This window comes from Nicoliella sp. ESL1113 (genome assembly GCF_058509245.1).
Genome location: NZ_CP196387.1, coordinates 576,713 through 634,383, shown reverse-complemented (window position 1 = coordinate 634,383; position 57,671 = coordinate 576,713). Strand labels below are relative to the sequence as shown.

The 57,671-nt window shown below is 37.4% G+C and carries 49 protein-coding genes, 17 tRNA genes and 3 rRNA genes (2 of these 69 running past the window's edge); 8 read left to right on the top strand and 61 right to left on the bottom strand.

The window, feature by feature from the left end; translation table 11 throughout:
* The 26 genes from ACSYTJ_RS02660 to ykzS form a co-directional block, all read right to left on the bottom strand.
* Positions 1-12, bottom strand: a tRNA-Ile gene (locus ACSYTJ_RS02660); it reaches 62 nt to the left of the window's first position.
* A gap of 6 nt (positions 13-18) precedes the next feature.
* Positions 19-89 (bottom strand) — tRNA-Gly (locus tag ACSYTJ_RS02655).
* Positions 90-112: 23 nt separating this feature from the next.
* Positions 113-185 (bottom strand) — tRNA-Phe (locus ACSYTJ_RS02650).
* A gap of 8 nt (positions 186-193) precedes the next feature.
* Positions 194-267: transfer RNA gene (locus ACSYTJ_RS02645), tRNA-Asp, on the bottom strand.
* 4 nt (positions 268-271) lie between these two features.
* Positions 272-345 (bottom strand) — tRNA-Met (locus tag ACSYTJ_RS02640).
* Between the two features lie 10 nt (positions 346-355).
* A tRNA-Ser gene (locus ACSYTJ_RS02635) sits at positions 356-443 on the bottom strand.
* A gap of 28 nt (positions 444-471) precedes the next feature.
* Positions 472-545: transfer RNA gene (locus ACSYTJ_RS02630), tRNA-Ile, on the bottom strand.
* 9 nt (positions 546-554) lie between these two features.
* Positions 555-628 (bottom strand) — tRNA-Met (locus ACSYTJ_RS02625).
* A gap of 33 nt (positions 629-661) precedes the next feature.
* Positions 662-735, bottom strand: a tRNA-Pro gene (locus ACSYTJ_RS02620).
* A gap of 6 nt (positions 736-741) precedes the next feature.
* Positions 742-815 (bottom strand) — tRNA-Arg (locus tag ACSYTJ_RS02615).
* A gap of 5 nt (positions 816-820) precedes the next feature.
* A tRNA-Leu gene (locus ACSYTJ_RS02610) sits at positions 821-906 on the bottom strand.
* 18 nt (positions 907-924) lie between these two features.
* A tRNA-Gly gene (locus ACSYTJ_RS02605) sits at positions 925-996 on the bottom strand.
* Positions 997-1,001: 5 nt separating this feature from the next.
* Positions 1,002-1,074, bottom strand: a tRNA-Thr gene (locus ACSYTJ_RS02600).
* 52 nt (positions 1,075-1,126) lie between these two features.
* Positions 1,127-1,199 (bottom strand) — tRNA-Val (locus ACSYTJ_RS02595).
* Between the two features lie 5 nt (positions 1,200-1,204).
* Positions 1,205-1,321 (bottom strand): 5S ribosomal RNA (gene rrf / locus ACSYTJ_RS02590).
* Between the two features lie 71 nt (positions 1,322-1,392).
* Positions 1,393-4,308 (bottom strand): 23S ribosomal RNA (locus ACSYTJ_RS02585).
* A gap of 177 nt (positions 4,309-4,485) precedes the next feature.
* Positions 4,486-4,558: transfer RNA gene (locus ACSYTJ_RS02580), tRNA-Ala, on the bottom strand.
* Positions 4,559-4,597: 39 nt separating this feature from the next.
* A tRNA-Ile gene (locus ACSYTJ_RS02575) sits at positions 4,598-4,671 on the bottom strand.
* A gap of 86 nt (positions 4,672-4,757) precedes the next feature.
* Positions 4,758-6,333: ribosomal RNA gene (locus ACSYTJ_RS02570) — 16S ribosomal RNA — on the bottom strand.
* The 16S, 23S and 5S rRNA genes sit together here with 16 tRNA genes alongside, the layout of an rRNA operon.
* A gap of 434 nt (positions 6,334-6,767) precedes the next feature.
* On the bottom strand, positions 6,768-8,831 hold the full coding sequence (locus ACSYTJ_RS02565; RefSeq protein ID WP_491720064.1) for an LTA synthase family protein: 2,064 nt from the start codon (positions 8,829-8,831) through the stop codon (positions 6,768-6,770).
* Between the two features lie 34 nt (positions 8,832-8,865).
* Entirely contained in the window at positions 8,866-9,903 is a 1,038-nt protein-coding gene (locus ACSYTJ_RS02560; RefSeq protein WP_491716083.1) for a lysylphosphatidylglycerol synthase transmembrane domain-containing protein, read from the bottom strand.
* Positions 9,904-9,906: 3 nt separating this feature from the next.
* Positions 9,907-10,929 carry a glycosyltransferase family 4 protein gene (locus tag ACSYTJ_RS02555; RefSeq protein ID WP_491720063.1) on the bottom strand — a complete coding sequence of 341 codons (1,023 nt, stop codon included), beginning with the start codon at positions 10,927-10,929 and terminating at the stop codon, positions 9,907-9,909.
* Positions 10,930-10,941: 12 nt separating this feature from the next.
* The gene (locus ACSYTJ_RS02550) at positions 10,942-12,126 is read right to left on the bottom strand and encodes a glycosyltransferase family 4 protein (protein ID WP_491720128.1); all 1,185 of its coding nucleotides are present in this window, start codon (positions 12,124-12,126) and stop codon (positions 10,942-10,944) included.
* Between the two features lie 160 nt (positions 12,127-12,286).
* Positions 12,287-14,020 carry a phosphoenolpyruvate--protein phosphotransferase gene (gene ptsP / locus ACSYTJ_RS02545; RefSeq protein ID WP_491716081.1) on the bottom strand — a complete coding sequence of 578 codons (1,734 nt, stop codon included), beginning with the start codon at positions 14,018-14,020 and terminating at the stop codon, positions 12,287-12,289.
* Between the two features lie 2 nt (positions 14,021-14,022).
* Positions 14,023-14,289 carry a phosphocarrier protein HPr gene (locus ACSYTJ_RS02540; protein ID WP_491716080.1) on the bottom strand — a complete coding sequence of 89 codons (267 nt, stop codon included), beginning with the start codon at positions 14,287-14,289 and terminating at the stop codon, positions 14,023-14,025.
* Between the two features lie 114 nt (positions 14,290-14,403).
* On the bottom strand, positions 14,404-14,589 hold the full coding sequence (ykzS, locus tag ACSYTJ_RS02535; RefSeq protein ID WP_491716079.1) for a protein YkzS: 186 nt from the start codon (positions 14,587-14,589) through the stop codon (positions 14,404-14,406).
* Between the two features lie 184 nt (positions 14,590-14,773).
* Between ykzS and ACSYTJ_RS02530 the strand changes: the two genes are divergently transcribed.
* Positions 14,774-16,954, top strand: a complete 2,181-nt coding sequence (locus ACSYTJ_RS02530) for an ATP-dependent Clp protease ATP-binding subunit (protein WP_491716078.1) — start codon at positions 14,774-14,776, stop codon at positions 16,952-16,954.
* Positions 16,955-16,996: 42 nt separating this feature from the next.
* Here the strand turns inward: ACSYTJ_RS02530 and ACSYTJ_RS02525 are convergent, their stop codons facing one another.
* From ACSYTJ_RS02525 to recX, 4 genes are all read right to left on the bottom strand, one after another.
* On the bottom strand, positions 16,997-18,574 hold the full coding sequence (locus ACSYTJ_RS02525; RefSeq protein ID WP_491720062.1) for a peptide chain release factor 3: 1,578 nt from the start codon (positions 18,572-18,574) through the stop codon (positions 16,997-16,999).
* A gap of 103 nt (positions 18,575-18,677) precedes the next feature.
* Positions 18,678-19,088 carry a glycerol-3-phosphate cytidylyltransferase gene (gene tagD, locus ACSYTJ_RS02520; RefSeq protein WP_491716075.1) on the bottom strand — a complete coding sequence of 137 codons (411 nt, stop codon included), beginning with the start codon at positions 19,086-19,088 and terminating at the stop codon, positions 18,678-18,680.
* 60 nt (positions 19,089-19,148) lie between these two features.
* On the bottom strand, positions 19,149-20,276 hold the full coding sequence (locus tag ACSYTJ_RS02515) for an AI-2E family transporter (RefSeq protein ID WP_491716074.1): 1,128 nt from the start codon (positions 20,274-20,276) through the stop codon (positions 19,149-19,151).
* A 16-nt stretch (positions 20,277-20,292) separates the two neighbouring features.
* A complete protein-coding gene (gene recX, locus ACSYTJ_RS02510) occupies positions 20,293-21,090 on the bottom strand; it encodes a recombination regulator RecX (protein WP_491720061.1) in 798 nt (265 codons plus the stop codon).
* 77 nt (positions 21,091-21,167) lie between these two features.
* On the opposite strand from recX, the gene ACSYTJ_RS02505 reads away from it, so the two are divergent.
* Positions 21,168-21,617: a flavodoxin gene (locus ACSYTJ_RS02505; protein WP_491717288.1), complete on the top strand. Its 450-nt coding sequence runs from the start codon at positions 21,168-21,170 to the stop codon at positions 21,615-21,617.
* 18 nt (positions 21,618-21,635) lie between these two features.
* Here the strand turns inward: ACSYTJ_RS02505 and ACSYTJ_RS02500 are convergent, their stop codons facing one another.
* Positions 21,636-22,508, bottom strand: a complete 873-nt coding sequence (locus ACSYTJ_RS02500) for a YihY/virulence factor BrkB family protein (protein ID WP_491716072.1) — start codon at positions 22,506-22,508, stop codon at positions 21,636-21,638.
* The gene (gene wecB, locus ACSYTJ_RS02495) at positions 22,501-23,634 is read right to left on the bottom strand and encodes a non-hydrolyzing UDP-N-acetylglucosamine 2-epimerase (RefSeq protein WP_491716071.1); all 1,134 of its coding nucleotides are present in this window, start codon (positions 23,632-23,634) and stop codon (positions 22,501-22,503) included. The genes ACSYTJ_RS02500 and wecB overlap by 8 nt, the downstream gene beginning before the upstream one ends.
* Positions 23,635-23,790: 156 nt before the next feature.
* Here wecB and ACSYTJ_RS02490 point away from each other — a divergent pair, with 156 nt between their 5' ends.
* From ACSYTJ_RS02490 to rbsU, 3 genes are all read left to right on the top strand, one after another.
* Positions 23,791-24,729 carry a glycosyltransferase family 2 protein gene (locus tag ACSYTJ_RS02490; protein ID WP_491716070.1) on the top strand — a complete coding sequence of 313 codons (939 nt, stop codon included), beginning with the start codon at positions 23,791-23,793 and terminating at the stop codon, positions 24,727-24,729.
* 2 nt (positions 24,730-24,731) lie between these two features.
* Complete coding sequence (locus tag ACSYTJ_RS02485; protein WP_491716069.1) at positions 24,732-25,166, top strand: GtrA family protein; 435 nt, start codon at positions 24,732-24,734, stop codon at positions 25,164-25,166.
* A 64-nt stretch (positions 25,167-25,230) separates the two neighbouring features.
* Positions 25,231-26,109, top strand: a complete 879-nt coding sequence (gene rbsU, locus ACSYTJ_RS02480; RefSeq protein WP_491716068.1) for a ribose/proton symporter RbsU — start codon at positions 25,231-25,233, stop codon at positions 26,107-26,109.
* A 220-nt stretch (positions 26,110-26,329) separates the two neighbouring features.
* Here the strand turns inward: rbsU and ACSYTJ_RS02475 are convergent, their stop codons facing one another.
* From ACSYTJ_RS02475 to ACSYTJ_RS02430, 10 genes are all read right to left on the bottom strand, one after another.
* The gene (locus ACSYTJ_RS02475; protein WP_491719443.1) at positions 26,330-27,049 is read right to left on the bottom strand and encodes a winged helix-turn-helix transcriptional regulator; all 720 of its coding nucleotides are present in this window, start codon (positions 27,047-27,049) and stop codon (positions 26,330-26,332) included.
* Between the two features lie 55 nt (positions 27,050-27,104).
* Complete coding sequence (gene phoU / locus ACSYTJ_RS02470; protein ID WP_491716066.1) at positions 27,105-27,869, bottom strand: phosphate signaling complex protein PhoU; 765 nt, start codon at positions 27,867-27,869, stop codon at positions 27,105-27,107.
* A 12-nt stretch (positions 27,870-27,881) separates the two neighbouring features.
* Positions 27,882-28,646: a phosphate ABC transporter ATP-binding protein PstB gene (pstB, locus tag ACSYTJ_RS02465; RefSeq protein WP_491716065.1), complete on the bottom strand. Its 765-nt coding sequence runs from the start codon at positions 28,644-28,646 to the stop codon at positions 27,882-27,884.
* Positions 28,647-28,661: 15 nt separating this feature from the next.
* A complete protein-coding gene (pstB, locus tag ACSYTJ_RS02460) occupies positions 28,662-29,462 on the bottom strand; it encodes a phosphate ABC transporter ATP-binding protein PstB (RefSeq protein ID WP_491716064.1) in 801 nt (266 codons plus the stop codon).
* Positions 29,463-29,482: 20 nt separating this feature from the next.
* Positions 29,483-30,370, bottom strand: a complete 888-nt coding sequence (pstA, locus tag ACSYTJ_RS02455; RefSeq protein WP_491716063.1) for a phosphate ABC transporter permease PstA — start codon at positions 30,368-30,370, stop codon at positions 29,483-29,485.
* Positions 30,370-31,293, bottom strand: coding sequence for a phosphate ABC transporter permease subunit PstC (gene pstC / locus ACSYTJ_RS02450; protein ID WP_491716062.1), 924 nt, complete (start codon positions 31,291-31,293; stop codon positions 30,370-30,372). The genes pstA and pstC overlap by 1 nt, the downstream gene beginning before the upstream one ends.
* Before the next feature lie 87 nt (positions 31,294-31,380).
* The gene (locus ACSYTJ_RS02445) at positions 31,381-32,265 is read right to left on the bottom strand and encodes a phosphate ABC transporter substrate-binding protein PstS family protein (RefSeq protein ID WP_491717287.1); all 885 of its coding nucleotides are present in this window, start codon (positions 32,263-32,265) and stop codon (positions 31,381-31,383) included.
* Positions 32,266-32,394: 129 nt separating this feature from the next.
* A tRNA-Arg gene (locus ACSYTJ_RS02440) sits at positions 32,395-32,467 on the bottom strand.
* A gap of 46 nt (positions 32,468-32,513) precedes the next feature.
* Positions 32,514-33,866, bottom strand: a complete 1,353-nt coding sequence (locus ACSYTJ_RS02435) for a DEAD/DEAH box helicase (protein WP_491720060.1) — start codon at positions 33,864-33,866, stop codon at positions 32,514-32,516.
* Positions 33,856-34,524 carry a GH25 family lysozyme gene (locus tag ACSYTJ_RS02430; RefSeq protein ID WP_491720127.1) on the bottom strand — a complete coding sequence of 223 codons (669 nt, stop codon included), beginning with the start codon at positions 34,522-34,524 and terminating at the stop codon, positions 33,856-33,858. The genes ACSYTJ_RS02435 and ACSYTJ_RS02430 overlap by 11 nt, the downstream gene beginning before the upstream one ends.
* A gap of 277 nt (positions 34,525-34,801) precedes the next feature.
* On the opposite strand from ACSYTJ_RS02430, the gene gntK reads away from it, so the two are divergent.
* On the top strand, positions 34,802-36,349 hold the full coding sequence (gene gntK / locus ACSYTJ_RS02425) for a gluconokinase (protein ID WP_491716059.1): 1,548 nt from the start codon (positions 34,802-34,804) through the stop codon (positions 36,347-36,349).
* A gap of 99 nt (positions 36,350-36,448) precedes the next feature.
* Positions 36,449-37,783 carry an APC family permease gene (locus tag ACSYTJ_RS02420; RefSeq protein WP_491720059.1) on the top strand — a complete coding sequence of 445 codons (1,335 nt, stop codon included), beginning with the start codon at positions 36,449-36,451 and terminating at the stop codon, positions 37,781-37,783.
* A gap of 29 nt (positions 37,784-37,812) precedes the next feature.
* Here ACSYTJ_RS02420 and ACSYTJ_RS02415 read toward each other — a convergent pair whose 3' ends face one another.
* The 11 genes from ACSYTJ_RS02415 to ACSYTJ_RS02365 all read right to left on the bottom strand — a co-directional run bounded on the left by ACSYTJ_RS02415 (position 37,813) and on the right by ACSYTJ_RS02365 (position 51,744).
* Entirely contained in the window at positions 37,813-38,682 is an 870-nt protein-coding gene (locus ACSYTJ_RS02415) for a GIY-YIG nuclease family protein (RefSeq protein WP_491720058.1), read from the bottom strand.
* A 113-nt stretch (positions 38,683-38,795) separates the two neighbouring features.
* Positions 38,796-40,157, bottom strand: coding sequence for a 23S rRNA (uracil(1939)-C(5))-methyltransferase RlmD (rlmD, locus tag ACSYTJ_RS02410; protein WP_491717258.1), 1,362 nt, complete (start codon positions 40,155-40,157; stop codon positions 38,796-38,798).
* Between the two features lie 81 nt (positions 40,158-40,238).
* Positions 40,239-41,222, bottom strand: a complete 984-nt coding sequence (locus tag ACSYTJ_RS02405; RefSeq protein WP_491717257.1) for a diacylglycerol kinase — start codon at positions 41,220-41,222, stop codon at positions 40,239-40,241.
* 15 nt (positions 41,223-41,237) lie between these two features.
* Positions 41,238-42,659: an Asp-tRNA(Asn)/Glu-tRNA(Gln) amidotransferase subunit GatB gene (gene gatB / locus ACSYTJ_RS02400; RefSeq protein ID WP_491717256.1), complete on the bottom strand. Its 1,422-nt coding sequence runs from the start codon at positions 42,657-42,659 to the stop codon at positions 41,238-41,240.
* Positions 42,659-44,122: an Asp-tRNA(Asn)/Glu-tRNA(Gln) amidotransferase subunit GatA gene (gatA, locus tag ACSYTJ_RS02395; RefSeq protein ID WP_491717255.1), complete on the bottom strand. Its 1,464-nt coding sequence runs from the start codon at positions 44,120-44,122 to the stop codon at positions 42,659-42,661. Before gatA ends, gatB begins: the two co-directional genes overlap by 1 nt.
* A gap of 2 nt (positions 44,123-44,124) precedes the next feature.
* Positions 44,125-44,430: an Asp-tRNA(Asn)/Glu-tRNA(Gln) amidotransferase subunit GatC gene (gatC, locus tag ACSYTJ_RS02390; RefSeq protein WP_219054236.1), complete on the bottom strand. Its 306-nt coding sequence runs from the start codon at positions 44,428-44,430 to the stop codon at positions 44,125-44,127.
* A 61-nt stretch (positions 44,431-44,491) separates the two neighbouring features.
* Complete coding sequence (locus ACSYTJ_RS02385) at positions 44,492-45,607, bottom strand: CamS family sex pheromone protein (protein WP_491717254.1); 1,116 nt, start codon at positions 45,605-45,607, stop codon at positions 44,492-44,494.
* Between the two features lie 20 nt (positions 45,608-45,627).
* Positions 45,628-47,640: an NAD-dependent DNA ligase LigA gene (gene ligA / locus ACSYTJ_RS02380; protein WP_491720057.1), complete on the bottom strand. Its 2,013-nt coding sequence runs from the start codon at positions 47,638-47,640 to the stop codon at positions 45,628-45,630.
* A 21-nt stretch (positions 47,641-47,661) separates the two neighbouring features.
* Positions 47,662-49,923 (bottom strand): DNA helicase PcrA, encoded by a 2,262-nt coding sequence (pcrA, locus tag ACSYTJ_RS02375; RefSeq protein ID WP_491720056.1) that lies wholly within the window; start codon positions 49,921-49,923, stop codon positions 47,662-47,664.
* A gap of 106 nt (positions 49,924-50,029) precedes the next feature.
* The gene (locus ACSYTJ_RS02370; RefSeq protein WP_491717251.1) at positions 50,030-51,148 is read right to left on the bottom strand and encodes an ATP-grasp domain-containing protein; all 1,119 of its coding nucleotides are present in this window, start codon (positions 51,146-51,148) and stop codon (positions 50,030-50,032) included.
* 23 nt (positions 51,149-51,171) lie between these two features.
* Positions 51,172-51,744 carry a xanthine phosphoribosyltransferase gene (locus tag ACSYTJ_RS02365; protein WP_491717250.1) on the bottom strand — a complete coding sequence of 191 codons (573 nt, stop codon included), beginning with the start codon at positions 51,742-51,744 and terminating at the stop codon, positions 51,172-51,174.
* A gap of 168 nt (positions 51,745-51,912) precedes the next feature.
* Here ACSYTJ_RS02365 and ACSYTJ_RS02360 point away from each other — a divergent pair, with 168 nt between their 5' ends.
* Positions 51,913-52,167, top strand: a complete 255-nt coding sequence (locus ACSYTJ_RS02360) for a DUF2187 domain-containing protein (protein WP_491717249.1) — start codon at positions 51,913-51,915, stop codon at positions 52,165-52,167.
* Between the two features lie 170 nt (positions 52,168-52,337).
* Here ACSYTJ_RS02360 and ACSYTJ_RS02355 read toward each other — a convergent pair whose 3' ends face one another.
* The 8 genes from ACSYTJ_RS02355 to rplQ all read right to left on the bottom strand — a co-directional run.
* On the bottom strand, positions 52,338-52,925 hold the full coding sequence (locus ACSYTJ_RS02355) for an ECF transporter S component (RefSeq protein ID WP_491717248.1): 588 nt from the start codon (positions 52,923-52,925) through the stop codon (positions 52,338-52,340).
* A 77-nt stretch (positions 52,926-53,002) separates the two neighbouring features.
* Entirely contained in the window at positions 53,003-53,395 is a 393-nt protein-coding gene (rpsI, locus tag ACSYTJ_RS02350) for a 30S ribosomal protein S9 (protein WP_491717247.1), read from the bottom strand.
* A 13-nt stretch (positions 53,396-53,408) separates the two neighbouring features.
* On the bottom strand, positions 53,409-53,852 hold the full coding sequence (gene rplM / locus ACSYTJ_RS02345; RefSeq protein WP_491717246.1) for a 50S ribosomal protein L13: 444 nt from the start codon (positions 53,850-53,852) through the stop codon (positions 53,409-53,411).
* Between the two features lie 122 nt (positions 53,853-53,974).
* Positions 53,975-54,772 carry a tRNA pseudouridine(38-40) synthase TruA gene (gene truA / locus ACSYTJ_RS02340; protein ID WP_491720055.1) on the bottom strand — a complete coding sequence of 266 codons (798 nt, stop codon included), beginning with the start codon at positions 54,770-54,772 and terminating at the stop codon, positions 53,975-53,977.
* A gap of 4 nt (positions 54,773-54,776) precedes the next feature.
* Positions 54,777-55,571, bottom strand: a complete 795-nt coding sequence (locus tag ACSYTJ_RS02335; protein ID WP_491720054.1) for an energy-coupling factor transporter transmembrane component T family protein — start codon at positions 55,569-55,571, stop codon at positions 54,777-54,779.
* Complete coding sequence (locus tag ACSYTJ_RS02330; protein ID WP_491717243.1) at positions 55,564-56,445, bottom strand: energy-coupling factor transporter ATPase; 882 nt, start codon at positions 56,443-56,445, stop codon at positions 55,564-55,566. Before ACSYTJ_RS02330 ends, ACSYTJ_RS02335 begins: the two co-directional genes overlap by 8 nt.
* Positions 56,415-57,254, bottom strand: coding sequence for an energy-coupling factor transporter ATPase (locus tag ACSYTJ_RS02325; RefSeq protein ID WP_491720126.1), 840 nt, complete (start codon positions 57,252-57,254; stop codon positions 56,415-56,417). Before ACSYTJ_RS02325 ends, ACSYTJ_RS02330 begins: the two co-directional genes overlap by 31 nt.
* A 173-nt stretch (positions 57,255-57,427) precedes the next feature.
* On the bottom strand, positions 57,428-57,671 hold the 3' portion of the coding sequence (rplQ, locus tag ACSYTJ_RS02320) for a 50S ribosomal protein L17 (protein WP_491717242.1). The gene runs 140 nt beyond the window's last position; only the last 244 of its 384 coding nucleotides appear in the window; its start codon lies off the right edge, out of view; the stop codon is at positions 57,428-57,430.

Here is a 57,671-nt window from a genome sequence, read left to right as displayed (position 1 = left end):
AGCTATAGGCCCATATAAAGCGGGTAACGAGAATCGAACTCGCGACAATAGCTTGGAAGGCTATGGTTTTACCACTAAACTATACCCGCATAATATGGTATTTAATTTTAAATGGCGCGGGACAGAATCGAACTGCCGACACACGGAGCTTCAATCCGTTGCTCTACCAACTGAGCTACCGAGCCATATGGAACGGTCCGTACGAGACTCGAACTCGTGATCTCCGCCGTGACAGGGCGGCGTCATAACCAACTGGACCAACGGACCATAATTGCGGGAGCTGGATTTGAACCAACGACCTTCGGGTTATGAGCCCGACGAGCTACCGAACTGCTCCATCCCGCGATAATAAAAAAGGAGGATGAGGGATTCGAACCCTCGCGCGCTTTGACACGCCTAGCGGTTTTCAAGACCGCCCCCTTCAGCCACTTGGGTAATCCTCCATATTGAAGTTAAAACTAAAGGTCTTAATGGACCTTGTAGGACTCGAACCTACGACCAGACGGTTATGAGCCGTCGGCTCTAACCAACTGAGCTAAAGGTCCAAGTCACTATCGCGGCAGGGGGAATCGAACCCTCGACCTCCCGGGTATGAACCGGACGCTCTAGCCAGCTGAGCTACACCGCGATCTATAAATAAAACTATTGAAATTTTATTCAATCGGGAAGACAGGATTCGAACCTGCGACCCCTTGGTCCCAAACCAAGTGCTCTACCAAGCTGAGCTACTTCCCGAATATATGCACCCAGTAGGAGTCGAACCTACAACCTTCTGATTCGTAGTCAGACACTCTATCCAGTTGCGCTATGGGTGCAAAAGTGCCGAGGACCGGGATCGAACCGGTACGGTTATCACTAACCGCAGGATTTTAAGTCCTGTGCGTCTGCCAATTCCGCCACCCCGGCATAATAATGAATTGGCAAAGCGGAAGACGGGATTCGAACCCGCGACCCCCACCATGGCAAGGTGATGTTCTACCACTGAACTACTTCCGCAGCAATGCCGACTAGAGGATTCGAACCTCCGACCCCCTGTTTACAAGACAGATGCTCTGCCAACTGAGCTAAGTCGGCATAAAAGCCTTTAAAAAATATTTATAAATCCAAACATGATTATTTTCATGAATGGAGGATACAGGGCTCGAACCTGTGACCTCCTGCTTGTAAGGCAGATGCTCTCCCAACTGAGCTAATCCTCCATAAAGCGTGGCAACGTCCTATCCTTGCAGGGGGCGATCCCCCAACTACTTTTGGCGCTCAAAAGCTTAACTTCTGTGTTCGACATGGGAACAGGTGTATCCTTCTGGCCATCATCACCACACTATTTATCTGTGAGAACTTCGTTCTCTCAAAACTAGATAATATCTTATTCTTCCGTGAGAACAACCTTACTTGGTTAAGTCCTCGACCAATTAGTACTGGTCCGCTCCATGCATCACTGCACTTCCACTTCCAGCCTATCTACCTGATCATCTTTCAGGGGTCTTACTTCCATAAAGGAATGGGAAATCTCATCTCGAGGTGGGTTTCACACTTAGATGCTTTCAGCGTTTATCTCATCCATACATAGCTACCCAGCGATGCGCCTGGCGGCACAACTGGTACACCAGCGGTATGTCCACTCCGGTCCTCTCGTACTAAGAGCAGCTCCTCTCAAATTTCCTACGCCCGCGACGGATAGGGACCGAACTGTCTCACGACGTTCTGAACCCAGCTCGCGTACCGCTTTAATGGGCGAACAGCCCAACCCTTGGGACCAACTACAGCCCCAGGATGCGATGAGCCGACATCGAGGTGCCAAACCTCCCCGTCGATGTGAACTCTTGGGGGAGATAAGCCTGTTATCCCCAGGGTAGCTTTTATCCGTTGAGCGATGGCCCTTCCATACGGTACCACCGGATCACTAAGCCCGACTTTCGTCCCTGCTCGACCTGTATGTCTCGCAGTCAAGCTCCCTTCTGCCTTTACACTCGTCGAATGATTTCCAACCATTCTGAGGGAACCTTTGGGCGCCTCCGTTACTGTTTAGGAGGCGACCGCCCCAGTCAAACTGCCAACCAGACACTGTCTCCCACCACGATCAGTGGTGCGGGTTAGAGTGTTCATACAGCGAGGGTAGTATCCCACCAATGCCTCCATCGAGACTAGCGTCCCGACTTCTATGGCTCCTACCTATCCTGTACAAGCTATACAAACACCCAATATCAAGTTACAGTAAAGCTCCATGGGGTCTTTCCGTCCTGTCGCGGGTAACCTGCTTCTTCACAGGTATCTCAATTTCACCGAGTCTCTCGTTGAGACAGTGCTCAGATCGTTACGCCTTTCGTGCGGGTCGGAACTTACCCGACAAGGAATTTCGCTACCTTAGGACCGTTATAGTTACGGCCGCCGTTTACTGGGGCTTCGTTTCTGGGCTTCGCCGAAGCTAACTCATCCACTTAACCTTCCAGCACCGGGCAGGCGTCAGCCCCTATACTTCATCTTACGATTTTGCAGAAACCTGTGTTTTTGATAAACAGTCGCCTGAGCTTTTTCACTGCGGCTGCACGTAGTGCAGCACCCCTTCTCCCGAAGTTACGGGGTCATTTTGCCGAGTTCCTTAACGAGAGTTCACTCGCTCACCTTAGGATTCTCTCCTCGACTACCTGTGTCGGTTTGCGGTACGGGTAGTTAACTACTAACTAGAAACTTTTCTCGGTAGTGTGACATCAACGACTTCCCTACTAAATTTCGGTCCTCATCACACCTTGTCAACACGGTATTAAGCATTTGACTCAACACCTGACTTAGTGCTTGAACATCCATATCCAACAGGATGCTACGTTTAGCCTCCTACGTCCTTCCATCGGTCAAACATAGTTAACTAGTACAGGAATCTCAACCTGTTATCCATCGCCTACGCCTCTCGGCCTCGGCTTAGGTCCCGACTAACCCTGGGAGGACGAGCCTTCCCCAGGAAACCTTAGTCATTCGGTGGATCAGATTCTCACTGATCTTTCGCTACTCATACCGGCATTCTCACTTCTAAGCGCTCCACCAGTCCTTACGGTCTGGCTTCATTGCCCTTAGAACGCTCTCCTATCACGCAACATAAGTTGCGTCCACAATCTCGGTAATATGCTTAGCCCCGGTAAATTTTCGGCGCAGAATCACTCGACTAGTGAGCTATTACGCACTCTTTAAATGGTGGCTGCTTCTGAGCCAACATCCTAGTTGTCTATGCAACTCCACATCCTTTTCCACTCAGCATATATTTAGGGACCTTAATTGGTGGTCTGGGCTGTTCCCCTTTCGACGGTGGATCTTATCACTCATCGTCTGACTCCTGGATATAAATCAATGGCATTCGGAGTTTATCTGAATTTAGTAACCCAAGACGGGCCCCTCACCCAAACAGTGCTCTACCTCCATGATTCTCGACTCCAAGGCTAACCCTAAAGCTATTTCGGAGAGAACCAGCTATCTCCAAGTTCGTTTGGAATTTCACCGCTACCCACACCTCATCCCAGCACTTTTCAACGTACACGGGTTCGGCCCTCCGGTGTGTTTTACCACACTTTCAGCCTGGACATGGGTAGATCACCTGGTTTCGGGTCTATCACAACATACTATGGCGCCCTATTCAGACTCGCTTTCGCTACGGCTCCGACTTTTCATCTTAACCTTGCATGTTATCATAACTCGCCGGTTCATTCTGCAAGAGGCACGCTATCACCCATTAACGGGCTCTAACTGCTTGTAGGCACATGGTTTCAGGAACTATTTCACTCCCCTTCCGGGGTGCTTTTCACCTTTCCCTCACGGTACTGGTTCACTATCGGTCACTAGGGAGTATTTAGCCTTGGGAGATGGTCCTCCCGGATTCCGGCAATGTTTCACGTGTATTGCCGTACTCAGGATCCTGAACTGAGGGAATTAGATTTCGTCTACAGGGCTATCACCTTGTGTCGCAGAACTTCCCAGATCTTTCGACTATCTAATTCTTTGGTAACTCAAATGTTCAGTCCTACAACCCCACCGAGTAAACTCGATGGTTTGGGCTGTTCCCCGTTCGCTCGCCGCTACTGAGGGAATCGAATTTTCTTTCTCTTCCTGTGGGTACTTAGATGTTTCAGTTCCCCACGTCTGCCTTTCAATGAGTATGAATTCGTCATTGAATAATAAACGATTAAATTTATTGGGTTTCCCCATTCGGAAATCTCCGGATCAAAGCTTACGTACAGCTCCCCGAAGCATATCGGCGTTAGTCCCGTCCTTCATCGGCTCCTAGTACCAAGGCATCCACCATGCGCCCTTAATAACTTAACCTATTACCACGGAGTGGTATTTGGTTAATTGAGTAAATACGAATAAAACTAATTTAAAAAACTCAAAATAACGCGGTGTTCTCGGTTGAAATTGTATTTAATACAATTCAATAATTTGGAAAAATTAAAATATTATCTAGTTTTCAAAGAACCAAGTATTATGACACTTACGTGTCAATGGAGAATAGCGGGATCGAACCGCTGACCTCCTGCTTGCAAAGCAGGTGCTCTCCCAGCTGAGCTAATTCCCCATACCATTTAAATTAAATCAATCAACAAGTGATTAATAATGGGCCTAAATGGACTCGAACCATCGACCTCACGCTTATCAGGCGTGCGCTCTCACCAACTGAGCTATAGGCCCAAAGAAGCGTGGTTCCATAGTTTGAGAGTAGACCTCTCAAAACTAAACAAAACTATGACTGTGCAAGGTTCCGAATTATTCCTTAGAAAGGAGGTGATCCAGCCGCAGGTTCTCCTACGGCTACCTTGTTACGACTTCACCCTAATCATCAGTCCTACCTTAGGCGGCTAGCTCCTCAAAAGAGGTTACTGCACCGACTTTGGGTATTACTAACTCTCATGGTGTGACGGGCGGTGTGTACAAGACCCGGGAACGTATTCACCGTGGCATGCTGATCCACGATTACTAGTGATTCCAACTTCATGCAGGCGAGTTGCAGCCTGCAATCCGAACTGAGAACGGCTTTAAGAGATTAGCTTGACCTCGCGGTTTTGCGACTCGTTGTACCGTCCATTGTAGCACGTGTGTAGCCCAGGCCATAAGGGGCATGATGATTTGACGTCGTCCCCACCTTCCTCCGGTTTGTCACCGGCAGTCTCACTAGAGTGCCCAACTTAATGCTGGCAACTAATAATAGGGGTTGCGCTCGTTGCGGGACTTAACCCAACATCTCACGACACGAGCTGACGACAACCATGCACCACCTGTCATCCTGTCCCCGAAGGGAACGGCTAATCTCTTAACTTTGCAGGAGATGTCAAGGCCTGGTAAGGTTCTTCGCGTAGCATCGAATTAAACCACATGCTCCACCACTTGTGCGGGTCCCCGTCAATTCCTTTGAGTTTCAACCTTGCGGTCGTACTCCCCAGGCGGAATGCTTAATGCGTTAGCTGCGGCACTAAAGGGCGGAAACCCTCTAACACCTAGCATTCATCGTTTACGGCATGGACTACCAGGGTATCTAATCCTGTTTGCTACCCATGCTTTCGAGCCTCAGCGTCAGTTACAGACCAGACAGCCGCCTTCGCCACTGGTGTTCTTCCATATATCTACGCATTTCACCGCTACACATGGAGTTCCACTGTCCTCTTCTGCACTCAAGTTTCTCAGTTTCCGATGCACTTCTCCGGTTAAGCCGAAGGCTTTCACATCAGACTTAAAAAACCGCCTGCGCTCGCTTTACGCCCAATAAATCCGGACAACGTTTGCCACCTACGTATTACCGCGGCTGCTGGCACGTAGTTAGCCGTGACTTTCTGGTTAAATACCGTCAAAGCTTGATCATTTCCTATCAAACTTGTTCTTCTTTAACAACAGAGTTTTACGAGCCGAAACCCTTCTTCACTCACGCGGCGTTGCTCCATCAGACTTGCGTCCATTGTGGAAGATTCCCTACTGCTGCCTCCCGTAGGAGTATGGGCCGTGTCTCAGTCCCATTGTGGCCGATTACCCTCTCAGGTCGGCTACGTATCATTGCCTTGGTAGGCCATTACCCCACCAACAAGCTAATACGCCGCAGGTCCATCCTAAAGTGATGCAAACGCATCTTTCAAACAAAAACCATGCGGTTTTTGTTGTTATGCGGTATTAGCACTTGTTTCCAAATGTTATCCCCCGCTTTAGGGCAAGTTACCTACGTGTTACTCACCAGTTCGCCACTCACTTCGATGTTAAGTCAAGTTAATGCAAGCATCAACTATCATTAACGGAAGTTCGTTCGACTTGCATGTATTAGGCACGCCGCCAACGTTCGTCCTGAGCCAGGATCAAACTCTCATCTTATGATGAAAAGCTTAACGTTAGCTCTTCTTAATATTTGTTACTTTTAAAGCGAATTGACTTCGCATAAGTTTTTTGTACTTCATTTAAAATGAAGTTCCTTACACATTTTTTGTCATAATTTTGTTCAGTTTTCAAAGATCTACTTTCGTTGATTCCAATAAAGCAACTTCTTAATATTATCATAATGCTAATATTAATGTCAAGAACTTTTTTAGGAATTTTTTCAACTGATGAAAGTCATAATTAGAACTTACATCAGTTGCTTATTTGACAACGTTTAATATATTATCAAACCATCAAATGTTTGTCAACAACTTTTTTTATTATTTTAAGTCGTTAAACAAATAAGAATCACCGAATTGATAACTTATCAAAACGATGATTCTTATACTACACTAATATATTAAATTTGACAACTACTTTTTTAAACTAATTTACTTTTTTAATTCAGGAGCATCTGTTTTATAGTCATTCATAGTTGATTTACCGCCATTTTCATCCATTAAGCTAGTGTGTTCTTTGCTATTGCGCTCCTTAAGGCTAGCAAGTCCAGCACTCGGTTTATAATTATAATCACTTCTGTTAACTTTCTTAAAGTCCTTCAGATCATAAAAACGTAATAAGTCACCTAAAATAACCTTATCAGATAAGGATAATTCAGTATTAACATGGTTTTGATCTGCTTGAATTCGTTTCTTTTGCTTTGTATCTGGATTAATTTTCTTACCAGTCTTAGTAAGATAGACACTACCACTAACAACGGTATATTTAGGAGTAATGAAGTCACCATCCCTAAATGCAACGATTTGCTTACGCTTTTTAGACAACAAATCCTGTCCAAACTGAATCGTCTTATTATCCTTAATTCCTAATAGATGTAAGATCGTTGGCAATACATCAATTTCACCACCATAAGTATGATCAATCTTACCCTCTAAATTGTCTCCATAAATCATAAATGGAACCTTTTGGAATTGAGCAAGATCATAACTATCGACGCTCTTTTTCTTTAGTAATTGAGCAATTGCAGGCCGATGATTATTTGAAATTCCATAGTGATCACCATATGCGACAACAATACTATTCTTTAATAAGCCAGTCTTTGTTAAATAGTTCATAAATTCACCAAATGCTTGGTCTAAATAGTGAGCAGTCTGAACATAAGGGTCAACAGTATTATCACCAGTCTTAGTTGCTGGGAAGTCCTGGTTTTGCTTATCAAGGATATATGGATAGTGATTAGTTAAAGTAATCAATTTAGCATAGAATGGTTGCGGTAACTGTTGAATATAGTTAGCAGCATCCTTAAAGAAGATTTTATCCTTTAAACCATAGCCAACACTGTATGATGGTTTTTCCTTAAAGTAGTTTGAATCAAAGAAATATTGGTATCCCCAAGACTTATAGGTATTTTCACGATTCCAAAAACTTGGAACATCCCCATGCATTGCGGCAGTTGTATAACCATGTTGATCTAAAATTGCAGGAGCTGCTTGGAATGTATTTTGAGTTCCATAGGTAACCATTGCTGAACCTTGTGGTAACCCAAATAAAGAGTTTTCCAGCATCATTTCAGCATCTGAAGTCTTTCCTTGAGCTACTTGATGATAAAAGTTATCAAATGAAATTGTATGTTCTCCATGATAGAACTTGTTTAAATTTGGAGTAACTTCCTTACCATCGACTTTATAGTCAATTAAAAACTGTTGGAAACTTTCTAGGTGAATAATAAATACATTTTTCCCCTTTTCCTTCCCAAAGTAATCAATATTAGCCTTTGCTCGATTATGCTTAAGGTATTTCAAGACGCTATCTAAATCACTAGGCTTAGCTTTTGCTCTAGTTTGACTCTCCTTATGCGTCTGATAAGCATTAAATGCAGCATACTCGTTCATCCCTAAGTACTTAACAATATAATTATTATCAAAAGAACGAGTTAATAAACCAGATCGGTCTGCATTCGCAATGCTATACTCACCAAACATCAAAACTAGCGACAATACAGTAACTGCAAATGCATTACGAATCTTAAAGGGCCGCTTATCAATTCGAATAATCTTAAAAGAAAGTAAGAGCACTAAAATAATTACATCCAAAAAGACAACGAAATCAATTGGATGAATAATTTCAGCTAAACTCTTCCCTAAGTTATTTTGAACATCTCCTGATCCCTTGATAATCCCAAACGTTAAAAAGTCAGAAAATTCACGATAATAAACAATATTAGCAAACAGCCAAATTGATTGGATCAAATCCATAATCAACATTAACCAATATGCTAACCTGCCCCTAAAGTACAATGCAATCCCAAAAAGTAAGATTCCTGCAGGTAAAGGATTCACAACCAATAAAAATTGCTGAAGAGCTCCCTTTGCTCCCAAAGTGAATTCAGCTTGATAAGCGAAATAAGTTTTCGCCCAAAATAAAAATAATACTAGGATAAAGAAACCCAACCTAGAGTTTAGGAATCGATTTCCTTTTTTCATATGACTAGACATTGTATAGTGCCCCCACTAAATTGTTATAAATATATTATTTACCATTCTTGGAACCAATTTCATTTACCTTATCAGGTTTAATAAATAACGCAATTGCCCCCAAAATTAATCCAAGGTAATACGTTAAAATGCGCCATAAAATTAACGCTAATACCAATTTACTACTGTTAACAATGTAACTTTTGAACAGCATTTCAAAACTATATTCGGCACCACCAGCACCACCTGGAATTGGAAATAGCGAAATAATCATAACAATTAAGACATGTAAACTAACTATCATAACAATATTCGCTTGATCATATCCCAAGGAAAGCATAATGAAATATGGAACTAAATAGTAAAGTAATAATTGAAAAAATGTAATCAATGCAATTTTAAATAATAATTTCCACCGCTTAGCAATCCGAACGCTTTCTTGATAAAAATTATCGATTTTCTGATTAAGCGTTAATTGCCATTTTTCGTAACGTTCAGAATTAACAAAAAACTTTAACGGTTTCATAATTGTATTAACAAACCGCTTAGTAAAGCCATGCCAATACATTATCATTAGCAGTACAATGATTACTACCAAATGAATTATAAACCCAAACAATACAAATAACGATAAATATTGTAATTTTTCAGCAATGTAATGAAATCCGATCAACAAACTAAATATGAAATTAACAACAATCATTGCTTGATAGACAACAAACTTCATCAAAAGAACAGAACTCGCTCTACCACCATCAATTCCAGTTTGAATCATCACAACCAATTGGGCTGGTTGACCACCAGAAGAAAATGGTGTAATCCCATTAAATAATTGTTCTACTAAAGGGATTCTAACTGCATCTTTAAACGTAAAATGGCTTTCACCTTGATCTTTGACTAAGGTATGCGTAATCCATGATTCAAATCCAAAATAAGCGAACATACAGAGGGTTGCAATTACCATCCAAAACCAATTGATGTTAAAGAAATCAGCTACTAATAATTTTAGGTTAACATCCCTTATAAAATACCAAAAGATTAGGATTCCAATCAGAAACATCCCCATTAGTGATAAAAAATTTCTTCTTGTCATACACTACTCCCTTTTAGATTGTTCAATATAAAATGATTCCCATATCTTAGCTAAGTGATCTTCAGAATAATATTTAGATGCTTCCAAAGAGCGTTCACTCATTTTCATAAGCTCAGTATCATTACCAATCAATCGATTCAACTGTTGATTTAATTCATCAAAATCGTTAAATGATTGATAGTATCCATCAATAATCACTCGATATAAATCCAGGTTTCTCAACAATACTGGTTTCCCACACGAGAAGGCTTCTAAAACGGACATTGGAAAAAGCTCATTAAACGAAGGTAATAAAAATAAGTCACATAAGTTATAAAAATCAACTAATTTTTTTCGATCAACAATTCCAGGAAATTTTAAATTATGTGGTGGATTATCAACAATTCGCTTCAATTCTTTGTATCCATCAGTAATTTGACCGAATGAAAAGCCACCAGCCCAAATAAATTGAACTTGTGGATTTTTTTCAGCCAACTTAGCAAAATCTAGAATGCCCTTTCTTGTTTGAACCTGGCCGGTTCCCAAAACGATAAATTGATCTGGATCAAACCCATACTGTTTTTTTAATTTTAACTGTTGTTCCTTTTCAATCGGATAAAATTCTTCCTTACTAACAAAATTTGGAATATAAGTAATTTTAGACTTGCTAATTCCATATTTAGTTAATTTATCAATAAACATTGGATTAACAACTACAATATGGTCCATCCGCTTATAAAAAGCAATTACATACTTATAGAATAAATATTTAATTGGTTTTGGCATCTTAAGGCTTCCATCAAGGGTTTCTGGTAAAAAATGAACATAACCGATTTTACGACCGCGCCCCCATAAAAATGTAGATAAATAAAAAGTCGGATTAATAGTATGGTAGTGGCTAATATCAGCACGTGTCCATTGGTTAATCCGAATATCAAATTCATTAGGAAAATAGGTTTTAAGCATTGCGATTAGTTCATCATAAGCACTACCAACCCCTTGGCCTTTTACTTTATCAGCAGTTGAAAACATATTAATTTTTAGCATTCTATTCATCCTTTAATAATCAATTTCAGCTGAATTGTCGATATTTTCTTCATATTCTAACTGTGAGTTACGATAAAATTGCACAATTTGATGTTCAAAATTTTCAGCGGAAATGCTATTCAATTTTTGTTTCCGTAATTCATCCGATACCAACTTGTACTTATCAGGATGACTTAGGTACTCATAAACGTCAGATATGAACTGAGCTTCTGTAGAAAATGTCATCCCCAATGACTTATCATTTAATAGATCATCAGTATAAGCACTTTTAACTACAATTACTTTTACCCCAGCAGCCATTGCTTCAATGTAAGTTAGTCCTTGCGATTCAGAGTTAGATGTCGAAACAAATATATTGGCCATGTGGTAATAGTGATTAACGTCATCGTTATTAATTTCACCAGCAAAAATAACGTTATCATTCAAATTCAATTGGTTTACTTGTTCTACAAGTGATTCTTTCGCAGGCCCATCACCAACAATTACTAGCTTAACATCTGGTTTTAATTTAATGATTTTAGGCATTGAATCGATCAATTCGTTAATGTTTTTTTCGAACGCCAACCTACTAACTGATAACAAGACGGGGGTTGAATTGGTAAAACCAAATTTAGCCCTCAGATTTTGGTGGTCAAGTTGATCATATTTAGCAACATCAATTCCAGTTGGGATTACTCTAATTGGACTTTTAACCCCATAAGCAGTTAGGGTATCCAAAACCCGCTTACTAGGTGCAACTACCCCCGTCATTTTATGACAGAATGCTAAAGTTGCTTCCTTAACATGGATTGGTTTCAACAGTTTTCCATTTGCAACGTAATGTAAATAATCTTCATACATCGTGTGATAGGTATGAAGACATGGGATTTTTAAATTTTTTGCAACGAACTTACCAATAACCCCCATTGAAAATTCAGTTTGGGTGTGAATAATATCTAAATTTAGCTTTTTGGCAATTTGGTAGGCTTGAAATAACCCCCGAATTGCAATTCGTCGATCAGAAAAAGAAATAAAAGGAATACTAGAAAATCTAAATATATTCCGTTCATACGTATTTTTATCAACATGTGGGTCCGTAGTCGTAAATATGTAGACCTGATGTCCATCTTTTTCTAGTTGACTTTTAAGCGTTTTGATAGAAGTAGCTACTCCACTTACTTGTGGAAAATAGGTATCAGTAAATATCCCTATATTAATTTTATCCACTTCCCTTCAATTAAAATGAGTATGCTTTTCTAAACCGCTATATCATTAGTATTATATTGTTTTGCCAGATAGTTTGCAAACAACCATTGATTAATAAAAAAGCGCTACTGCCCATATTAAAGGGAATAGCACTGTTTTATGATCGCCGTTGTTAAATTTTATCTAAGAATTGATTTAACTTATCGATTACTTCTTCAGAAGTAGCAGCATTATTAATTACGTCATCTACAACTTTTTTAGCGTATTTAGAATCAATTTGGCTAATTAGTTTACGAGTCCTTAGAATTGATTCGCTATTCATTGAGAAACTATCAACCCCCATCCCTACTAACAATGGAATGGCTAATCGACTTGATGCCATTTCTCCGCAGATGGAAACTGATTTACCCTCAGCATGAAACGCATCAATTGCATATTTTAACGTTCTCAAAACCGCGGGATTCAACTGTTGATATAGATTGGAAACCCGTTCATCGAGTCGATCTGCAGCCATTAAATACTGCACTAAATCATTCGTCCCAATGCTAACTACATCAACTTCCTTAGCAAACTCATCAGCAAGCAGTGCGGCAGATGGGACTTCAATCATTACTCCTAAATTTACAACTCCCATATTCTGCCCGTCTTTTTGCATTGCCAGTCGTTCTTCATCATAAATATCACGCGCCCGTCGATACTCATCAACGGTTGAAACCATTGGGAAAATAATTGATATCTCACCATAACCAGATGCCCGAATTAAGGCTCTCAACTGGGTCCGAAACATTTTTTCAGACCTTAGGCTAATTCTAAGCCCCCGTAGACCCAAAGCAGGATTAGTTTCCTTATCTAAGTCTACACCACCGATTTGCTTATCGTTTCCAATATCTAAGGTCCGAAAAATAATCGGTAAGCCCTTCATATGGAAAACTGCTTTTCGATAGCTTTCAAACTGCTCTTCTTCGGTCGGAACATTGTCGTGCCCTAAAAACAAAAATTCAGTTCGATAAAGGCCGATTCCTTCAGCTGATGAATCGGTAACCGCTTTTAAATCCTTATCGCTACCAACATTGGCTTCGATGCTTAGGTGTCGATCGTCTTCTGTCATGGTGATTTTAGCTTTAAAGTTTTGCAGTTTTTTTAACTCAATATTAAAAGCCTTGATCCGTTCATGATAGTCAATCATTTGCAAGCGGGTGGGATTAATTACAATGGTTCCAGATAGTCCATCTACAATTAATTCATCATCATTACGAATTTCCTTAATAGCACCCTTAGCCCTTAAAATCATTGGCAATTTTAGCGTTCGTGCCATAATTGATGAATGTGATGTTTGAGCACCAAATTCAGCAACGATCCCCTTAACATATTTTCCATTTAACTGTGCAATATCACTTGGGGTAATATCCTTTGCAACGATAATCACTGGACGATCTACCAATGATAGGTCGGGAAGCTTAACGTTCAATAGATGACTTAAAACCCGCCTTTTAATATCAATCACATCGCTAGTTCTTTCCTTGATTTGGGCTTTCATCCAAACATTCGTAACATTTGATTTGAATAAATGAATAAAATTATTAGCAGTAACATCCAATGCCTTTTCGGCACAGATACCCTGATCTAAAATCAATTGCTCGATTGAACTAATGAACTCTGGGTCAGAAAGCATTTGAATATGTGATTCAAATACCATTCCTTCGTTTTTACCAAGGTTATCAACAATGTCATCCTTAATGATTGATAATTCATTAATTGATGCTCTTAATGCATCATGCAGTCTATTAATTTCCGCATTTTTATCACTAACGATAGTGTCTTGAAATGATAAATCAGGCTCAACGATTTTATAGGCTTTCGCTATTGAGATTCCTTCGCTTGCAGAAATTCCTTCTATTTTGTGCATTTTTAGTCAGATAAACCCTCTTTTTTAAGGGTGGCAGCAATATCATCTAAAGCATCCTTTTCATCATCACCATCAGCCGTAATAACAATTGCTGCATTTTGGCCAACCCCAAGGGACATTACCCCCATGATAGATTTTAGATTTACCTTTTTACCATCATATTCTAAGTTGATGTCAGAAGCATATTTACTTGCTGCTTGAACCAATAATGTCGCAGGTCTGGCGTGAATCCCAGTTTCAGCAATAATTTTAAATTGACGTTGTTCCATTATTCATCCTCCTTGTTTAAATTACTATTTGATTAAAAAACAATAAGTAATTCTCTTTTTTTCATTATAACATATCTGAAGTACTTTAACTTAAAACGTTCCCTAACCAGTACTTCATTTGTCAGAATCAAATCGATAAACTACTTTTCCATCTAAAGAGGCTGTCCCAACGACCCTTTTACGACTCTCAAAATCCATAAAGGCACTCTGAAAAGCCATAAAAGATTTTGAATCAACTTCAATTTTATCAATTTCACCATTTTTCAATTGCTTTAACAATTCACCGTAATCCTTAGTCAACCTATCCACCCCTTCAATTTATACACCTATTATATTAAATCTAAGGCCGAATTTCCAAAAATTCAAAAATGAGTTATTATAAAATCAAATTGTTTGAATCGTCCCGTTTAAGTTGTATAATATCTCTACATGGTCAGTAAAGGTCAAACCAAACTGGCTAATCAAATCAATGGAGGGTAGCAATATGTTATGTCAAAACTGCCGTAAAAATGAAGCAACAATTCACTTATATGTAAATCGAAATGGCAATAGACAGCGAGTTGACCTATGTCAAAATTGCTATCAACTTTTACAAAACGATGGAAATGGGGGCGCTAATATGGCACAAGATCCATTTGGATTCGGAGATTTAAACGACATCTTCCGCTCAATGCAAAATAATAATGATGCCAATAAACCTGATCCTAATCCACAAAACAATGGTAATGATGGTAACAACGGTAATAATGGAAATAATGGAAATAAAGATGGCGTTTTATCAAAATTTGGAATCAATATGACCCAACTAGCTAAAGAGGGCAAGTATGACCCTGCAATTGGTCGTGACAAGGAAACTAAGCGTGTCATTGAAATCCTTAATAGAAGAACCAAGAACAATCCCGTTTTAATTGGGGAAGCTGGAGTTGGTAAAACATCAGTCGTTGAGGGCTTAGCAATCAAGATTGCCAATGGCGACGTTCCTGAAAAATTAAAGGATAAGCAAATCATTAGTTTAGACATTGTTTCAATCGTCCAAGGAACTAGCCTTCGTGGACAATTTGAAGAACGGATGCAATCGCTAGTTAAAGAAGTCCAATCTAACCCTAATATTATTTTATTCATTGATGAAATTCATGAAATTATGGGCGCAGGAAATGCCGAAGGTGGTATGGATGCAGGAAATGTATTAAAGCCCGCATTAGCCCGTGGTGAATTTCAGTTAATTGGTGCAACTACGCTCAATGAATATCGTAACATTGAAAAAGATGCCGCATTGGCAAGACGTTTTCAAACGGTTATGGTCCAAGAACCCGAACCAAAAGAAGCCGTTAAAATCCTAGAGGGAATTAAGGATAAGTATGAATCATATCACCACGTTAAATATTCCGCAGAATCATTAAAGGCGGCTGTAAAGCTCTCAGATCGATATATTCAAGGAAGATTCTTACCTGATAAGGCCATCGATTTAATTGATGAAGCTGGATCAAGAAAGAATCTAACAATTGATGTTACTAGTCCAGAAACAATTGAACTGAAAATTAAAAATGCAGATGAACAAAAAAAAGCGGCCCTAAAACAAGAGGACTACGAAAAAGCTGCATACTATCGTGATGAAGCTAATAGATTTAAAGAGGCTAAGAACAATAATCAAAATACCAATTCTGAACGTCCAGAGGTCACTGTTCGTGATATTCAAAAAATCGTTGAAGAAATCACAAATATCCCAGTTGGCGACCTTCAGTCAAAAGAACAACAGCAATTAAAAAACCTTGGTGCTGATTTAAAGGCTGGCATTATTGGTCAAGATGCAGCCGTCGAAACGGTTGCTAAAGCAATTAAAAGAAATCGGATTGGATTTAATGGGACTGGTCGACCAATTGGCTCCTTCCTATTCGTTGGAACGACCGGTGTTGGTAAAACCGAATTAGCTAAGCAACTTGCAAAAGAGTTATTTGGTTCTGAGGATTCAATGATTAGATTTGACATGTCTGAATACCGAGAACCATATTCAATTTCTAAACTAATTGGTTCTGCGCCTGGTTATGTGGGCTATAATGAATCCGGCCAACTAACTGAAAAAGTTAGAAGGAATCCATATAGCTTAATTCTATTTGATGAAATTGAAAAGGCCCATCCAGATGTTTTACATGCATTTTTACAAATCCTAGATGATGGAAGGTTAACTGATTCACAAGGGCGTACCGTTTCATTCAAGGACACCGTAATCATTATGACTAGTAATGCTGGAACTGGTAAAGTAGAGGCCAATGTTGGTTTCGGTGCTAGCGCATCTGGAAAATCACACTCTGCACTAAATCACTTGGGTGACTACTTTAAACCTGAATTCCTAAATCGGTTCGATGATATTGTTGAATTTAATCCCCTTTCTAAAGACGACCTAAAGCAAATCGTAAGCTTAATGCTTAATAATATGAATAAGATGTTAGCCCAACAAAACATTCATATTAGCGTAAGCGATGGCGTAAGGGATAAAATTGTCGACTTAGCATATAACCCTGCAATGGGGGCAAGGCCACTTAGAAGATTAATCCAAGAACAAATTGAAGATCAAGTCGCAGACTTTTACCTTGATCATCAAGATGCAAGAGACCTAACAGCTACGTTGGACAAAAAACAAGAAATCACTGTAAAGCCTGCTAAATAAAAAATAGATGCTATTCCTTTGGGATAGCATCTATTTTTTTGATTATAATTTAGACATTAATTCAACATCAGGATATTTATCGTGGAACCAGCGTTCAGCAAAACTATTTTCAAATAAAAATAATGGCTGATCATGGGTATCTCTTACCAATATATTTCTTGAGGATGACATTTTTTCATCTAATTGATCAGGCTTGATCCAACGGGCTATTTTATGCCCAAGTGGCTCCATAACCACTTCTGAATTATATTCATTTTGCATTCTAAATTGAAATACTTCAAATTGAAGTTGTCCAACCGCACCTAGAATATAATCACCAGTTGAATAAGTGGTATAGAGCTGAACCGCCCCTTCTTGGACTAATTGATGAATCCCCTTATGAAATGACTTTTGCTTCATCACGTTTTTGGCAGAAACCCGCATGAATAGCTCTGGCGTAAATTGTGGTAATGGTGGAAATTTAATTGCTTGTTTTCCAGTAAAAATTGTGTCACCAATTTGAAAGTTACCAGTATCATAAAGGCCGATAATGTCACCAGCAACCGCTTTATCAACGTTTTCACGAGTATTGGCTACAAATTCGGTCACGTTCGATAACCGTAGTTTTTTATCGGTCCTTTGTAATACAACATCCATTCCCCGATCAAATTCTCCCGAACAAACACGGACAAATGCAATTCGATCTCGGTGTCTAGGATTCATATTAGCTTGAATTTTAAAAATAAAGCCAGAGAAATTACTATTGTCTGGTTCAATTTCCTCATCATCAATAGTGTTTTCGTGTTCACCAGGTTTGGGAGCGAAATCTAGATAGGCATTTAAGAATGTTTCAACTCCAAAATTAGCCAATGCAGAACCAAAGAAAACTGGTGTTTGATCACCATTTTTGATCTTATCAATATCAAATTGATTTCCAGCCTCTTGAATCAAATCCATATTCGTCTTGGCATCTTGATAAACTTCATCATCTGGCAAATCACTATCAACCATTAAATCACCATCATCGTTCAATGGTAAATACTTTTCAGAATCTTCTTCGGGCCGATAAAGAGCGACCCGCTTGTTATAACGATCATATAATCCTCTTAGTACCTTTCCAGAACCAATCGGCCAATTCATTGGGTATCCTTCAATCCCCAATACATCTTCTAGTTGACTGATCAATTCCATTGGATCGCGACTATCACGATCCATCTTATTCATAAAGGTAAAAATAGGAATCCCCCGCATTTTACAGATCTTAAATAGCTTCTTAGTCTGTGCTTCGATCCCCTTGGCAGCATCAATTACCATGACAGCTGAATCAACAGCCATTAGGGTCCGATAGGTATCCTCAGAGAAATCCTCATGCCCAGGAGTATCCAAGATATTAATTCTTTTTCCCTGATAATCAAATTGCATTACTGAACTAGTAACTGAAATTCCCCGTTTTTGTTCAATTTCCATCCAATCAGACTTAGCAAAATTACCACTTTTCTTTCCCTTAACCGTTCCAGCTTCACGAACGATACCACCATATAACAAAAGCTGTTCAGTAATCGTCGTCTTCCCGGCATCCGGATGAGAAATAATTGCGAATGTTCTTCGTTTTGAGACATTCTTATCTAATGCATTAACCATATATTTATCCCTTCTAGTTTAATCATCAATTAATTTTAACATAATTCAATTTAGCAATCAGAAATAAAAAGCCTACCTAGATAATCAAGATAGACTTTTGACATTAAGCTTTCCAATTATCAGAATCTTTAATTCCAAGATCCTTTTTAATTTTTGATGTTGAGATTCCTTCAGTTCTTGGTAGGTAAACAACTTCACAATATTCCTTCAAGAAATCAAATTTACCCTTCCAGTCATCACCCATCACAAACACATCGATGTTGTTTTCCTGAACATCTTTGATTTTTTGATCCCAGCCACTTTCAGGAACTACCTTATCGACATAGCGAATTGCTTCTAAAACATATTTACGATCCTCAAAGGACGTATATGCCTTTTTCCCCTTTTCGGCATTGAATTCATCACTAGAAAGGCCAACCATTAAGTAGTCACCTAGCTCACGAGCTCGTTTTAATAATCTAACATGCCCCTTGTGTAATAAATCAAAGGTTCCATAAGTAATTACTTTTTTCATATTAATCTTATTCTCCTAATTAATGTTAATAATTTCATTCTATCACACTCATAACTGATATTATGGTTTTAAATCATTTTTAGCCTCATAATTGTGTTGAATTAACCAAATATTATATAAATATTGGACAACTACTTTAACAACCGCATATAGTGGGATTGCTAAAATCATCCCAACCAATCCAGAAATATTACCAGCAGCCAATAAAATAACAATAATTGTAAGGGGATGAATTCGTAAACTCTTTCCAATTACATTGGGATAAACTAAGTTCCCATCTAATTGTTGGACGATCAATACGACAATTATTACATAAATAACTTGTGAAACGTCATATGAAAAGGCAACTAACAAGGATGGTAAAATTCCAATATAGGGACCAACGTATGGAATAATATTACATACCCCAGCAAATACCCCTAATAAAAGAGCATACTTTTGCCCAATAAATACATACCCTAATGAGGTAAAAATGCCCACAAAAAGACATTCAATCATCTGACCACCAATATAACGGGCAATCGTTTCATTCATTTTCCCCAATAACACCAACGTTTGCTTTTGATGATCTTCTGGAATCATTTTTTTAATCGTTGGCATTAGCTTATGACCATCTTTTAACATATAAAATAAGATTACAGGAACCGTAATTACCACGATCACTACGCTAGTAGCCATTGAAATGACGTTCCCTAAACTGGTTGTAACACTACCCAAAATATTTTGCGTGTAGTTAGTTAAATAACTTTGGAACTGATTAATATAATCGGTTACATCAACATTCTTTAACCAACCATGGTTAGTAATATTTTCAATTGTTTTTTCAGTAGAGTCAGTTACATCGGGTAAATGATAAAATAAAGTCGTCACCTGAGTGAAAATTCGTGGAATAAAGGAAACTCCAATATAAATTAAAGCCCCTAAAAAGGCAATAAAAATAATTGAAACTGCGATGGTCCTACTGACCCTAAACCGTTTATAATGAATTTTCATTAATAGTTCAACAATTGGATTTAACATGTAGAATAGCGCACCAGCAACTAATATTGGAACAAATACAGTGGAAATAAAAATTCCAACTGGCGAAAAGATAAAGCTAATTTTATTACAGAAATAAATAATTGCAACTACAATCAATATTTCTAATGACCAAAATAATATTTTTGATCTTTTAAAGTGGTCATTCATAATTCATAGTGCTCCTTTAACTTAATTGATTATCAATTAATCTATCAATATCATCAATTTGAAATCCTTTTCGATATAAAAATTGCTTAATTTTAAATTTTTTATCTTGAGGACTTAATCCTCGATAACGATGACAAACCTTTTGAAATTGTTTTTCTAATACTAAAGATTGATTATCTAAATCAGGCTTAAAATTGGCAGTTTGGATAATTTCACTAATCAGATCAAATGAATAGCCCTTTCTAGCTAAACCATTTTTTAGTTTCATCATTGCCTGTTTAAATGAATCGTTTCGATATCTTTTAAACATTTTTTGAGCTTGATGGAGGCCATTTGCTAATTGGTCTTCAAATGAATAATAATTTGATACCGCACTTTGAGCGATAACATCACTAATCCCCTTTTGCTTTAGGTGTTGGATAATTGAAACGGGCCCCTTATCCATAATCCGAACCTCACTGCGCACATAGCTGTTAGCATAGTTTTGATCGTTCAAAAGTAAGTTATCCTTTAATTTTTGAATAACTAATTCTATTATATCTGAATCATCGGTTTCAGTCTCTAATTTATTGATAACTTCACTTTCTGTCCTTAATTGACTAGCAATATAATTAATTGCTTTTTGATAAATCTTATCAACGTGTTCAGCTGCAACGAGCTGTTTTTCCAACGTCTCATCAATCTCCATATCCTTAACCAGCTGAAACTGAATTAAAACATTTTCACTAACTGGAAAAGCATAGTGACCATCAATGAAAACATTAAAACGACCCTTTCTTTTTTGGGCGGTAATTTTAGTAATTTTGGATTGCATTCAAGCGGCCTCCTATTGTTTTTAATACTAATATACGCTAATATTTTAATTAAGAATTTATGAAGGGAAAGATTATTATAATGAAAGCGCACGTTGTTTTTGCTACAATTACCGGAAATAATGAAGATGTTGCTGACATCGTCACTGAGGGCCTTGAAGACCTAGGGGTTGAAGTTATTGAAACAGAAATTTCTCAAACTGATGCTGCCGAATTTTTAAAAGCTGATATTTGTGTGGTTTGCCCATATACTTATGATGAAGGACACTTACCAGAAGAAGGACTCGACTTTTTTGACGACTTAAAAGAACTAGACTTAAATGGCAAGGTTTATGGAGTCGCTGGATCAGGAGATGAATACTACGAGGAATTTTATAACGTCGCAGTCGATTCATTTAGTGATGCATTCAAACAGGCAAATGCAACACAAGGGGCTGATAATGTTAAAATCAATCTTGAACCAGAGGGTGATGATATCAAAACCCTTGATCACTTTGCAGCCCAGCTAGTCAAATCTGCTAATCAATAATCATAAGTCACTGAACTATCATTGTTCTGTGACTTTTTTTATTCGCTCTTTTATAGATTTAGCCTTGATTTTACCCTCTTTTAGTTCCTGAATTGAAGCATTTACTACGGCGCCAAATAAAATTAATATTCCAATGAAGTATAACCAAAACATTAAAATAATAAACGTTCCTAAGGCCTTATAAGTTGAAAAGCCCTTCGAAAAGTAGGTTAAGTAAATTGAAAATCCTTGGGATAAAACTAAAATCCCAACCGTAACTACCAATGAACCAATCCAAACGTACCTAAACTTAGTGGATGCCGCTGGAATGACATAGTAAACAAACATCAATATTAAGAAAAGAATTCCTAACGAGACTGGAATCCTAACGTCGTCAATTAATTGATAGATGATTGTCGGCACCTTCAAAATCGATAAGATATACTTATTACCAAAACTGAAGAATACTAGCGTTACCGTAATTGCAACGAACATTAAGATCATCCACATAAACGAAAAAATTCTGGTGATTAACGCTCCGTGATTATTTTTAACCCCATATGCACTATCAAACGTCCGTTTTAAAGCAGCGGTTACCCGACTTGAGGACCAAATCGTAATGATAATTCCGACCGAAAGTTGTTTGCCCCCACCATTAAGGGCCGTGCTTATAATGGGACCCAGCGTTTGATTTACTTGAGGGGGCAGAAGTGGATGGAGATAATTTAAAATTGAACCACTATCAATTCCAGAAAAACTAAGAATACTACCAATAATAAATAATAATGGAAAAATTGATAACAATAAATAATAGGCAATTACAACTGCAGAATCAGAAACGTTAGCTGCTTGATAGTGATTAATAAATACGCTTACAATTCTTCTTAATTTAGTTGGTATACGATTAAGCATGATGTGTCACCCGCCCTAAATTAGCTTGAATTGCATCCAAAATCCTAGTTGATGCCTTACCATCCCCATAAGGGTTCTTAGCATCAGCCATCTTTTGATATGCAATCGGATCATCTAATAATAATTCAATCCCCTGTTTAATCAACTTGGTGTTGGTCCCCACTAATTTAAGGGTACCAGCATCCACGCCTTCTGGTCTTTCAGTTTCATCCCGTAATACTAACACTGGTTTCCCTAATGATGGTGCTTCTTCTTGGACTCCACCTGAGTCAGTCATAATAAAATAACTTTTTGCAGCCATATTATGGAAGTCAACTACCCCCAGCGGTTCAATTAAATGAACTCGTGGATCCCCATCAAAACACTCATGAGCCACTTTTTGCACCACTGGACTTAAGTGCACTGGGTATACAACTTCTACATCTGGATGCTGATCTAATTCATCCTTAATCGCATTAAAAGTCCTCCGCATTGGTTCACCATGATTCTCACGCCGATGCATCGTTAACAAAATAATACGGTGTTTCGTATCAATCTTAGATAATACAGAATGTTTATAATTAGCACTTACAGTTTGTTCTAAGGCATCAATTGCAGTATTCCCAGTAACAAAAATATTTTGTGCGTCATGATGTTCCCTTAATAGATTATCCCGACTTAACTGGGTCGGTGCAAAATATAAATCCGCTAATACATCTGTCATTTGACGATTCATTTCCTCAGGATATGGAGAATACTTATCCCATGTGCGTAGCCCTGCTTCAACATGGCCAAGGGGAATTTGGTGATAAAAACTACTGACTGCTGCAGCAAAGGTCGTTGTTGTATCACCATGAACTAAAATAATATCAGGGGCAGTATCATCAATGATTGAATCCAACCCATTAATTACAGAAGTCGTAATTCCACTTAGGGTTTGATTTGGTTTCATTACATTCAAATCATAATCAGGTTTAATTTTAAAAACGCTTAGGACTTGGTCTAACATTTCACGATGCTGGGCTGATACAACGGTAATCGGTTTAAATTGCGCTGGTCGTTTTTTCATCGCTAGGATAATGGGAGCCATTTTAATTGCTTCTGGTCGAGTCCCAAAAATCGTCATTACTTTGATCGGGGTATTCATAATATAACCTCCACTAAATTTTATGCTTAACTTTAATTATAACAAAATATTTTATCATTGTAGATTTTGTAAAATATTAACCGATTACAATTTTTTATTTACCTAGTATGATAAAATGAAAAACAGTAAATTGATACACTTAAGGGAGTAATCAACATGGAATTAATCGGATTAATCGTACCTTGTTACAACGAAGAAGAGTCCATCAAACTATTCTTTGAGACAACGGATCAGGTTTTCCAAAAAATGAATCAAAAAAACAAACTATACGAACCCTACTATTTATTTATTGATGACGGCTCATCGGATAATACGTTAAATGAAATTAAAAACCTCCAAATTAACCATCCAGATACCGTTCATTATATTTCCTTTTCTAGGAATTTTGGTAAGGAATCAGCAATGGCAGCGGGGTTGCAAAATGTAAAGGGTAAATATATTGCGATTATGGATGTTGATTTGCAAGATCCACCTGCTTTATTACCCAAAATGCTAAAAATAATTAATACTGAGGACTACGATTGCATCGGCTGTGTTCAAAAATCAAGAAAACAAAATCCAATTAGAGCCTTTTTATCCTCTAGCTTTTATAAGGTAATCAACTGGATTTCTGCTGTTAATATTAAGCCCAACGTAAGGGACTATCGTTTAATGACCCGTCAATATGTCGACAGCGTCTTGAAATTAACAGAATATAATCGTTTTACGAAGGGAATTTTTAGTTGGGTCGGTTTTAAAACTAAATACCTGGAATACGATGGCGTCCCCAGAGCTGCTGGCAAAACCCATTGGTCAATGTACCAACTAATTAACTATTCACTAGAAGGAATCGTTGATTTTTCAGATGCACCGTTGAAGCTATCAACCTTTATCGGATTGTTTTCATGTTTTGTTTCAATTATGGGCCTTTTATTTGTGATCATTAGAGCGCTATTCTTTGGTGGATCAGTTGCTGGTTGGCCATCAATGGTATCCGTGATCCTATTAATTGGCGGCATTCAACTATTCTGTCTCGGTCTAGTTGGTAACTACATTGGTAAGATCTATTTGGAAACAAAGGATCGACCAAAATACATTGTGAAAGAAAAGAAGTAATTATGTTCAAAAAAATATATATTAAAAATAAAGAAGCAATTGACTACTTATTTTGGGGTGTATTAACAACCGTTTTAAACTACATTCTCTTTTTCATCCTAACTAAGGCACCGATTACTGGTGAACAAATTAATGGTTCTGAATTTTGGCTTAATTTTTACAATACCCTCGTCGGAATCATTTGTACCATTTTTGCCTTTGTTACTAACCGTAAGTTCGTTTTTCACTCTAAAAGCTCTGGAATGAAAAACTACCTAAAAGAACTAGGGATATTCGTTCCCGGTCGATTTGGATCAATTATCATGGAAGATGTCATTATTTCAATTGGGCATGTCTATTTAGGGGTCTCCACACTAATCATGAAGGTAATTGGAGAAGTATTTGTAATTGTATTTAACTACGTTTGGTCTAAGTTTGCCGTTTTTAGAAAAAGATAGAATATTTTTTTAAATTAATGTAGAATAGATTAGTTAAATAATTTGTTGCTTAGGAGGAATGAATGTGAATACAGTTGCATTATTAATTGGATTAGGACCACTATTTGGGTGGGGATTATTTCCGACGATTGCATCTAAAATTGGTGGAAAGCCAAATAACCAAATTTTAGGAACTACGATTGGAACCCTGTGCTTAGCAATCCTATTTGCGGTAGTTAGACAATTGCAAATTCCAACAGGTGGTGCCTTTATTCTAGCAATGCTATCAGGGATTGGTTGGGATTTTGGTCAAGTATTAGCTTTCAAGTCGTATCAACTAATCGGTTCATCAAGAACGATGCCGATCACTACTGCTTTACAATTAATCGTAACATCGCTTTGGGGTGTCTTTGCATTAGGCAATTGGAGTACCATAAATCAAAAAATAATTGGAATTGTCGCATTAATCGTTATTATTATTGGTGCAATTATGACTTCTTGGCAGGAAAAAAATGATAAGGCAGGTTCATCACAATTAGGTAAGGCAACCATCCTACTTATAATTGGGGTGTTCGGCTATTGGTCATATTCAGCAGCTCCCCAAGCCGCTCATATTGATGGGGTCCACGCCTTTTTACCACAAGCAATCGGAATGGTTATTGGTGCTGTTATCTACAACCTATTTACGATTAAAAAAGAAAATGTATTCAAAGAAAAAGTATCATACATGCAAATCTTTGCGGGATTTTTCTTTGGATTCGCTGCACTTACTTACTTAGTATCTGCTCAACCCGATATGAATGGTTTAGCAACTGGATTTGTGCTTTCGCAAACTTCGGTGATCGTAGCAACGATTACTGGAATCTTCTTCTTAAACCAAAGGAAAACTAATAAAGAAATGATCGTTACGGTAATTGGTTTAATTCTAATTCTAATCTCGGCTACTGTGACCGCATTTATATAAAACAAAAATAAAGCCCCCATACGTTGAACAGAAAATGTTCAGTATATGGGGGCTTTATTTTGGCCAAATATAACAGAATTGTAATGATTTAGCGATGGTTAAATGCGTATAAACAAGTTTTACAAGGCAGCATATTAGAGGTAGAACAATGCCCTTTATTCATTCAATTTTCAATAAAAAAGAACGTCTCTAAGTGCCTGAAAGACGTTCTTTTTTATCTTTATTCAAATTGATATCCAAAACCACGAATGGTCTTTATTTTAGCCTCATCATTAGCTAACGTTTTTAACTTATCTCGTAAATGGCTAATATGCATATCAACAATTCTAGACGAAATGTAGGAAAATTCATCTTGCTCAGATCCCCACACTCCGTTGTATATTTTCTCTCGACTTAAAACCATTCCGCTATGGCGAATCAAATAGTTCATTAAGTAAAATTCTTTGGGGGTTAGCTTCATATTATCATCATAATACTGAACTTGAAAATGTTTTAAATCAACAGTGAAATGCTTGTACTTAATCAAATTAGTGTGTTTACTAGTTTTAGAATTGTCGCTATCATTGTTAATACGATTATAGACCCAATTACGCTGTTCAATTCTTAAAATAATGCCAATCCCTTCTTCTGGGTCGACAATATAATCATCAAAATGTGCCTCAAAAATTGCTTGCTCATGCTCAGCACTATACTTTTTCTCAATTGTAATCATTGGTCCATTAAAATTTTCACGAACTGATTTTAATGCTCGCAATGAATCCTTGAATGTTTTTGTCAAATCTAAATCCCAAACAATTCCAACAATTTTAGAGCTATTAAGATAGCTATCAATGTCTGAAATATTCGTAAAATTATTGATGAAAAAGCCACGACTATTACCAGCCGCATTGATTTTCATCGCTAATTTCAAATGATTTGTAACTAACAAAATCGTGTTCATTCTTCCACCCCAAAGTTAAATTAATTAAAAATGAATATTAAATCGTTTTTAATCATTACTTGGATGAACTATCTTCTGATTCCTTTGCTTCTTTTAAATTAGAATTATCAACCTCTTCTTTTTCGGTCTTTAATTCATTTTTGATTAAATCAGGTTCAATTTTTCCTGGATTTAATTCCACTAGCTTACCAGAATGATTATATACAACCCATTCGTCAAGATTGACAATGTGATCTCCGATTCTTTCAAGTAAACGAACAACTAATAAATAACTAGCTGCGGAAGGAATTTTCTTAGTATCCTTTTCAATTTCAGCAATAATTAAATTACGAGATTCAACAAAATATTTATCAATTGTTAGGTCATCTTGAGCAATCAATTTAGCTGCTGATTCATTTTCATGAAGGTAAGCATCAAGAGTTGCTTCAAGCATTTCTCTAATCTTTAAAGTCATCTTCGAAATAATATCGTCAACATCAGATAATTTTTGTTTTTTCTTCATCCGAAGGGTTTCTTGGGCAATTGAACTAGCGTGGTCACCAATTCTTTCCAAATCAGAACTTGCCTTTAAAATACAAATAATTTGTCTAAAGTAAGCCGCTACCGGTTGTTGTAAAGCAATTAAGTTCAATGCTTCCTTTTCAAGATCTACTTCTTCGGTGTTAACTTGAGAATCATCGTTAACAATTAACTTAGCTCTGGACTTATCGTGGTTCATGAAAGTAGTTGAGGCTTGATAAATTTGTTCACTAACGTTAATCCCCATGTTCATGAAAGTAGTTTGTAACTCTTTAAGTTCTTCTAAAAATTCGTCGTGCATTATATTTCCCCCTTATCCAAACTTACCATTAAGGTAATCATTGGTTTCCTTTTCCTTTGGATTAATGAAAATTTCTTTAGTAGGGCCAGCTTCAACTAGATTTCCATCTAGTAAGAATGCAGTTTGATCCGAGATACGAGATGCTTGCTGCATATTATGAGTAACAATAATAATAGTATAGTCCTCTTTAATCTTTAGTAAAGTATTTTCAATCGCATAACTAGAGATAGGATCAAGCGCACTGGTTGGTTCATCTAAAAGAATAATTTCAGGTTTAACAGCTAATACCCGTGCAATACAAATTCTTTGTTGTTGACCACCAGAGAATGATAGTGCACTATCATTTAAATTATCCTTTACTTCATCCCAAACAGCAGCTTTTTTCAAGCTGTCCTCTACAATTTTGTCCATTTCATCCTTAGAAACTTTACTCCGTCCTGCTAATTTTACACCATAAGCAACGTTTTCGTAAACAGAAAATGGAAAAGGATTGGGTTGTTGAAACACCATTCCAACTTTTTTTCTTAATTCGGTAATATCAACATCTGGTGCATAGATGTCTTTGGTATCTAACTTAATACTACCAGTAACGGTTACATCTGGAAGCAAATCGTTAATTCGATTTAAACATCTTAAATAAGTTGATTTTCCAGAACCAGATGGTCCAATCAAAGCAGTAATTTCATTCTTTTTAAAATCTAAATTTACTCCATGCAAAGCCTCTTTTTCTCCGTAATAGAGGCGAACATTTTCTGATGTGATAATTTTATCTGTCATTGTGCTACCCCCATTTTAACCGAAGTTACCAGAAATATAATCTTCAGTTGCTTTAACGTGTGGATTAGTAAATATTCTTTCAGTCTTATCGAATTCAAGCGCATGGCCTAAATGGAAGAATGAAGTATAGTCACTGATCCGAGAAGCTTGTTGCATATTGTGAGTCACAATGATGATCGTATAATCCTTCTTCAATTGATTCAAAGTGTTTTCAATATTTTTAGTTGAAATTGGATCCAATGCACTCGCAGGTTCATCCATTAACAAGATGTCTGGCTTCATTGCAATCGCTCTTGCAATACATAGTCTTTGAGCTTGACCACCAGAAAGGGAAAGCGCACTTTTATCAAGACGATCCTTAACTTCATCCCAAAGCGATGCGCCCTTTAAACTTTCCTCGACCCGCTTATCTAATTCGGACTTATCCTTAAGACCATGTTGTTTTAAAGCAAATGTAATGTTTTCACGAATTGATTTAGCAAATGGGTTTGGTCTTTGGAATACCATTCCAATATGGCTTCTAACCTCATAAACGTTAACATCTGAGGTATTGATATCCATACCCCGATAAAGGATTTGCCCAGTCACACGTGCAACATCGTCATTCATTCGATTTAAACACCTTAAATAAGTGGACTTCCCAGAACCAGAAGCACCGATCAAAGCGGTAATTTTATTTCTAGAAAATGATAAATTCCCATCATGAAAAGCATGGTTATCACCATAATAAACTTGAATATCTTTGGTTACTAACGCTTTTTCCTCATCGAAAGAAGCGAAGTAGGTATCATTAAAATCATAGTTTTTAAAAGCCACAATTATTTCTCCTTCACAGATTACTTACTAGCAGTCATTTTATCATAGAGTCGCTTACCAATGTAGTGAGCACCTAAGTTAAAAATCAAGATAACAATAATCAAGACCGCAGAAGAGCCACTTGAAATTTGAGCAGCATCAGGAGTAACCCCTTCTGTATTAACTTTCCAAATGTGAACAGCTAATGTTTCAGCTGGCCGCATTGGGTTTAAGAAACTAGCAGTATCAAATGGATTAAAATCTGTATAGCTAATTACTGGAGCACTTTCACCAGCGGTATAAATTAAAGCAGCAGCTTCACCAAACACCCGTCCAGCACTAAGAATGATCCCAGTAATAATTCCAGGGATGGCAATTGGGAAAATAATTCCAGTGATGGTTTTCCATCTTGAAAGGCCTAGTGATGCACCAGCTTGTCTTTGTAAGTCAGGAACGGATTCTAATGATTCTTGGATACTTCTAGTTAATAAAGGTAAATTGAAGAACGTTAATGCAATTGCACCAGATAGAATTGAGAAACCTAATTGGAATTCAATAACAAAAAGCAAGTAACAGAATAAACCAACAATGATTGAAGGTAGCGAACTTAATACTTCAATTGATGTTTGAATCAAGTTTGTAAACCAATTCTTAGGTGCGTATTCAGCTAAGTAAATCCCTGAACCTAACGCAATTGGAAATGAAATAATCAAGGTTAAGATCAATAGGTAAATGGAATTAAATAATTGGTCTCTAATTCCCCCACCAGCAGAAAATGATTGTGAAACAGAGGTTAAGAAATGCCATGAAATATGAGGCACTCCAGTAATCAAGATAAAACCGATCAGTAAAGCTAAGATGACAACAACGACTGCTACTAATAAGTAAATAACAGCGTCTGCAATTTTATTGGCAATTTTCGGATTCATTATTTATTCAAGTCTCCCTTCGAACCAACGAATTTAACGGCGATGTTAAATACAAGTGACATTAGTAATAGGATTAATGCTAATGACCAAAGGGCATTATTTGGTAATGATCCCATAACAGTATTACCAATTCCAGTAGTTAATTGACTAGTCAAAGTTGCGGCTGGAGTTAACAAACTCTTTGGCATTAAGGTAGCATTACCAATAACCATTTGAACGGCTAAGGCTTCACCAAACGCCCGTGCCATCCCAAAAATAATCGCAGTTAAGATTCCTGGTGTTGCAGCTCTTAAAATCACTTTGTAAATTGTTTGCCAACGAGTTGCTCCTAAGGCAAGTGATGCTTCAAGGTAGTAACGTGGCACAGCCTTTAAGCTATCAACAGTCAAAGAAGTAATGGTTGGTAATACCATTACAAATAACACGATGGTTCCTGATAGAATCCCAAAACCAGTTCCGCCATAGATTCCACGAATGAAAGGAACGACTAAGGTTAAACCAATGTAACCATAAACAACTGATGGAATTCCGACCAATAATTCAATGATTGCTTGTAGGAACCCTTTTCCATGTTTAGGAGCAATGATCGTCATAAATAACGAAACCGCAATCGCAAATGGAGTCGCAACTAATGCTGATAAAACTGTAACTGCAAAAGATGTAACAATCATTGGGAGAGCCCCTACTTCAGGATTACCATGGGCATCTACTTGGCCTGGACTCCAGTTAGTTCCTGAAAGAAACGACCATAAATTTACATTGTTTTTAGTAAAAGTAGACATCCCGAATGAAATAATAAAATACAAAACCAATAAAACTAAAAGCATAATTGCAACAATACAAGTATAACTGATGACCTTACCAACCGTTTCTTGTTTCGTTTCCTTAGAAGGCTTCATCAACTTTGCTTTGATTTGATCCATTTAATCTAATCCCCCGTAAAATAGAAAGAACTGGATAGCGGTACTAAACGTACTCCTCCAGTCCCTCTATTAATAAATTGTTTTTAATTACTTGTTAGTAACTTTGTTGTCAGCATCCTTAGTAACCTTCATGTTTGAGATACTGATGTAACCAAGTTTCTTAACTAATCCGTTTTGAACCTTGTCAGATTGGATGTACTTGATGAACTTTTCAGCTTCCTTGTTTGGAGTAGCTGGAGTGTACATGTGTTCGTATGACCAGATCTTCCACTTGTTAGTTTCAACGTTTTCATCAGTTGGCTTAACATTGTCAATTGAAAGTGCTTGTAACTTGTCATTTAAGAATGAGAATGCAAGGTAACTAACAGCACCAGGAGTTGTTGAAACGATCTTTTGAACAGTACCATTTGAGTCTTGTTCTTGAGCCTTAACAGCAGTTGCGCCACCTAGAACAGCTTGTTCGAATGTAGCACGAGTACCACTACCCTTAGCACGGTTAACAACGCTAATCTTTTCGTCCTTACCACCAACTTGTTTCCAGTTAGTGATCTTACCAGTAAAGATTTGCTTTAATTGATCCATGGTAACGTTCTTAACGCCGGCATCCTTGTTAACAACTGGAGCCATACCAACAACTGCAACTTGGTGATCCTTTAATTCGCTAGCCTTAATACCTGATTGCTTTTCAGCAAAAATATCAGAATTACCAATTTGAACAGCCTTTTGTTGTACTTGGCTTAAACCAGTACCTGAACCACCACCTTGAACGGTGATACTTGCACCTGAATTAGCACTTTGGAAATCAGTAGCTGCTTGTTCTACAAGTGGTTGTAAAGCAGTTGAACCAACAGCAGTAATTTTGGTACTTGAACTTGATGAACTAGAACCACTGTTTGATGACTTGCTTCCACATCCTGCAAGTAATACACCAGATACACCTAAAATTGTTACAAATGATAACGCTTTTTTCATACTAAGCATTAAAAGAGCCTCCCTGAAAGTCCTTTATTTATTTAACAAGTTCATTCTAACAAGGCAATGTAAATATAATATCTGATTTTTGTAAATTTTGTGTAAATTTTTTAGTCGATTTGTTACAAATGACCCCACCCGGACTCGAACCGGGATCATCCGCTTAGGAGGCGGGTGCCCTATCCTGTTGTGCTATGGGGCCACAACACTCTTAATTCTCTCATCTTTACAATGTAAAGTAAAGGGGGTTATTTGTCAGCATCACGCCATTTTTTTCGCATGCCCTTATTCTTTAAATGTTTTTTATTACGATGTTTGAGCTGCTTTTTAGTTGCTTTTAATGGTTTGTCCGACTTAGGGGCTGACTTTTTACGCGGCTTTCTTTGTGGCTTTTCTTCATTAGTTTGAATGCTTGCTGCGGATTGCTCAACATTAGAAGCTGGTTTTGAAGCTGTCGGTTCAATCTTTGGTGCAGAAGAGTGCGGCTTTTTAGTACTGACTTTATCAACTAGATTATTTTGATAGAAAAACGTTGGCCGTAAATCATAGCCGTTGTCCACGATCAACCTTTTTAAATCTCTAAAATCATGATCATTCCCAAAATTAACTACTAGACCGGGTTCACCCATCCGCCCGGTTCTGCCGACCCGATGGACGTATTGATTAGCTTCCTTAGGCAGATCAAAATTCACCACGGCTGGTAATTTAACAATATCCAACCCCCGCGCCGCAACATCAGTAGTAAGCAATAATTTATAGTGGCCCTTTCGAAATCCTGAAATCGCTTTTTGTCGTTGCATTTGATTCATATTACTAGTTAAAGAAGCAACATTAGTTATGTGATTATGTCTAAAAAAACTGTAAGCTCTGTTTAAATCCAATAGTTGATCGAAGAATACCAGTGCTTTGAAGCCATTAATATGAAGTAAGCGATTCAACATTTGGTTGCGATTACCACGCGAAACGTTCAATAGCCGATGTTTGACTTCACCTGAGCTATGGTCGATCGATCGAACGTCAATCAATTCTGGTTCAACGTTGAACCATTGTTTTAGGGAATGCAGAATTTCGGTATCAGTTGCCGAAAAGAACGTTAATTGAACGTCGGATGGCCCCTGATTAATAATTGACCTCACCGAGGATAAAGTCGTGTCTTGCAATAAATCATCAGCTTCGTCTATTACCACAGTTTGTAAATGGTGTAGCTTTAGCTTATGTTCATCCAGTAAGTTTAAGACCCTTCCTGGCGTACCAACTACTATTTCAGGACGCTTCTTTAATTTTTCAATTTGTCGCTTTACGTTTGCGCCACCAGTTAGCGCTAATACCTTCGCATCGTTCAATTTTGCCCAATCCCTTATTACAGAAGTGATTTGCATTGCTAATTCTTGTGATGGTTCTAATACCAACACTTGAGTCCCAGCACCTGGGGTCAATTTTTCAACGATCGGAATGGTAAAAGCAACCGTTTTACCTGATCCAGTTGGGGATAGTCCTAATACTGATTTTCCATCTATGATTGGTTGATATACCTGATCTTGAATCGGTGTTAAATGATCAAAACTGAGTTGTTTAAAATGTTGTGCAAAGTTAGTTTTCAATTGTGATTCCCCCATTTTTTAATAAATGCGGCCGAATGTAATTCAACCATTGTCGCTTATTCCCGCTAAATACCGATTGAATGAATTGTTGATTTTGTCCATCATTTTTTAACGTTTGATTCGCATTGTATGTTTTCAATGCGATCTGATTATGTTCTAAGCTATTATTGAGCGACCAGAATAAGCATAGCTGTTTACCAAACTTAACTTGCTGATAGATCTTATTGGTCGTCCAAATTACGACGCGCCGATCATAACGCTTTTGCACTAAACCAATAAATTTACGCACTGATGTTATTTGCTGGTGATTCAATTCCGCTTCATTCGTGTTGATTTGAATTGCAATTGGCAGGATTCCAACATTATTTCCTACTTCAGAACTAAAATTAGCAAACTGATTCTTAGCGCTACTGCTAAAACTAAACGAATGATAAACGCCCACTTTTAAATCGGATCCTTGGGAACGTTGATAATTATCAGCAAAGTCGTCATCAGTATAGATCGAACCTTGACTAGCACGAATATACACAAATTTTTCACCAATGTTAGCCAATGAAATAAAATCAACATGACTATTTTGTTGGCTAATGGTCACCCCACGAATTGGGTAGCTATTTAATTTGCGATTTTGATAATGTTGATACCAATTCATTCCCATCAACGATAAAAAAATAAGCCCCATCAAAATTATCAATTTAAAAAAACTGCGGATTCGGCTAATCCGCCGTAACTTAGTAAATCGGGCCACCCTAGAATTACTATTATTATTCAAAATAATCATTCCAATTTCATTAATATATCAATTATACATTACAAATATCTGATAATCGAATTTAATACGGCTATTGCTTGAAGGTGTATAATTGATTTCATATAATATAAACGACATTAACCATTATTTTTATAAAACAAAAATAAAGAGATGAGGTAACAAAATGAACTATATTATTGGTGTAGATATTGGAACCACAAGTGCAAAGGTCATTTTATATGATGAAAACGGTCAAATTGCTGGTCTCCAAAATAACGGCTATCCAATGTACCAAGATACGCCCGATATGTCGGAAGAAGATCCAGATGAAATCCTAGGTGCCACCGTCAGGGGGATTCGAAAGTTAACCGCAATGGTCGATCAAGAAAAAGATACTATCAAGGGCGTTTCGTTCTCATGTGCCATGCATAGTTTGATCGTCTTAGATGATGAATACAAGCCATTGACGCGTGCCATCACTTGGGGCGATAACCGTGCTTATAAATACGCCCAAGAACTTAAGCAAAGCGATATGGGCCAAAAGCTATATGAAGCCACCGGGACGCCAATCCATCCAATGACCCCACTATCTAAAATTCTTTGGCTCAAACATGACCATCAGGATATTTATAATCAAGCTCGCTGGTACATCGGTATCAAGGAATACATCTTGCATCGTTTCTTTGGCGTTTTAAAGGAAGACTACTCAATCGCCAATGCTACTGGGATGTTTAACATCTACACCCTCGATTGGGATGAAGATGCACTTAAATTAACTGGGGTTAGTCGTGACCAATTACCAGAACTAGTTGATACCACTTACCAACTAACGGGCTTACACCCAACCACTGCCAAACTACTTAACCTAGATCCAAGTACGCCGTTCGTCATTGGATCATCTGATGGTCCATTAGCAAACCTCGGGGTCAACGCCATTCAACCCGGTGTCGAAGCCGTTACGATTGGAACCTCAGGTGCTGTTCGAATCATGTCTGACAAGCCTAAGACGGATAAAAAGGGACGGGTCTTTTGTTACTACCTCACTAAGGGAATGTGGGTCATTGGTGGTCCCGTTAACAATGGTGGAAGCGTCTTCAAGTGGGTCCGTGATCAACTCTGTGCCCCTGAAAAAGTAACTGCTGAACAAATGGGTGTGAGTGCATATGAAATCCTAACTAAGATTGCTTCAAAGATTAATGCTGGTTCAGATGGCTTGATCTTCCACCCCTACCTTGGTGGGGAAAGAGCTCCAATCTGGAACGCCAACGCGCGGGGATCATTCTTTGGTTTGACTAGAATCCATACCAGAGCACACATGATCAGAGCCGCATTGGAAGGAATTGTTTATAACCTCTATACTGTCTCACTTGCATTAAAGGAAGTCGTCGGTGAACCTAAGTCGATCCAAGTAACAGGTGGATTTGCACAATCTGCCATTTGTCGACAAATTATTTCTGATATTTTTGAACAAGAGGTTCACATTCCAGAAAGCGTCGAAGGAACTGCATTAGGGGCTGCCACCCTTGGAATGTATAGTTTAGGAATGATTGATGACTTGGCAGAAGTTAAGCACTTTGTTGGGAAGAGTTTTGCCCTCGAACCGAACCAAGAAAACTACGAAATTTATCGTGAATTACTACCAATTTTCATTCGATTAACCCGTGAATTTGAATCAGAATATAAAAACATTGCTGATTTCCAAAGACGCCACGATGTTGATCTAAGTAACTAAAATAAACCTTTAAATAACCATCAATTTAGATTGATGGTTATTTTTTTGGGTAAAAATGACGAGTTCTTAAAAAAGTGTTAAAATAGTTTCATTACTTTTATGGAGGAATTGAAAGTGAAAAATGATATTAAAAAAAGTGGGATTGGTCCATTCGCCGCGTTTGCGACAGTAATGGGAACCGTCATCGGTGGTGGAGTCTTCTTCAAGACCGCTAGCGTCGTAGCCAATACCTACTCGTTTGGATTAACGATTCTAGTATGGATCGTTTCTGGAATTTTGACCATTTGTGCAGGGCTAACGGTTTCAGAATTAGCAGCGGCCCTTCCCGAAACTGGTGGTCCAGTTAAGTTTTTGGAATTAGGTTACGGTAAGTTAACTGGATTCTTGTTTGGTTGGGCACAATCACTAGTCTACACGCCTGGAAACGTAGCTGGATTATGTTTAGTATTTGGGACCCAGTTCGTTAACCTATTTCACCTTTCGACTAGCATGAGCCTAATGGTGGCAATTTCTTGTGGATTAACGATTTTGATCATCAACTTACTGGGAAGTCAATTAGCTGGTCAGGTCCAATCAATTGCTTTGATCATCAAGTTGATTCCGATCTTAATCATTGCTTTAGTTGGATTATTCATCCCCGGACAAGTTCACGTTCAACTATGGCCTTTTACGCCAATCAATCACACTAACGTATGGTCGGCATTCGGTCAGGGATTGCTTGCAACGATGTTCGCATACGATGGATGGATTGGGATTAGTAACATTGCTGGTGAACTTAAAAACCCTAAATCAGACCTACCAAAGGCGATTATCATTGGGTTGAGTTTAATTACCATCATTTACACGTTAATCAACTTCGTGTTCTTAAAGAACATGCCAATTAATGAAATTGCAGGGAATCAAAATACGGCATCCCAAGTTGCTAGCCAAATTTTTGGCGCATACGGTGGTAAATTAGTAACGATTGGAATCTTAGTGTCAGTTTACGGAGCCATTAATGGTTACCTCTTTACTGGAATTCAAATTCCACGGGTGCTAGGAAGCGAAAATATGATTCCATTCAGTCAACACTTTGCTAAGGTCAGCAAGAATGGGGCCCCTTACGTTGCAGCAATTTTCCAATTCATCGTTGCCGTATTGATGATGTGTTCAGGAAGTTTTGATATTTTAACTGATATGTCGATGTTCATCGTGTGGTCATTCTTCTGTCTATTATTCGTCGAAGTGATTATGCTGAGAAGAAAGCGCCCTGATTTGAATCGGCCATATAAAGTGCCTGGTTATCCAATCGTCCCTGTCATTGCGTTGGTCGGTGCGCTCTTCGTGTTGATCATTACGATCTTCACGCAAACTGGATTGGTAATTGCTGGTGTGATTTTAACCGCAATTGGAGTGCCAGTTTATTATTTCCACCAAAAACAAATTAATAAGTAAAAGAAAAGAAGCCACAATGGGCTTCTTTTTTATTTGGTTTGAAGGTCTTTGAGGGTAATGCCGTTTTGGTTTTTCCATTGTTGTGGACCACTAACTGAAAGTCCCAGGATAAAAGAAGCAGCTTGAGAAGATGAATTAAATAACAGGTCTTTTTTAATCATGTTATTTAATAATCTACCATCATTAACCATTTGATTGCGCATTATTAAGATTGATTTCGGACAAGACTTTCTTACATGTTCTGATATTTTAGTACCCTTTAAAACCATAAAAGTTCCATCTTCGTTCAACTTTCCAAAAGCATCTAAATGGTTACGACATAAATGGAGTAAATCATCCTTACTGCCAGAATTATTTTTAGCTATACCATTATTTGACGTTGATAATTTATGACTCCTATTAAACAGCTTATAACCAAGCACAGGCACCACCATTTTTACATTATCAATTACTTGTTCCATCGAATCACGAACAGCAGGAGCAAGGGATGACTTAGTTGGCTCATTCCCATTTTTGAGTTGATAGCTTCCCAATTCACTAATAATGTTATAAAAACGATTTTCAAGATACTTAATTTTACTCTTATCTAATGCCCAATCAGTTGCTACAAATGCCACTGCATCATTCCATATGTAACCATCCTTATCGGTCGTGTGTTGGGTAAGCCGTTTTAATAAATCTTCTGATTCACCTACATATACGAAGTCTTTGCCATCATTATTGCCAAATAAAAAGTAAATTCCAGGGGTATGGATATAATCTAACCCATCACTGATGTTAATTAGGTTATGTGGAATCTTATAAGCTGTAATATTCCAATTTGCCAGCTTAACTTCATAACGGCCGTTTGATTCACCGTCCATTAAATAGACATTGATATTTTTCCCGTGTTTAGCCATTGCTTATCCTCTTTTAACTTGATTTAAAGCTCATTTTACCACATTGATTATTGAAATGTTAATCACCAACTAAAAAAGAACCATCCTCTAAAAGGATAGTTCTCTCAATTTATCTAATCTCTTTCAAAAATGGTAACACTTTCCACATGCACCGTTTGTGGGAATTGATCAACTGGCTGGATGGGCCGTGAAATATGGTAGCCCTTTTCCATTAAGCGCTTCGTATCCCGAACCAACGTTGATGGTCCACATGAGACGTAGATTAGCTTCTTAGGTTGCATTTCAACCGCACTGTCGATGAATGATGATGCTAATCCCTTGCGTGGTGGATCAACGATGATGGCGTCAGGTTTCAAGCCCTGTGCTTGCCACTTGGCCATTTGATCTTCAGCCTTAGCAGCCACGAACTTCACGTTGTTAATGTGGTTCTTTTGGGCGTTGATTTTGGCATCTTCGATTGCTTGGGGAATGATTTCCACCCCGTAGACCTGCTTAACGTGTTGCGCAACAGCCAATGAAATCGTTCCGATTCCACAGTAAGCATCGATCACGACATCATTAGGACCTAAATCAGCATGGTCAATCGCAAGTGAATACAGCTTTTCAGTTTGCACTGGGTTGACCTGGTAGAAAGAATTCAAAGAAATTGCGAACTTCAGGCCCAGCAATTCATCCGTAATGTATTGCTTTCCATATAAAACATTATTCTTCTTGCCCAACAACACGTTATTGTCCTTCAAATTAACGTTTTGCACAATACTCTTCACTTCTGGCAGGGCATCCACAATTTCATTTACAATTTGATCAGCTAATTGTAATTTTTTAGTCCGCGTGATCAAACCAATCATCATTTCATGACTGTAGTAACCGCGGCGAACCATAATGTTTCTAATCACTCCGTTGTGGTTCTTTTCATCATACGGACGAACATGGTACTTGCGTAAAACATCCCGAACCACTAGAATCGCATGGTCAATTTCTGGTTGTTGAATATAGAAATCTTCAATCGGAACTAAGTCATGGGAATGATTTTTATAAAAACCAGTTGTCAACTCGCCATTGATCATCTTAACTGGAATCAACGCCTTATTACGATAATGGTCAGGATGCTCCATTCCCATCGTTGGTAAAACATCGACCTTAATCTTTTGCTTATCAAATAACTCTTCAATTTGGTGTTGCTTAAAGCGTAATTGAGCTTCGTAGCTCAAGTGTTGCAATGGTGCAATTCCAGTTTGAAGATAGTCCCAATTTACATTTTCAACCCGATCGGCGCTCTTGCTGGTCAGTTCAACAAGTGATCCAAATGCAAAGTTCTTTTTAATATCCTTCACTTTAATTACTGCGGTTTCACCAGGCAGGGTATTGTTAACAAAGACTGGAAAGTCTTCGATTTTAGCAACCCCGAGTCCTTGGTATGTTAAATCAACGATTTTAACGTTATAGGTCTTGCCTGCTTGTACTGGCGTTTTCAAATTTAGTCCCCTATTCTATAAATAAAAAAATTTTGCTATATCTCAATCATACAGCAAAATTTTTCTTTTTTAAAACTTGTTTTAACTTAATTTATCAACTTTTTGAACAAATTTTTGTTCGGCTTCAATTGTCCCAGTATCACTAAACGCAGTATCCGGTAATTTATCAACGTCCACAATGGTATCGATATGTTGCTTTAGGTTCGTAAATACCATTGGGGCGTCTCCACCATATTCACCATCCAAATTAATCTGCATTTTATTATTTACTGGTTTTGCGGTTAACCTAGTCGTCTTCTTATAAATGATTTTAGGATCATCAATATGTCGACCACCGTTAATCACTTTTGCTAACAATCTAGCAATTTGAACCAAATTACTGGTTTTAACAATAATTAAAGTAAACTGACCGTCGTCTAATGATGCGTCAGGAACAATTCTTTCTAACCCACCGATCGAATTAGTCATTGCTAATAAAAACATTGAAGCTTTGCCCTTAAAGTGACCACCGTCATACTTAAGATCCATTTGAATTGGTCTAATTCTGGGTAGCATCTCGGCACCCTTAACTAAGTACGCCAGGTAACCGAAAATGGTTTTTAAATCTGAAGGAACATCATAAGTTAATTCAGTTAATAAACCACCACCAGCAATATTAATAAAATAATTATCGCCAGCTTGACCAACATCCATTTTTAAAGACTGCTTCTTTAAGACAACTTTAGCAGCCGCAACTGGATCTTCACGCGGAATATGAAGCGCCCGTGCGTAGTCATTAGTAGTTCCGGCCGGAATAATTGCTAATTTAGGCCGATGCGGCAGTGGTGCTAAACCGTTAATTACTTCATTTAAGGTTCCGTCACCACCAGCAGCAACTACTAATTCAAACCCATCTTTAGCCACTCTAATCGCCTCATTCTTAGCAGAATTAGGTTGGGGAGTAGTTGCAAAAACGCTGGTTTCATAACCAGCTTTTTCATAAACACTTAAAATGTCAATCATTTTTTGCTTCAGAGCTTCACGTCCGGCGGTCGGGTTATAAATAATTCTTGCCCGCTTTCGCATTCTTACACAACTCTCCTATTTGTTTAAAGCTTTCATTAACAACTCGTTAACCACTTGTGGGTTGGCTTTTCCACGAGTTTGTTTCATGATTTGACCAACTAAGAATCCCTTAGCGCGATCCTTCCCATTATTGAAATCTTCAATTGATTGTGGGTTGGCAGCTAGGATTTCATCAATAATTGGTTGTAACTTAGCAGGATCTGATAATTGAACTAAGCCCTTCTTTTCGACGAATTCCTTAGGTTCTTCCCCTTCGGTTACCGCCTTAAAGACCTTCTTAGCCATCTTACTGGAAATCGTACCATCACTAATTAGCTTAATCATGGATGCTAGGTTTTCAGGAGTGATCTTGGTATCAGCTAGGTCGACCTGTTCTTCATTCAAGTATCCGTTCACGTTTACTTGCAAGTAGTTAGAAGCAATTTTAGGATCAGCTCCTAATGCAACTAATTGATCAAAGAAATCAGACATTTCCTTGGTTTGGGTCAGAACCATCGCATCATAATCTGTTAAGCCTAAATCATTAACATAACGTTGTTTTCTTTCGTTTGGCATTTCTGGAAGGGATTCACGCAGTTCGTTTATCCATTCATCTGAAATATCCAATGCTGGTAGGTCTGGTTCTGGGAAGTAACGGTAATCATCCGCACCTTCCTTGACCCGCATTAGAATTGTAGTATTATTCTTTTCGTCGAACCGACGGGTTTCTTGTTGAATCTTGCCACCAGACATAAGGACCTGTCTTTGCCGTTGTTGTTCGTATGCCAAGGCCTTGCGCACATAGTTAAATGAGTTCATGTTCTTAATTTCAACCTTTTGACCAAATTCCTTTTGGCCAATTGGACGGATTGAAATATTAACATCTGCCCGCATCGAACCTTCTTCCATCTTAACATCAGAAATCCCAGTAAATTGGATTCGTTGTCTTAATGTTTCAAGGTATGCGTACGCTTCATCTGGGGTGGAGATTTCAGGTTTTGAAACAATTTCGATCAAAGGAGTTCCCTGCCGATTCAAATCAACGTAGGAGTAATTCCGCCCGTGACTGTTTTTCCCAGCATCTTCTTCAATATGCATTTCTGCAATTCCAATTTTCTTCTTCTTACCATCAACTTCAATTTCCAACCAACCATCATGGGCATCTGGTTTATCATTTTGGGTGATTTGGTAAGCCTTTGGATTATCTGGATAGAAATAGTTCTTCCGATCAAAGTGTGGGTGTCTTTCAATTTCAGCGTTTAATGCCAACGCAGCAGTAATCCCATTGGCAACTACCTGCTTATTAGTGCTAGGTAATACCCCAGGATATCCCCAATCAATCACGTTGGTATTAGCATTAGGCTCATCACCATAGTCAACTGGTGAAGGACTAAAAATTTTAGAATTGGTCTTTAATTCAATATGAACTTCCAAACCAATAGTCGTTTCAAAATTCATTATTTGTCCCCTCCCACTTCTGGCGTTTCCTTATGGAAATCAGTATTTTGTTCGAATGCGTAACCAGCCTTGTAGATGGTAGCTTCATCAAATGGGCGGCCGATTAATTGCATCCCAATTGGCATCCCATCACTAAACCCTGCTGGAAGTGACATTGCAGGGAGACCAGCTAGGTTAACTGGAATCGTCATTGCATCGTTCAAGTACATAGTAACTGGGTCAGAAATATCTTCGCCAATTCCAAAAGCAGTCGTCGGTGCAGTTGGCCCTAAGATCAAGTCGTAATCCTTGAAGACCTTCTTGAAATCATTGATCATCAAAGTTCTAACCTTAGCAGCTTTTTGGAAATAGGCATCAAATGCCCCAGCTGAAAGCGAGAAGGTTCCAAGCATGATCCGACGTTTAACTTCATCCCCAAATCCTTCAGAACGACTCTTGACATAAACTTCTTCAAGGTTCTTAGCTTCAGGAGAACGGTATCCGTAACGAATCCCATCAAATCTTTGTAAGTTAGAAGAAGCTTCTGAGGAAGCCAAAATATAGTAAGCAGCAACCCCGTACTTAGTGTGTGGTAATGATACTTCTTCAACGGTTGCGCCTAATTGCTTGTAGGTTTCGGCAGCCTTTAAGATAGCGTCTTTAACGTCTTGTGAAATTCCTTCAGCAAGGTATTCCTTAGGCAATGCAATCTTCATGCCCTTGACCCCGTCCTTAATGGTAGCGGTATAGTCAGGAACTTCCTTGTCTGAGCTGGTCAAGTCATGTTCATCATGGCCTGCAATGGCGTTCAATACCACTGCGTTATCGAACACATTTCTGGTCAATGGACCGATTTGATCCAAACTAGAACCAAAAGCGATCAATCCCCAACGAGAGACCCGACCGTAAGTGGGCTTTAACCCAACGATTCCATTATAAGCAGCTGGTTGGCGAATTGAGCCACCAGTATCAGAACCCAGTGCAAAGATAATTTGACCAGCGGCAACTGAGGCAGCAGAACCACCAGAAGAACCACCAGGAACCTTACTTAAGTTCCAAGGGTTATGGGTCTTTTTGAACGCAGAGTTTTCAGTTGATCCACCCATGGCAAACTCATCCATATTCGTTTTACCAACGGTGATGGTCTGCTTAGCATTTAACTTTTTCATTACCGTTGCGTCAAAAATAGGCTTGAAGTTTTCAAGCATTTTAGATGCTGCAGTGGTGGTGAAGCCATTGGTTAGGATATTATCCTTAATGGCAACTGGAACCCCTGATAAGACGTTATCTGGGTCAATTCCAGCTTTATCAATTGCTTGGGCCGCTTTAATTGCGCCATCTTCATCTAAATTAATGAAGGCATTGATGTCTGAGTCTGAAGCTTTGATATTATCAAGCGTTTGCTTAGTTAATTCTTCAGCGGTAATGTCACCATTAACTAAGGCTTGATGAATACTGGTAATATCTTTATCAAAATAATTCATCATTAATCCTCGCTTTCGTCAATGATCGTAGGTACCCGAATTAAGCCGTCTGCTACTTCGGGAGCATTGTTTAGCAATGCATCACGTTCGCCCCAATTTTGAGCAACGTCTTCGCGCATTACATTAATTTGGTCGGTAACACTGTAAGTAGGTTCTACTCCATCAGTATCAACCTCACTTAATGTATCAACTAAATCCATAATACTATCTAATTGACCAGTGAAGTAAGGTAATTGATCCTCGGTTAAAGATAACTTTGCTAATTCAGCAACGTGATTAACCGTTTCTTTGTCAATTCTGTCAGCCATCAATTGTCCTTCTTTCTGAATTTAATTTTGATCTCATCTCATATTTTAACACTATTTATTATTAATAGCTGTTAAATATATGGAATGTAAAGTTCTTTGAATTTGTACTTCTTGATAGGAAACTTTGGACTCCCGTTGTGGAAGCAACGGTAATATCAATCGGGACCCCAGTAGGTAGGTACTTGGAAGCAGTCGATTGAAGATATTGGGTAAAACTAATGATTTCAGTTTGACTATAAAATTGGGTCGTAATGTTAATATTCATCCCAGTTAATGAACCATTCATATATTGTGCTTGTGCAGTCACTCCGCTTAAATTCGGGAAGAAGTTTTGAATTTGGGTCTTGAAGTTAGAAAAATCATTTTCATCACTGTTATTAGAAGGCCCCTTTTGACCAGAAGCAACTGGGAACACATAGTTTTGTTGGTTAATAGAAGTCCAATTTGAAACACTGGTTGAAGATCCATCATTAACAGAATAAGCAAAGAAATTACCACCAACTAAACTGTCATCTGGAGCTTGCTTATATAATGCAATTACGATTGGGATATCTTTCAACGCTTTATTTTTGCGTAGTCTAGCAAGAATTGTATTCGCAATCCGCTTGCTTTGTGACTTGATTTCAGCATCACTAAGCTTCATTTGATAAGTCGCACCATAAGCTTGCTTTTGGTAATAGTAAATGGAATTGATTCCTAATCCAATCGTCATTCCACTCATTTTAAGTGAGTTCCCATCTTGGGTTAAAAAATCTTGCTCATCCATTTGTTGCAAATATAGTGGTACCTTGGTATCCTTACCAGCTGGGTTCAACCCCTCAGGATTACTCTTAGTCTTTCTCCCTAGCCAGTTTTCAGTCGTATCAGTGGAAACGTATTGTCCCTCTTGGAATACATATTTACCAGTTGAAAATTGCTTTTTTGAGATGTTCATTAAACCAGCTTCAAAACTTTTTAAGTTCAGTTGATTTCCGTTTTGTTGAACATTGACTCCACGTGACTTACTAGTCAAATAATGTCCATTTTTAATTACACTTTGATAATAATTAGTATCAGATTGACCAGTCAATTGAGTATCACTGGTCTTACTGCTATTTTTACTACTATTACTACTACCACAGGCAGCCAATAAAACTATCGATGCCAAGGCAGCGATAACAACACTTAAACGTTTCAAAATGATTCCTCCTAAATGCGCTAACCTTTAATTTCTGAAATAAAACGTTGTTCGTCCCAAACCGTGATGTCCAAGCTTTCCGCCTTAGTCAGCTTACTACCGGCATCCTTGCCAGCAATCACTAAATCAGTACTCTTAGAAACACTACTGGTAACGTTAGCACCATGATCTTGCAGCCAGGCAGTTGCTTCAGGCCTGGTCATTTGCTCAAGTTTACCAGTTAGTACAACTTTTTTCTGATCAAAAAATGAATTATCATTCTTCGATTCATCTGAGCGGGTATAACGCATGTTAACCCCCAATGATTTTAGTTGATTTATTAATCTTTGTGCTGGAGTACTACTAAAGTAAGTCGTAACACTATCAGCAATCACAGTCCCCATTGAATTAATTGAAGCAATCGAATCTGCATCAGCTTCTTTTAAAGCGTCGATCGTTTTAAAGTGTTCAGAGATTAATCTAGCTGCTTTAGAACCAACATGTCGAATTCCTAACCCAAATAATAAGCGTTCCATAGAATTATTTCGACTATTATTAATAGAATTTAATAAGTTTTCAGCAGATTTAGGACCAAACTTATCCAAATTTAATAGATCATCCAATTTCAAACTATAAAGTCCTGCAACATCAGATAATAACTTATGATCAAAAAGTTGTTGAACGATTCTAGGGCCCAACCCAGTAATATCCATTGCATTTCGAGAAGCAAAATGAGTCATTTGCTCAGTAATTTGTGCAGGACAAGCCGGATTAATACATCTCAATGCAACTTCATCATCTAAATGAACCAATTTAGCCTTACAAGAAGGACATTCGGTCGGAATTAAATATGGTTTAGAATCTTTCGGTCGCTTAGTCACAATATATTCGGATATTTCTGGAATAATATCCCCGGCTTTATGCAACTTAACGGTATCACCGATTCGAACACCCTTTTCTTTCAAATAGTCAGGATTATGAAGAGAAGCTCTCGAAACAATGGTTCCAGCTAGCTTAACTGGTTCCATAACAGCCGTAGGAGTTACGACCCCAGTTCTACCGACCGTCCATTCAATATCGGTTAATTTGGTCTCTTCTTCTTCGGGAGGGAACTTATATGCAATCGCCCACTTGGGAACTTTAACGGTCGCCCCAATTTGGGTTTGTAGATTTAATTCGTTCACTTTAACCACGATTCCATCAATTCCATATTCTAAGCTATCACGTTTTGCTTGATATTCATCAATATAAGAATTAATTTGATCTAAATTATTAGCAACCTGGTAGCTAGGGTTAATTTTAAATCCTAAATCCTTTAATTCAGCTAACAAACCACTTTGGGTATTTGTTTTTAAATCATTATAATCAGCCACATTGTACATAAACGTACTTAAATGACGACTAGCAGTAATGCGTGGATTTAACTGCCTTAAACTACCGGCAGCTGCATTTCTAGGGTTAGCAAAAACATTTTCTCCATTCCGTTCCCGTTCTTCATTTAATTTTGCAAAGGAATCCTTGGGCATATAACATTCTCCCCGAACTTCAATCGTGATTGGACGGGTTAATTTTTGCGGGATCGAAGGAATCGTTTTTAAATTCCTAGTAATATCTTCACCAATTTGACCATTACCACGAGTTGATCCCTCAACAAGCAATCCATTTTCATAACGTAATGATATCGAGAGTCCATCAATTTTCAGTTCACAGTTAAATTGCGCTACTTCTGGGTAATTTTTTTCAATTCTAACGGTAAAATCATCCAATTCAGTTTTTGAAAAAACATCCCCTAATGATAATAAGGGAATATTATGATTCACTTTTGAAAATTGTGGTAAGACTTGTCCACCCACATTTTGAGTTGGTGAATCAGCGGTAATTAAATTAGGATACTTCTTTTCTAGGTTAACTAGTTCCTGGTAAGTGGCATCATAGACAGCATCTTCGACACTAGGTTTATCTTGAACGTAGTATTCACGACTCCATCTTTTTAGTTTTGGCTTAATTTCATTTATCTTTTGCTCAGCAGCTTGTTCAGAACCTTTAGTACTCACAAACATTCCTCCTCAAAAGATTTATTCCTTAGTAATTGGTGCAAATGCTGCAAGTAATTTTTTCACACCGGTTGGAGTTGGAAATGCAATATCTAATTCCATGCTTTCACCGTTTCCATCAACTTTCACAACGGTTCCAGTTCCCCAAGCTTTATGAGAAACCTTGTCTCCAACATTCCAAGTCTGGTTGCTAGCCCCAGTTGTTTGCTTCGTTGACTTATGACTACTTGGTCCCCGATAAGGAGAAGAATTGGCAAAACGAGCATTATGATTATTTGGACTATCAAATGGGGTTTTAATTGCCCCACTAGAAGCAGTCCTTCCATTCGAGTTAACTGCATTAATTAAATCGGGGTTAATCTCTTCGATAAATTGGGAGGCTGGATTCGTTTGTCTTCGACCATATAACATCCTAGCAAATGTATTTGTTAAATAAAGTTTCTTTTGCGCACGTGTAATTCCAACATAAGCCAATCGACGTTCTTCTTCTAGCTCCTTTGGATTCTCCATTGCTTTGGAAAGTGGAAAAATACTATCTTCCATCCCAATCATAAATACGACTGGAAATTCTAGTCCCTTTGCTGCATGCAAAGTCATTAGGGTTACTTCTGGGGTATTTTCAGCAATATCATCCTGTGCTGATACTAACGATAGATCAGAAAGAAAGTCAACTAACGTACCATCATCTGAGCCATCTTGATGAGAGTCATCGAAATGCTTTGTAACTGATAAAAATTCCTCAATATTTTCAACACGCGCATTTGCTTCCAATGTCTTTGAAGCTTTTAAGGTCGATAAATAACCAGTTTTTTCTAATACGGCATTCGTTAAGTCAGTTAATGATAATTTATTTACATCGGCTTGTAGGGCTGTCATTACCGCACCAAAATTATCAATTGCCCTTCTAGCTCGACTACTAATATCATTATTTAATTCAATGTTTTGACAAGCTTCAAATACACTCCATGAGTTAGCATTAGCAAAATTAACTAGCTTTTCAATACTAGCGGCGCCAATTCCACGTTTAGGTTCATTAATGATTCTTTGTAAACTCATGGAATCACTTGGATTAGCAAGCAATGTTAAGTACGCTAAAACATCTTGGATTTCCTTACGATCGTAAAACTTATGACCACCAACAATTGTATATGGAATATTAGATTTTAAAAGGGTTTCTTCAATTACACGTGATTGTGCATTAGTTCGATATAAAACCGCAAAATCACCATATGAATAATGATTGTTACTCATTTCATTCTTAATATTTGTAACAACAAAGCGTGATTCATCAAATTCACTCTGCGCACGATAATAAGTAATTTTTTCTCCGACTGCATTTTCAGTCCATAAATTTTTATCCTTACGTTCTTCGTTATTTTGAATAACTGCATTTGCAGCGTTCAAAATTGTTTTAGTCGAACGATAGTTTTGTTCCAATAATGTCACATGCGCCTTAGGATAATCATCTTGAAAGTCTAAGATATTATTCATATTTGCGCCACGCCAACCATAGATACTTTGGTCAGCATCCCCAACTACACAAACGTTTTCGTACTTTTCACCTAGCATGTGAACGAGTCTATATTGTGCCTCGTTCGTATCTTGGTATTCATCAACGTGGATATACTTAAACTTATCTTGGTAATAATGTAAAACATCAGGGGCTTTTTCAAACAATTGAATTGTCATCATGATCAAGTCATCAAAATCAACCGATTGATTGCGATGAAGTTCTTTTTGATATTGTTTATAAACTTCACCAGTCACCTTAATAAAGGGATTTTCAGCATTATTATTATTCGATACAAACTCATTTGGCGTTTGTAAATCGTTTTTGGCGTTCGAAATCATCGATAAAATTGAACGAGGGCTGTAAATCTTTGGATCATAATCTAAATCCTTTAAAATATTCTTAATTAAAGTTTGTTGTTCACTAGTCCCAGCAATCGTAAATGATTTATCATAACCTAAAATATCAATATAACGTCTTAAAATTCTAACGCAAAGAGCATGGAAGGTAGAAACCCAAACGTCATTTCCACTAGGCCCCAATAGTTTAATGACCCGTTCTTTCATTTCTCGTGCAGCTTTATTAGTAAAAGTAATCGCCAAAATATTCCAGGGCAAAACATTATTATCCTGAATTAGATGTGCAATTCGATGAGTTAAAACACGCGTTTTACCACTACCTGCACCTGCCATAATTAATAGCGGGCCCTCAGTTTGTAAAACGGCTTCACTTTGCTTATCGTTCATCCCTGCCAAAAGTTCATTATTGGACAACGTTATTCAATCCTCTCTCAATCTCTTATCATTATTATTATAGCATAGCAATTTTTTAATAACTAATAACACAAAAGCGCCGATATAGTTAATATACCGACACTTATTAATCCCAAATTCCAGAGTTATTCACTTGCTCTAAAGTTTTATCTAAATCACTAGTTGGAACGATTACATGACCAATTGCACCATGTTCGTTCTCACCCTTGGTATAAAATACAAATTGCCAATTCGGTTTTAGGGCCCATTGACGTTTTATATCTTCAAGTTGATCTTGAGTAAACGTTCTAAGGTAAAAAGTATCATCATCTACCTTTGGATAAGTAGGTAATCCGCAAATCGATCTTAAATGACCGTCGGTGATACTTTCAACACAACGGTCGAAGATCATTGCTTCTATATCTAGCCTTGGTTCAATCGATTTAATGTAGATCGTATCATTATTAGTAACCAAGAATTTTATTTTAAAGGCTCCAAAATATTTTAAATTATCAGAAACTAGATTTCCAATCCGATTCATTTCCGTTTTAACATCCGAACTCAAGGCGGTAATATTAGATGCGCTAATTAACTGCTTTCCCTTATATCTACACTGAACTAATGGAATCAACTTGGGTTCATCTTTCATCCCATTAATAATATTCAATGAATATTCAAATTCATGTTCAATATATGGCTCTAAAATGTAGGTACCCCGATCCAGCATAATCGCTGCCCTGGCAATATCAACTTGATTATGAATAATTAACTGTTGATCATTGAAAAATGATTTTTGAATCGGCTTCAAAATTGCTGGATAGCCAATTGAATCAATTGAATTATAAAGATCATTTAATTCTACGATCGTAACATAAGGCAACGTATTAACATTCAAATCATTTAAAAATGCCTGTTCAATCAGACGATCATTCATAATTTCTAAAATATCAGTTCCCTGTGGGACCCTCGTAAACTGAGTCAGATAGTTAATTAAGTCTGAATTCGTACGAATTGAATTATAGGTAATAACATCGCAACGTTGTGCGAAATCCTTTAGCTTATCGGTATCCTTTAAAGAGGCATTGATCACAAAGTCAGCAATTGAATCAAACTGATTATCAGCATTATCAGTGTACATTCCCACTTTTAGTCCGTTTCTTTTTGCTGCTGTGATTAAATTAAATGAATTGACATCATTATTAATAATTCCGATAGTATCACCGGGATAAATAAAATTATTAGTCAATTAAATCACTACTTTCAACTATTTTATTCTACAAATGTCACTTGATTATCATCAAGGGACTTCACCCTAGCAAGTGATTCTAGCTTGATTCCCTTTTCATTGATTAACTTATGACCATCTTGAAAACTCTTTTCGATCACGATTCCAACCCCTGCAATCTTAGCTCCAGCATCTTTAATAATATCTAATAAACCAGAAACAGCTTGTCCATTAGCCAAAAAATCATCAATGATCAAAACATTATCATTTGAATTAATAAAACGCTTATCAATACTAATTTGATTAGTAACTTGCTTAGTATATGAATAAACATCTGCAAAATAGATATTAGAATTATGCGTCAAACTCTTATTCTTACGTGCAAAAACGACTGGAACGTTTAAATGAAGTCCTGCAAAAACAGCAGGAGCAATACCGGAAGATTCAACAGTTAAGATTCTAGTGATATGATCATTTTTAAACAGTCTAGCAAATTCTTGCCCTAACTCATCCATTAGCTGTGGGTCAACTTGGTGATTTAAAAAACGATCAACTTTTAGAATGTTACCTGGTAGTACCGTTCCCTCTTTTTTGATCCGTTCTTCAAGTAATTTCATTTATATTCTCCTATTCCATGAACTATATTTATAATTCATTTTAACGAGATTTAAAATTAAAAACAATCTAATTTAGATGATATGTAGAGATTTTTAAGAAAATAAATTGACATTGTAGTTTTTTTTAGTTATATTGCAAAGGATAAAACGTTTTAGGAGATGAGCATTTTGGCTAAAAATACTGAGGTTAGTCCAGAACAAGCAAAGTACAACGTTGGAGACCAAGTATCATTTACATTAGAAAAACAGAAATTTACTGGAATTATCGAAAAGGGATATACAAATTCATTTCTCATTTCCTTCAATTCTGATGATCCTGCAATCGTTGATAAGTACCATAATAAGGTCGTTATCAATAATAAGAAGTTAAAGATGATTAAAGCAGCTCCTCGTAAAAAGGAAGAACCTAAAAAAGAAGATTAGTTAAAACGGAGAATAGATCGTAAGACCATAAAATGGTTCTTGATATAGGAAATAAAAATTTCTTATACCAAGAACCATTTTTTATTCATCGTCGTTAATACGAATCCATAATTATTTGACCAACCCCTAATGAATATAGGATCCGTCATTTTTATATTTGAAGACGTATGTCACAGTCTTCTTTGCTTATTAATGAATTTAGTTAATGGGATAGAGACTAGTGGTGTTATAACAGCAGCTATTATCGCCTCCAAAACTCCATTTGTGGTAAATACAGTTAACAAATAAGGCAAAAGTTCTTTCACATTAATGTTGTATAGTTGCTGAGCATATCCATGATAAAAAACGTAAATCATGCTCAATAACAAAACTGTATTTGTCAAAGATCCAATTATACCAGTAAGTGCCAAAATTAATTTAGAATTTTTGGCATGAAAAATACGGTTATAGATTATTCCAGCTACTAATCCGATTAAAATTCTCGGTAAAACAGACACAAGCGGATTAATAAAAACATATTGAGCTAATGGGCTAGTCGGCCAAAAGAACGCTCTTACAAACGTAATTAATCCCCAAATCGTTCCAATTAATACCCCATCACTAGTCCCTAATGTAACCGTAGCAATAACCACTGTGATTGGAATAATGGTTAAACTTAACGGGCCAATTGGAATATATCCCAATCCTGGTACTGTAGTTTGAATGATTATCAAAGCAATAAAAATGGCCCTTATCACTAATTTTGATGTATTATTCATGACTAAACTCCTTTTAAATCGAACAAAAAAACTCTGCTTCCAAACGGGAGCAGAGCCAAAATGTATAAAAATAAATTTTAACGTTTTGAGAATTGACCAGCCTTACGAGCCTTCTTCAAACCTGGTTTCTTACGTTCCTTCATCCGAGGATCACGAGTTAATAAACCAGCGCGCTTTAATGGACCACGGAAATCTGGGTCTACATCTAATAATGCACGTGCAATTCCATGACGAGTTGCTCCAGATTGACCAGAGTAACCACCACCATTAACGTTAGCAAAAACGTCATAGTTACCAAGAGTTTCAGTAACGTTAAATGGTTGCATAATTACTTCTCGTAAGTTTGCAAATGGAATGTAATCTTCAACTGGCTTGTCGTTAATAACAACCTTACCAGTTCCGGGTACTAAGCGTACTCGTGCAGTTGAATCTTTACGGCGACCAGTGCCGCGATATTGTACTTGAGCCAAATTAGTCCCCTCCTTAAATTAATTTACTAATGTCTAACTTTTCTGGGTTTTGAGCTTCATGCTTATGATCTTCGCCAGCGTATACATGTAACTTCAAAAATACTTGGTGACCCAAAGTGCCATGAGGTAACATACCCTTAACTGAAGTTTCGATAAGCTTTTCAGGTGTATTTTCACGCATTTGGCCTGCAGTCTTTGATTTCAAACCACCAATATAACTGGAGTGGTGGTAGTAAACCTTGTTAGCAGCCTTACGACCTGATAATGCAATCTTTGATGCATTAATAACAATAACATTATCACCAGTATCAACGTTTGGTGTAAATGTTGGTTTATTTTTTCCTCTTAAGATTGAAGCAACAACAGTTGATAAACGTCCTAATTCGATGCCATCTGCATCGATAACGTACCATTTGCGTTCTACTTCACCTGGTTTTGCCATATATGTTGTACGCAATTTGAATTCCTCCATGTTTCTGTGTTTGTTCGACACCAACTAAAAGTTTCCGGGGCTTTATTGTGGGGCAAACAATACCAACTACCATAATACAAACATTTATCAATAAAGTCAATAATAAATTAACGTTGTTTGACTGGTAATTTAGTTGGATGCTTAGGATCATCGCCCTCATAATAAACCCGCTTTAAATATAGTCCGCTAGCTGGCGCTGTCAAGCGCGCCTGATTTCGATTTTTAACTTTAAAGAGCCGTTTAATATCGTTAACATCTCTTCTGCCAGCACCGATTTCGATTAGAACCCCAGCCATAATTCTTACCATGTTATATAAGAACCCGTTTCCATAAAATTCTAAAACAACTTCATTTTGTTGTTTATCAAGGTAACAAGTGGCTTCGTAAATTGTTCTTACATTTGTCTTAGCCGTCGATCCGGAAGCAACAAAACTCGAAAAGTCATGTTCACCAACCAAGTCGACAATTGCTTTTTTTATTTTATCAATATCTACTGGGAAACGCCAATGTCCCGTATAGAATCTTTTAAAAGGATTAATAAATTCACTTAAATCAAATCGATACATATAACGTTTTCCAGAAACATCATATCGAGCATGAAAATCATCAGCAACTATTTGAACGTTTGTAACTTCCATATCAAGGGGCAGCATACTGTTAATCCCCTTTAACATTCCAACTTCACTAATTTGATACGGAAAATCAAAATGAACTACTTGGCCCAAAGCATGAACACCTGCATCAGTGCGCCCCGATCCAAATACAGGAATTTTAGGATCTGGGTTTTTAGCCATTTTATTAACAACACTAGTTAAAACTCCCTCAATCGTTCGTTGATGGGGTTGTTTTTGAAATCCCGCAAAATTAGTGCCATCGTAAGCTAATATGATTTTAAAGCGTGCCAATTCCTCACCTCCTAAATAAAATCACTAAAATCGCAATTAGAATAAAAATCATCCAGGTGTAAAAATCAATTCTAGACATTTTATAAATATGATAACGACTCCGATTATCGCCATCCTTATAACCACGAGCTTCCATTGCTCGGCCTAATCCCTCAGCATGCTTAAAGGAACTTATAAATAATGGAATTAGAATTGGCACCATTTTTTTGGCGCGATTCAATATATTTCCCTCTTTAAAATTAACCCCACGTGAACTCTGAGCCTTCACAATTGTTTCAGTTTCATCCATCAATGTTGGAACAAATCGTAATGAGATCGATATCATCAAAGACATTGTATAAACAGGAAATTTAATTTTTTTCAATGGCATCAAAATTTTTTCAATTCCAGAAGCAATCGCAAGCGGATCAGTAGTGAGCGTCAACATCGTCGAGAAAAAAATAATTAACAAGAAACGGATAAAAATGAATCCAGCAGTTTTTAATCCATCATCAGTAATCGTTATAAAACTAAATTTAAATAACACCTGTCCAGTATTATCAAACAAAACTTGAATAATTACAGTAAAAATAATTACCCAGACTAAGGGCCTGATTCCACGTAAAAAGAATTTTAATGGCGTTTTAGAAGCCAAAACAGCCGTTAAAGATAAAATAGTCATTAGACCATAGGTAATGATGTTATTTGCAAAAAAAATAATAAAAACAAAAAATATCGATAACAATATTTTAGATGCTGGATCCATTTTATGGATAATTGAATTGCCAGGAATGTAACGGCCTAATAATAACTTATTCATTTTGATCACTCATTTTAAAATTTATTTTGGCAAGCAGTTCTGATGTCAATTCATCAGGGGTCAAAGGAAAAGATGACATTTTAATTCCAATTTTACTAAGCTCATTGGCAAATCTAACGGTTTCTGGCACTGCTAGATTCATTTTAGAAAGTAAGGATTGATCCTGAAATAGTTCTCTTGGCGTTCCTTTAAAACAAAGAGCTCCATGATTTAGAACAGCTACGTAGTCAGCATATTTAGCAACCATTTCCATTTGATGAGTAACTAAGATTACAGTAATGCCATGTTTATTTCTCAAATCTGATACCAAATTCATAATATCAAATTGCCCCTTTGGATCTAATCCCGCTGTTGGCTCATCTAAAACTAATATATCTGGATTAGTTGCTAAAACTCCAGCAATTGCAACCCTTCTCATCTGACCTCCTGATAGTTCAAATGGTGAACGTTGTAATAATGAACTAGGGAGTCCAACTCGCTTAACGCTGTCTAAGGCTAACTGGTGTAGCCTATCTTCTGCAATTCCAAAATTCTTCGGTCCAAACGAAATGTCCTTTTCAACGGTCTCCTCAAATAGTTGATTCTCCGGTTGTTGAAAAACAATTCCAACTTTTTTTCGAATTCGATAAATTTCCTTTATGGCCGTTTTTGAATTTAAAATTGCATCTTTGACAGTAACAGATCCAGAGGTTGGTAACAATAACCCATTAATTTGTTGAATCAATGTTGATTTTCCGCTTCCAGTATGACCAACAAGGGCCCAAAAATCACCCTTATTTATATTAAAACTGATGTTATTTAAAGCTTTAGATTCAAATGGTGTATTAGGCTGATACAAGTAACTTACTTCTTTAAAGGAAACTGCTTGATCCATTCTATAAATGCTCCTTCATTTAAATAATAATTGGGGACACTGACTCCGTGCTGCTTTAAATTTTCCTTTATTTGAGCTGCATATGGTAATTCTAAACCCATGTTAACTAGTTTTTCAGGATTGCTAAATATTTCGTCAGGTTGATTTTCAGCGACTACTGTTCCATTATTTAAGACTAGAATACGATCTGCAAGCTTTAATTCATTTACATCATGAGTAATCGAAATAATTGTTAATCCATAATCTTGTTTCAACTTATTAATTACAGATAAAATATTTGATTTACCAGCAGGGTCTAACATATTAGTAGCTTCATCCAAAATAATTATCTTAGGTTTTAAAGCTATGATGCCAGCTAATGCAATTCTTTGTTTTTGCCCACCAGATAAATCTGAAGGTGCTTTTTGCTTAAAGTCCAGCATATCAACAGCCCTTAATGAATCATCAACAATTTGATGCATTTTATTATATTCAATTTGTCGATTCTGTAACCCAAATGCAATATCATCTTCAACGGTTGCTCCAACAAACTGATCATCTGGATTTTGAAATACTAATCCAATTTTAGTTCTAATATCCCAAACGGAATCAGGACTTAATGGGACTGATTCTACCTCAATCGATCCACTATCAATTTCAATTAAACCATCTAAAGCACTAATCAAAGTGCTTTTTCCACTACCATTATGCCCAATAATAGATAGCCATTCTCCCTGCTTAACGTTAAAAGACACATCATTTATTGAATATTGATCAGAATCTGCGTATTTATATTTTAGATGGCTTACTTTAATAATGTAATCGTTGATAATAATCCCTCGGTTCTATTTTAATATAAATTTATGTATAAAAAAATCACTAACAGGTTAGTAATGCATAGATAAAAATCTATATTCGAACTAGACTCGGGATTCCCATCATCATAACGTTCTATATTACTAACCCTAGTGATTTCATTTAATATGAAATTATAAACAATTAATTAGTCAACTAATTGTAAAATAACCATTGATGCACCATCACCACGACGAGGCATGGTCTTGTACATACGAGTGTATCCACCGTTACGATCGGAATACTTAGGTGCAACATCATCAAAAAGCTTTTGTAAAGCAGTTTGAACGGTTACAGTATCGCCATCTTCTTTAGCATCAGCAATTACGTTTTGTAAGAATGCAGCTGCTTTACGGCGAGCACTAAGATCACCACGCTTACCAAGCGTAATC

What these genes read in the sequence shown, in the direction of transcription:
- ACSYTJ_RS02565 (WP_491720064.1), bottom strand. Translation starts at nt 8,831, where the DNA reads ATGTCTAGTCATATGAAAAAAGGAAATCGATTCCTAAACTCTAGGTTG.
- ACSYTJ_RS02560 (WP_491716083.1), bottom strand. Translation starts at nt 9,903, where the DNA reads ATGACAAGAAGAAATTTTTTATCACTAATGGGGATGTTTCTGATTGGA.
- ACSYTJ_RS02555 (WP_491720063.1), bottom strand. Translation starts at nt 10,929, where the DNA reads ATGCTAAAAATTAATATGTTTTCAACTGCTGATAAAGTAAAAGGCCAA.
- ptsP (WP_491716081.1), bottom strand. Translation starts at nt 14,020, where the DNA reads ATGCACAAAATAGAAGGAATTTCTGCAAGCGAAGGAATCTCAATAGCG.
- ACSYTJ_RS02540 (WP_491716080.1), bottom strand. Translation starts at nt 14,289, where the DNA reads ATGGAACAACGTCAATTTAAAATTATTGCTGAAACTGGGATTCACGCC.
- ACSYTJ_RS02530 (WP_491716078.1), top strand. Translation starts at nt 14,774, where the DNA reads ATGTTATGTCAAAACTGCCGTAAAAATGAAGCAACAATTCACTTATAT.
- ACSYTJ_RS02525 (WP_491720062.1), bottom strand. Translation starts at nt 18,574, where the DNA reads ATGGTTAATGCATTAGATAAGAATGTCTCAAAACGAAGAACATTCGCA.
- tagD (WP_491716075.1), bottom strand. Translation starts at nt 19,088, where the DNA reads ATGAAAAAAGTAATTACTTATGGAACCTTTGATTTATTACACAAGGGG.
- ACSYTJ_RS02515 (WP_491716074.1), bottom strand. Translation starts at nt 20,276, where the DNA reads ATGAATGACCACTTTAAAAGATCAAAAATATTATTTTGGTCATTAGAA.
- recX (WP_491720061.1), bottom strand. Translation starts at nt 21,090, where the DNA reads ATGCAATCCAAAATTACTAAAATTACCGCCCAAAAAAGAAAGGGTCGT.
- ACSYTJ_RS02500 (WP_491716072.1), bottom strand. Translation starts at nt 22,508, where the DNA reads ATGCTTAATCGTATACCAACTAAATTAAGAAGAATTGTAAGCGTATTT.
- wecB (WP_491716071.1), bottom strand. Translation starts at nt 23,634, where the DNA reads ATGAATACCCCGATCAAAGTAATGACGATTTTTGGGACTCGACCAGAA.
- ACSYTJ_RS02490 (WP_491716070.1), top strand. Translation starts at nt 23,791, where the DNA reads ATGGAATTAATCGGATTAATCGTACCTTGTTACAACGAAGAAGAGTCC.
- ACSYTJ_RS02485 (WP_491716069.1), top strand. Translation starts at nt 24,732, where the DNA reads ATGTTCAAAAAAATATATATTAAAAATAAAGAAGCAATTGACTACTTA.
- ACSYTJ_RS02475 (WP_491719443.1), bottom strand. Translation starts at nt 27,049, where the DNA reads ATGAACACGATTTTGTTAGTTACAAATCATTTGAAATTAGCGATGAAA.
- phoU (WP_491716066.1), bottom strand. Translation starts at nt 27,869, where the DNA reads ATGCACGACGAATTTTTAGAAGAACTTAAAGAGTTACAAACTACTTTC.
- pstB (WP_491716065.1), bottom strand. Translation starts at nt 28,646, where the DNA reads ATGACAGATAAAATTATCACATCAGAAAATGTTCGCCTCTATTACGGA.
- pstA (WP_491716063.1), bottom strand. Translation starts at nt 30,370, where the DNA reads ATGAATCCGAAAATTGCCAATAAAATTGCAGACGCTGTTATTTACTTA.
- pstC (WP_491716062.1), bottom strand. Translation starts at nt 31,293, where the DNA reads ATGGATCAAATCAAAGCAAAGTTGATGAAGCCTTCTAAGGAAACGAAA.
- ACSYTJ_RS02445 (WP_491717287.1), bottom strand. Translation starts at nt 32,265, where the DNA reads ATGAAAAAAGCGTTATCATTTGTAACAATTTTAGGTGTATCTGGTGTA.
- ACSYTJ_RS02430 (WP_491720127.1), bottom strand. Translation starts at nt 34,524, where the DNA reads ATGGGAATGAATTGGTATCAACATTATCAAAATCGCAAATTAAATAGC.
- gntK (WP_491716059.1), top strand. Translation starts at nt 34,802, where the DNA reads ATGAACTATATTATTGGTGTAGATATTGGAACCACAAGTGCAAAGGTC.
- ACSYTJ_RS02420 (WP_491720059.1), top strand. Translation starts at nt 36,449, where the DNA reads ATGGAGGAATTGAAAGTGAAAAATGATATTAAAAAAAGTGGGATTGGT.
- ACSYTJ_RS02415 (WP_491720058.1), bottom strand. Translation starts at nt 38,682, where the DNA reads ATGGCTAAACACGGGAAAAATATCAATGTCTATTTAATGGACGGTGAA.
- ACSYTJ_RS02405 (WP_491717257.1), bottom strand. Translation starts at nt 41,222, where the DNA reads ATGCGAAAGCGGGCAAGAATTATTTATAACCCGACCGCCGGACGTGAA.
- gatB (WP_491717256.1), bottom strand. Translation starts at nt 42,659, where the DNA reads ATGAATTTTGAAACGACTATTGGTTTGGAAGTTCATATTGAATTAAAG.
- gatA (WP_491717255.1), bottom strand. Translation starts at nt 44,122, where the DNA reads ATGAATTATTTTGATAAAGATATTACCAGTATTCATCAAGCCTTAGTT.
- gatC (WP_219054236.1), bottom strand. Translation starts at nt 44,430, where the DNA reads ATGGCTGACAGAATTGACAAAGAAACGGTTAATCACGTTGCTGAATTA.
- ACSYTJ_RS02365 (WP_491717250.1), bottom strand. Translation starts at nt 51,744, where the DNA reads ATGAAATTACTTGAAGAACGGATCAAAAAAGAGGGAACGGTACTACCA.
- ACSYTJ_RS02355 (WP_491717248.1), bottom strand. Translation starts at nt 52,925, where the DNA reads ATGAATAATACATCAAAATTAGTGATAAGGGCCATTTTTATTGCTTTG.
- ACSYTJ_RS02335 (WP_491720054.1), bottom strand. Translation starts at nt 55,571, where the DNA reads ATGAATAAGTTATTATTAGGCCGTTACATTCCTGGCAATTCAATTATC.
- ACSYTJ_RS02330 (WP_491717243.1), bottom strand. Translation starts at nt 56,445, where the DNA reads ATGGATCAAGCAGTTTCCTTTAAAGAAGTAAGTTACTTGTATCAGCCT.